The organism is Variovorax sp. 160MFSha2.1, from assembly GCF_048305075.1.
GTDB lineage: Bacteria > Pseudomonadota > Gammaproteobacteria > Burkholderiales > Burkholderiaceae_C > Variovorax > Variovorax guangxiensis.
Genome location: NZ_CP157624.1, coordinates 6027988 through 6082383 on the forward strand (window position 1 = coordinate 6027988; position 54396 = coordinate 6082383).

Here is a 54396-nt window from a genome sequence, read left to right on the forward strand (position 1 = left end):
CGAGCAGCACGGCGAAGGCACATCGCCCGCCGCAGCCTGAACCGCCACGGCGCGTTCGGCCAGCGTCTCGGCTTCCGCGAAATTCACACCACGTCGGCCACCGGCGCGCCGGTGAGCTTCTCGAGGTCGTGCGGGCGCAGCTGGAACACGGCGTGCGGATGGCCGGCTGCCGCCCAGATCTCCTCGAAGCGGAAGAGCTCGCGGTCGATCAGCACCACGGGCGGCGTCAGGTGGCCCACGGGCGACACGCCGCCGATGGTGAAGCCGGTGCGCGACTTCACGAAGTCGGCGTCGGCGCGGCCGGTCTTGCCGACCAGCGCGTCGACCTTCTTCTCATCCACGCGCTTGTCGCCCGAGGTGATGACCAGCACCGCCGACTCGTCGCTCTTGCGCCGGAAGATGATGCTCTTGGCGATCTGCCCGACCGCGATGCCGAGCGCGTCGGCCGCCTGCTGCGCGGTGCGGCAGGCGTCGTCGAGCATGCGTGGGGAGTGGGGGTGGCCGGCATCCTGCAGGGCGCGGGAAACGCGCTGGACGCCTTCGGGGAGGTTATGGAGTTCGGATCCGCACATGATGGCTTCGAATCTATCAGGCTGCCGGGCCGTGGGCGCCGGCTCCGTCAGGCGATGCGCTTGAACAGGAACAGCATCGCGCCCATCGCCATCAGCACGCCGCCGAAGACGCGGTTCTGCGCGCGCCGTGCGCGCACGCTGCGCAGCATGCCCTGCAGCCGCGCGGCCAGCCAGGCGTAGCCGTGCATCACGGTCACGTCGACCATCACCGTGGTGGCCAGCAGCACCAGCAGCTGCAGCCACAGGGGCCGCGTCGGCTGGATGAACTGCGGCAGCACCGCGGCCATGAAGACAATGCCCTTGGGATTGGTCACGTTGGTGAGGAAGCCGCGCAGCACGCGCTGCGGTGCCGTGAGGTCGGGTTCAGCCGCCTGCGTCGCGCCGCCCTCGATCTTCGCGACGGGCGCACGCCACTGGCGCCAGCCCAGCCACAGCAGGTAGCACGCGCCCACCACCTTGACGACCAGGAACGCGCTGGCCGAGGCGGTGAGCACCGCACCCACGCCAAGGCCGGCCACCAGCAGGATCACCGCGAGCCCCAGCTGCAGCCCCACGATGGTCGCCGTGGTGCGCCGCACGCCGTAGCTGAGCCCGTGGCTCATGCTGAGCACAGCGCCCGAACCGGGCGACACCGCGATGACGCAACTGGCCACCAGGAATGCAAGCCACACATGCAGATCCACTGACTACTCCCGCTTATCTATCTGTTCGATTCAGCGCTTCAGCCGGCCCGCTTGGTGCGGATGGCCTTCGAGGCGCGCGAGTTCGGCTCGCGGCCCAGCGCCTCGCTGATGTAGACGCCCGCGTCGATCAGCCTGTCGAGGTCGATGCCGGTCTCGATGCCCATGCCGTGCAGCATGTAGACCACGTCCTCGGTCGCCACGTTGCCGGTCGCGCCCTTGGCATAGGGGCAGCCGCCCAGGCCGGCCGAGGACGACTGGAAGTTCCACACGCCCAGCTCGAGCGCCGCCAGCGTGTTGGCGAGCGCCTGCCCGTAGGTGTCGTGGAAATGGCCGGAAATGGCGTCGACGCCGAAGTGCGCCAGCGTGGCTTCCATCGCGGCCTGCACCTTGCGCGGCGTGCCCACGCCGATGGTGTCGGCCACGTCCACGCGCTGCACGCCGATGCCCTTCATCAGCTGCGCGAGGTAGCCGACCTTGGCCGGCGCGATCTCGCCTTCATAGGGGCAGCCGACCGTGCACGACATCGCGCCGCGCACACGGATGCCCTTCTCGAGCGCCGCAGCCACCACGGGCGCGAAGCGCTCGATGCTTTCGGCGATGGAGCAGTTGATGTTCTTCTGGCTGAAGGCCTCGCTGGCGGCGCCGAACACCACGATCTCGTCGGGCCACTCCTGGCGCGGCGCGGCGATGGCCGCCTCGAAGCCCTTCATGTTGGGCGTGAGCACCGAATAGAGCACGCCCGGCTTGCGGCTGATGCCGTGCATCACCTCGGCGTTGTCGGCCATCTGCGGCACCCACTTCGGGCTCACGAAGCTGGTGACCTCGATCTCCTTCAGGCCCGCGTCCTGCAGGCGGTGCACGAGGCCGATCTTCACTTCGGCGGAGACGGGCTGCTTTTCGTTCTGCAGGCCGTCGCGCGGGCCGACGTCGACGAGCCTGACTTGGGTGGGGAGTTTCATGGGATGTCTCTTGTATCGCTGGAGGATGGAAGACCGCCTTCGATTGTCGGCCACATGGAAATCCCCTGCCTGGTACAGAAGCCGGGGAAGGTAGCAATGCGCGCCTGCGAGGTTGCAAATGGCGCCAGGCGATCGGTGCTAGGCCGTTTCCCTCTGCTCGAAGCCGTCGGGCGGGGCCTGGGCCGCGATGGCACCGGCCGGATCGCCAACGTCGACCGCATCGACGCGCGCGCCTTCCGGCCCCTGGCGCGCCCAGCGGATCAGCTCTTCCACCGCAGAAGCCTCACCGGCCACGAGCGCCTCGACGCTGCCGTCGCGCCGGTTGCGCACCCAGCCGCGCACACGCAGGCGCTTCGCCGCCTGCACCATCGACCAGCGATAGCCCACGCCCTGCACGAGGCCGCGGATGGCGAGATGGCGGGCGACGGTGTTCATGGCTCCAGAGAGATCAGTACGACTTGGGCAGCCCCAGCGCCTTCTCGGCGATGAAGTTCAGGATCATCTGCGGGCTGACGGGGGCGATGCGCGGGATGTAGCTCTCGCGCAGCAGCCGCTCCACATGGTATTCCTTCGCGTAGCCCATGCCGCCGAGCGTGAGCACCGCGTTCTGGCAGGCATCGTGCGCCGCCTCGGCCGCGAGGTACTTGGCGGCGTTGGCCTCGATGCCGCAGGGCTCGCCCCCGTCGTAGAGCGTGGCGGCCTTCAGCATCATCAGGTCGGCCGCCTCCAGGTTGGCCCAGGCGCGCGCCAGCGGATGCGAAACGCCCTGGTTCTGGCCGATGGGACGGCCGAACACGACGCGCTCCTGCGCGTACTGCGAGGCGATGCGCAGCGCGGCGCGGCCGATGCCGATGGCTTCCGCCGCGATCAATATGCGCTCGGGGTTGAGGCCGTGCAGGATGTATTCGAAGCCCCTGCCCTCCTCGCCGATGCGGTCTTCCTCCGGCACCTCGAGCCCGTCGATGAAGAGCATGTTGGAGTCCACCGCCGCGCGGCCCAGCTTGTGGATCTCGCGCACCTCGACGCGGGCGCGGTCCAGTGGCGTGTAGAACAGCGTGAGGCCCTGCGTGGGCTTCTTCACCTGGTCGAGCGGCGTGGTGCGCGTGAGGATCAGCATGCGGTCGGCCACCTGCGCGGTCGAGATCCAGATCTTGCGCCCGTGCAGCACGTAGCCGCCGCCGGGCCGGCGCACGGCCTGGGTCTTGAGGCTGGTGGTGTCGAGCCCCGCGTCGGGCTCGGTGACTGCGAAGCAGGCCTTCTCGGTGCCCGCGATCAGCGGCGGCAGGAAGCGCTGGCGCTGTTCCTCGCTGCCGAACACCACCACCGGGTTGAGCCCGAAGATGTTCATGTGCACCGACGACGCACCCGACATGCCCGCGCCCGATGCGCTGATGGCGCGCATCATCAGCGCCGCCTCGGTGATGCCCAGCCCCGCGCCGCCCTGCGCCTCGGGCATGGCGATGCCGAGCCAGCCGCTCTCGGCCACGGCGCGGTGGAACTCGTGCGGGAACACGGCGCGGTCGTCGTGGTCGCGCCAGTAGTCGATGGGAAAGTCCTCGCAGAGGCGTTCGATGGCGGCGACCAGCGAGCGCTGGTCTTCGTTCAAGGAGAAATTCATTCTTCGCTGTCTTTCGTCGGTTCAGGTTGCAGCGTGACGCCGCCTTCGAGCATGCGGGCGATGGCCTCTTCGCCGTAGCCCGCTTCGCGCAGCAGCTCCACGCTCTGCTCGCCGATGCGCGGCGCCGGCCGGCGGATGGCGGCCGGCGTGGCGCTGTAGCGGCCGACCGGCGCGAGCGTGCGGATGCGGCCCTCGCTCGGGTGGTCGAGCTCGGGATAGAAGCCGACGGCGCGCAGGTGCGGGTCGTCGAGCAGGCTTTCGGTGCTGTGCAGGCGCGCGACCGGGATGTCGGCGGCGGACAGCGCGGCGAACCATTCGTCGCTGGTGCGCGTGGCCATCACCTCGGCCACGAAGGCATACACCGCGCCGATGTTCGCGGCGCGCGCGGTATGCGTGCCGAACATCGGCGAGTCGCGCAGTTCGGGCCGGCCGATCACGTCGAAGAAGGCCTGCCAGTGCTTGTCGTTGTAGATCAGCACGCTGAGGTAGCCGTCGGCCGTGGCGTAGGGCTTGCGGTGCGGCGCGAGCAGGCGCGCGTAGCCGGTGGGCCCCAGCGGCGGCTCGAAGCTGTGGCCGCCGAGGTGGTCGCCCATCACGAACTGCGACAGCGCCTCGAACATCGGCACCTCCACCGCCTGGCCCTTGCCGGTGCGCTGCGCATGCAGCACGGCCGCGAGCAGCGCGATGGCCGCCTGCAGCCCCACCGCGCGGTCGGCCAGCGTGACGGGCGCGTAGCGCGGCGCGCTGCCGCTCTGCTGCGCGAAGAGGGAGGCCACGCCGGCCGCGCCCTGGATCAGGTCGTCGTAGGCAGGCTTGCCCGCATACGGCCCTTGCTCGCCATAGCCGAATGTGCCGAGGTAGACGATCTTCGGGTTCACCGCCGACACCGCCTCGTAGCCGAGCCCGAGCCGCGCCATCGCCTGCGGCCGCGTGTTGTAGATGAGCGCGTCGCAGCCCGCGGCCAGCCGCAGGCAGGCCTCGCGGCCCTCGGGCTGCTTGAGATCGAGCACGATGGAACGCTTGTTGCGGTTGAGGTGCATCGCCATCGCGCCCATGCCCGGGTTGCGCATCGGGCCGACGGCGCGCAGGTTGTCGCCGCCGGGCGGCTCGACCTTGATGACGTCGGCGCCCAGGTCGCCCAGCGTCTGGGTGGCATAGGGGCCCATCACCACGGCCGTGAGGTCGAGGATGCGGATGCCCTGGAGAGGTCCGCCCGCGCTCATTCGGGCTGGATCCCCGCCGCCTGGATCAGCTTCTTCCACTTCGCCAGTTCGGCAACCGTGAACGCGCCCAGCTCTTCAGGCGTGCTGCCGAAGGCGTCGAAACCCAGCTTCGCCACGCGCTCGCGGAAGACCGGGCCGTTGGCCATGTCGGCCAGCACCTTGTTGAGCTTCAGCACGATGTCGCGCGGCGTGCCCGCCGGCGCGAACACGCCGTTCCACGAGGTGATGTCGAAGCCCTTGAGTTCGGGCGTGTCGGCCAGCGGCGGCAGTTCGGGGAAGAGCTTGGTGCGCTCCTGCGTGGTGACGGCGATCGCCCGCATCTTGCCGGCCTTCACCGTGGCCAGGCCCGCCGCGAGGTCGACCACCATCATCGACACCTGCCCGCCGATCAGGTCGGCGATGGCCGGCGGCGTGCTCTTGTAGGGCACGTGCAGCATCGGCACGCCGCTCATGCGCGAGAGCGTGGCGCCGCTCACGATGCCGGTGCTGTTGCCGCTCGCGTAGGTCAGCTTGCCGGGATGCGCGCGGCCCCAGGCCAGCAGCTCGGCCACGCTCTTCACGGGCAGGTCGTTGTTCACCACCAGCATGAAAGGCAGGTTGCCCATGCGGCTGACGGGCGCGAAGTCTTTCACCGGGTCGTAGGGCAGCGACTTCATCAGGCTCGGGTTGGCCGAGTGCGTGGTGTTGGTGGTCATGAACAGCGTGTAGCCGTCGGGCGCCGCCTTGGCGACGTACTCGGCCGCGATCACGCCGTTGGCGCCCGCCCTGTTGTCGATGATGACCGAGGCCTTGAGCGCATCGCCGAGCATCTGTCCCGCGATGCGCGCCACCGCATCGGTGCCGCTGCCGGCCGCGAAAGGCACGACGATGCGTATGGGCTGCTTCGGATAGCCGTCCTGCGCGAAGGCCCAGGGCATGGCGCCCGCGAGGCCCGCGGCGGCGCCGATGGAAATGAAACGGCGACGGTTCGCCATCGCGGCCGGTTGCCCGGTCGCGTTCTTCGTTGTCTGCATGGTTTGTCTCCGGTTGTCGTTTGCTGTCGCTTCAGGGCCGGATCACGCGCTCCGGCGATTCCTCGTAGGGCGGGCTGTAGATCACCAGCACGCGCACCGGCTCGTCGCTCACCACGGTGAAGGTGTGCATCGCGTCGGCGGGAAAGAAGCAGCTGTCGCCCGGGTGCAGCTCCTGCCGCTGGCCGCCCACCTCGGCGACCGCGCGGCCTTCGAGCATGTAGCAGACCTGCTCGATGCCCGGGTGCGCATGCGGCAGCGCGCCCTTGCCCTTCTGGATGTGGCCCACCAGCACTTCGAGCTGCCTCGCGCCCACGGTCTCGGGGCCGATCAGCCGCTTGTTCAGCGTGCCGGTGTGGTTGGCGGGGTGGTAGCCGGCGATCTCGGCCTCGCGGACGAAATAGCGGGGGGCTGCTGCTGTCGTTGCTGTCATCGGGGGCTTTCGTTCTTGGGTTCGATGGCGAGGCAGGCCGAGCGCAGCATCGCGGCGATCTCCTCGATGCGCGCCTCCATGCGGTAGCGCGGACCTGCGACGGAAATGGCGTAGGCCTCGCCGCCGATGCGCAGCGGCCAGGCCAGGCCGATCAGGTCGGGAATGCTCTCGCCGAGATTGCCGTACCAGCCGCGCGTGGCGGAGCGCTGCAGTTCGGCCTCGATGGCGTCGGCGGTGGTGAGCGTGGCGTCGGTCAGCGGCGCGAGGGTCGCGCCTTCGAGCAGCCGGCGGCGCTCGTCCGGGTCCAGCGTTGAAAGCAGCGCGCGGCCGATGGAATTGGCGTACGCCGGGCGCGTCTCGCCCGACTCGGCCGTGTAGCGGATGCTCTGCGGCGCGCTCAGCACTTCCAAGTACACCACCTGCCCCGCGTCGCGGAACTTGCCGAACACCACCGTCTCGCGCGCCGCGTCGCGCAGCTCCTCCAGCGTGGCCTTCACCCGGTCGAGCACCGGGTCGTGGGCGGCGATGACCTGCGCCATCGCCAACAGCCGGCCGGTCGGGTAGTAGCCCTGGCGGCGGCCGGTCTCGTACATGTAGCCCTGCTCCTCGAGCGTGCGGATCAGGCCCAGGCAGCTCGACACCGGCATGTCGAGCAGGCGCGCCATCTCCGAAAGGGCCAGCGGCTGCTTCTCGCGGGCGAAGAGTTCGACGATCTCGATCACCCGAAACGCGGTTTTCACAGTCATGAAAATATTTTCATACTTGTGAAAAATCAGTGTTTCAGGGTTTCCCCTGCCCGCGATGCACTCCGGCGGGCCCGGAGAGGGGACGCGCCCCCGTCGTCAGTAGCCGCGCACCGGATCGACCACGCCGGCGATCGGCAGCCCCTGCTCCATCGCGCGGATCTTCCCGGCGATCTGCGCGATGGACTCTTCGCGCAACGTGCGTGCCGAGCCGTGCGGCGTCACGGTGATCTTCGGATGGCGCCAGAAGGCGTGGTCGGCGGGCAGCGGCTCGACCTGGAATACGTCCAGCGTCGCGCCCGCGAGCCGGCCGGCGTCGAGCATCGGAATCAGGTCGTCTTCCACCAGGTGGCCGCCGCGCGCGATGCTGATGAGGTAGCCCCCCGGCCGCAGCTTGCCCAGCGTGTCGCGGTTGAGGATGCCGCGCGTCGCATCGGTCAGCGGCAGCAGGTTGACCAGCACGCGCGTGGACGAGAGGAACTCGTCGAACTGCGCCTCGCCGCTGAACACGCGCACGCCCTCGATCTCCTTCGGCGAGCGGCTCCATCCCAGCACCGGGAACTCGAACTGCCCCACGGCCTTCGCCACGCGCTCGCCGAGCACGCCCAGGCCCATGATGCCCACCGGAAAGTCGCGCCGCATCCTCGGCTTGCGGTAGCTCCACTTGCCCTCGCGCGCGTCGGCCTCGTAGGCGTCGAATTCGCGGAAATGGCGAATGAGCGTGTGGCACACGTACTCCGCCATCTGCACCGACATGCCCGCGTCGTCGAGCCGCACGATGCGCGTGTGCGCCGGCACCTTCAGCTTGAGCAGCGCATCGACGCCCGCGCCGATGTTGAAGATGCCGCGCAGCTTCGGCTGCTCGTCGAGGAACTCCTGCGGCGGCGCCCACACCACGGCATGGTCGGCCTGCGGCGCGCCGGGCTTCCAGGCTTCGATGACGGCATCGGGGAGTTCGGCCTTCAGGCCTTCGATCCAGGGGTCTGGGCGGTTGTCGGTGAGGTAGACGGTGATTCGCATGGGCACGCATCTTAGGTCGCGCCCGCGTCGCCATCGGCTTGTGCGGGCACTGGCCATCTCCTATCCTCGAACGCCCACCTCAGGAGACTCTTGGAATGATCAAGTTCAGCGTGATGTACCCCCACACCCCCGGCGCACGGTTCGATCACGACTACTACCGCGACAAGCACATGCCCATGATCAAGGCCCGCATGGGCGATGCATGCCTCTCGTACGCCATCGACAAGGGCCTGTCCGGCGGCGCGCCGGGCTCCGCGCCCACCTACGTCGCCATGTGCCACGTGTTCGCCGAATCGGTCGAATCCTTCCTGAAGGCCTTCGGCCCGCACCAGAAGGAGGTCAGGGACGACGTGAAGAACTACACCGACATCGTGCCGCTGACGCAGATCAGCGAAGTGGTGGTGGGCTGACCGAAAGAGCCCTGACGCGGCCTCAGCGCGGCGGCCGCTCCAGCGCCACCCAGCGCTGCACCGACGGCCGCTGCCACTGCCTGTCGGCATAGGACGCCAGCCGCTGCGGCACGGCGTCGCCGTTCATCACCAGGCGGTTGAGCATCAGCGCCAGGTCGACGTCGGCGATCGACCAGTCGCCGAACAAGTTTTCCGCGCCTTCCGGCAGCAGCGCCTGCGCGACCTGGAAGAGCGTCTGCGCCGCGCGGTGCGCGGCCGCCGACAGTGGAGCGCCCGCCGGAGCGTAGAAGATCACCTCCGTGGAGCGTTCCTGCCGCACCGGCATGAGGTCGCTGCGAAGCCAGGCCTGCAGCTGGCGCGCACGGGCGCGGGCACGGGGTTCGGAGGGATACAGCGCCGTCCCGGCGAAAGTCTCGTCGATGTACTCGGTGATGGCGGACGATTCGGAAAGCGCGAAATCTCCATGCACCAGCGTCGGCACGCGCTGGGTCAAGGACAAACGGGAGAAGCCGGCCGCCCGGTGCTCCAGCGCACCCAGGTCGACCGGGGAGATGTGGAAGTCCAGTTGCTTTTCGTTCAGCGCCACGTACACGGACATGGCATAGGGGCTGGCGAACTGGGCGTCCACATGGAGGCGTAGCGGGTCCGGCATCGGGAAGAAGGCTCCTGCGCGAATGGGGGCCTGTAAAACAAAAGGCCTTGAAGCGGTAGGTGCGCGATCTTACTGACTGATTCTTAGCTGGCGCGTCTTAGCTGGCGCGGCGGCGGCGCCACAGCACCCGCGCCAGCCAGCCCAGCGGCAGCACCACCAGCAGCAGCCACGGCAGCACGGCCGCGATGAAGGTGATGAGCGAGCCCACGCTTTCCGACAGCACCGAGCCCGCGTTGCGCAGCGCATTGCGCATCGGGCTGTAGCCGTCGCCGCCGCTCACCAGCGCGCGCCTGGCCGTGAACTGGATCTGGATGTGCTGCTTGCTGGTCTGCTGCGCCAGCACCTTGCGCTGCGTGGCGATGGCGTCGAGCTCGGCCTGCGTGTCCGACAGCGTGCGCTGGATGGCCAGCAGGTCGGTCATGGTGCGCTTGGTGACGGTGTCGCGCAGCATCGCGCGCAGGCTGTCGCGGAATTCGGTGCGGTTCCTGATGCGGGCCTCGACGTCGATCACTTCGGCGGTCTTGTCCTCGCTGGTGGTGGTGTGCGAGACCACGCTGGCCACGCCCGCCAGGCCGCCGAGCAGCTTCTCGACGTCGGCAGGCTCCACGCGCATCTCCAGCATGGCGTTGCCGGGCTGCTGCGGCGTCTCGCGCAGCAGCGACGACGACAGCAGCTCGCACTTCAGCGTGCCGCACAGGTCGCGCACCTTGCCCCAGGCATCGGCGAGCTGGTCGGCCGGCACCTCGACGTTCAGCTCCTGGCGCACGGCCAGGAAGCGCTGCAGGGGTGTGTCCTGGCTGTTCCGGGACTCGTCGGTGGCCGCCTCGGCCGACCGCATCCGCATGTCCGCGCCGCCTGCGTACCCGCTCGCGGCCTGCATGGGCGCGGGCGGCGGGGCCGGCTCGGAGAGCACGGCGGCCGCCCGCTTCTCCTCGCCGTTGCGGCCGCAGCCGGCCAGTGAAAGAGCCGCGGCCAAAGCCAGCAGGGCGATGCCCGCGTGGCGGCGGACGGAGAAACTGGGCATGCGATAGGTCATGGAAGGAGTTCCCTTGAATGTTGACTACCGCAGCTCATACGGGCGGGCGCCCGCAACGGGGTTAACTTTTTTTCAGGCTGCCGCAGCGGCTGCGGCGCTCATCCGCAGCAGCTCGTCGCCTTCGGCCACCTGCTCGCCCGGCGCGAACATCAGCTCTTCCACGGTGCCGTCGGCCGGCGCGGCGATGGTGTGCTCCATCTTCATGGCCTCCATCACCGCCAGCGGCTGGCCGCGGCTGACCTTGTCGCCGGCCTTGACCGCGAAGGACACCACCTTGCCCGGCATCGGCGCGGTGAGCCGGCCGCCCTCGGCCTGCGTGTCGCCCGCATGGGCCAGCCGGTCGATGGCGGTGATCTTCGTCGCACCCTTCGAGGCGAAGACGTGGGCCACGGCGCCGTCGAGGTGCACGTCGAGCGTCTGCCGGCTGCCCGCGAACTCCACCTCGAACTCGCCGGTCGGGAACCGGCCGATGACCAGCGGGCCCGCAACGCCACCGGCTTCGAGCCACAGGCCGCCGTCGCGCTTGTAGGTCAGGAGCGCGGTCTGCTCCGCTCCGCGGAACTCGAAGTCGAAGTGGCGCCGGTACTCGCCCAGCGAGCGCCAGCCGTCGCGCCGCGCAAAGGGATCGGGCATCTTCCCGGGCCATTCGCCGATCAGCGTGCGCGTGATCGCGGCGGCCGCGGCCAGCGGCAGCCCCAGCGGCTCGCGGTCGAACAGCACCGCGCGCTCGCGCTCGATCAGCGCGGTGTCGAGGTTGGCCTTCGAGAACGATTCAGTCGCCAGGATGCCGCGCAGGAACTGCACGTTGGTCGCCACGCCCACGATCTGCACCTGCGCCAGCGCGGCGTCGAGCCGCGCCAGCGCCTCTTCGCGCGTGCTGCCGTGCACGATCAGCTTGGCAATCATCGAGTCGTAGAAGGGCGAGATCTCGCCGCCCTCGCGCACGCCGTCGTCGATGCGCACGCGGCTGCGCTGGAAGGCCGTGGCAGCAGGCTTGCGGTAGACGCGCAGCGTGCCGGTGGCGGGCAGGAAGTTGTTGTCGGGGTTCTCGGCGCAGATGCGCGCCTCGATGGCATGGCCGTGGATCTGCAGTTCGGCCTGCTTCGCAGGCAGCGCCTCGCCCGAAGCCACGCGCAGCTGCCATTCGACGAGATCCTGACCCGTGATGGCCTCGGTCACCGGATGCTCCACTTGCAGCCGCGTGTTCATCTCCATGAAGAAGAAGTTCATCTCGCCGCCCTCTCGCTGCTCGACGATGAACTCCACAGTGCCTGCGCCCACGTAGTTCACGGCACGCGCAGCAGCCACTGCGGCCTCGCCCATCCGCTTGCGCATCGCCTCCGTCATGCCAGGCGCGGGCGCTTCTTCGAGCACCTTCTGGTGGCGCCGCTGCACCGAGCAGTCGCGCTCGAACAGGTAGACATAGTTGCCGTGCGTGTCGCCGAACACCTGGCTCTCGATGTGCCTCGGGCGCTGCACGTACTTCTCGATCAGCACCGCGTCGTCGCCGAAGCTGTTGATGGCCTCGCGCTGGCAGGAGGCGAGCGCGGCGGCGAAGTCTTCCGCCCTGTCGACCGCGCGCATGCCCTTGCCGCCGCCGCCCGCGCTGGCCTTGATGAGCACCGGGTAGCCGATGCGGTCGGCCTCGCGCTGCAGCAGTTGCGGGTTCTGGTCGTGGCCGTGGTAGCCGGGCACCAGCGGCACGCCGGCCTTCTCCATCAGCTGCTTCGACTCGGCCTTCAGGCCCATCGCCTTGATGGCCGACGGCGGCGGGCCGATGAAGACCAGGCCGGCATCGGCGCAGGCCTGCGCGAACTCCTCGTTCTCGCTGAGGAAGCCGTAGCCGGGGTGGACCGCCTCGGCGCCCGTGGCCTTGGCGGCCTCGAGGATCTTTTCCCAGCGCAGGTAGCTGTCTTTCGGCGCGCTGCCGCCAAGATGGACCGACTCGTCGCAGGCACGCACGTGGTTGGCATGCGCGTCGGCGTCGGAATACACGGCGACGGTGCGGATGGCCATGCGGCGGGCGGTAGCAGCTACGCGGCAAGCGATTTCACCGCGATTGGCGATAAGGATCTTCTTAAACATTCGGAGTGTCTCCCGGAGGATTCTTTTTCAGTTGAAACGCGGGCACCACGCCCGGATCGGGCCGGCCGCTGAAGATGCGGGCCACGCGGGCGAACAGCGACTTGAGGAAACGCCAGCTCTTGCGGATGAGCCACACGCTCGCCACCAGCACCAGCACGAACAGCACGAGAAATACGAAGGGATGCGCCACCGCGAGCCACAGCCCCGCGGGCACCATGGTGTCTTCCGCCAGCGAGGCGCCGACGTTCGAGAACGGCTCGGGCGAGGTGTTGATGGCCGCGCGCGTCGTGGCCTTGGCCGCATGCGCCGTGGCCGCGAAGCTGCCGCCCAACAGCGCCGCCACGATGGCCATCACGCCGTGGTCCACGCCGAACACGCTGGCCGCGAGCGCCGCGCCCGCCGGGATGCGGATGGCCGTGTGCACCACGTCCCACAGCGAATCGAGGCCCGGGATCTTGTCGGCGAAGAATTCGATGAACACCATGAAGCCGCTGGCCGCGATTACTACCGGATGCGCCAGCATCTGCAGCCCGCCCGGCAGCGGCACCCAGCCGAAATAGCCGGCCAGGCCCGTCAGCAGCACGACCAGGTAGAGCCGCACGCCGCTGGCCCAGCCGATGGCGGCGGCCAGCGCGAGCAGCTGCGGCATGTCGAGGCTGGTGTTCATGGCGCGACCTCCGGAGAATGGGTCTTCAGGACTTGCTCGCCTCGAGCCACGAGGGCTTGCGCTTCTGCAGGAAGGCCTGCACGCCCTCGCGGCCTTCATCGCTGGCGCGGATGTCCGCGATGCCTTCGACCGTCTGCGCGATCAGCGCGTCGTCGATCTCACGGCCCGCCACGTCGGCGATCAGCTTCTTGCAGGCGCGCACTGCCGCCGGGCTCGCACCGGTCAGCGCCTTCAGCAGTTCGTCGACCTTCGCGTCGAGCGCGTCGGCGGCCACCACCTCGTGCACGAAGCCGATGCGATGCGCCTCGGCCGCGGTGAAGCGCTCGGCCGTGAGGAAGTAGCGCTGCGAGGCGCGCGTGCCCATCGCGCGCAGCACGTAGGGGCTGATGGTCGCGGGCACGAGGCCGATCTTCACTTCGCTCAGGCAGTACCAGGCGGTGTCCACGCTCACGGCCATGTCGCAGGCCGCCACCAGCCCCATGCCGCCCGCGTACACGTCGCCCTGCACGCGCGCGATAGTCGGCTTGGGGCACTCGGCGATGGTGCGCAACATTTCGGCGAGCTTGCCCGCGTCGGCGATGTTCTCGTCGCGCGTGTAGTCGGCCATGCGGCGCATCCAGTTGAGGTTCGCGCCCGCGCAGAAGGCCGGCCCGTTCGCGCCCAGCACAATGGCCTTGACCTGCGGCGCGGCGCCGGCCTCGGCGAAGGCTCGCGTGAGTTCGGCGATGACGACGTCGTCGAAGGCATTGCGTGCGTCGGGCTGGTCGAGCCAGACGCGGGCGATGGCGCCGTCGAGGCTCAGCTGGAGCTTGGTGTATTCGCTCATGCCAGCCTCCTCACATCCGGAAGATGCCGAATTTCGGCTCCGGCACCGGCGCATTGCGAGCAGCGGCCAGGCCCAGCGCGAGCACGCGGCGCGTGTCGGCCGGATCGATGATGCCATCGTCCCACAGCCGCGCGGTGGCGTAGTAGGGGTGGCCCTGGTCTTCGTACTGCTGGCGGATCGGTGCCTTGAAGGCTTCTTCCTCTTCCTTGCTCCAGCTGCCGCCCTTGCCTTCGATGCCGTCGCGCTTCACGGTGGCGAGCACGCTCGCGGCCTGCTCGCCGCCCATCACGCTGATGCGCGCGTTGGGCCACATCCAGAGGAAGCGCGGGCTGTACGCGCGGCCGCACATGCCGTAGTTGCCGGCGCCGAAGCTGCCGCCGATGATGATGGTGAACTTGGGCACGTTGGCGGTGGCCACGGCCGTCACCATCTTGGCGCCGTGGCGCGCGATGCCCTCGTTCTCGTACTTGCGGCCCACCATGAAGCCGGTGATGTTCTGCAGGAACACCAGCGGAATCTTGCGCTGGCAGCACAGCTCGATGAAGTGAGCGCCCTTCTGCGCCGACTCGGAGAACAGGATGCCGTTGTTGGCCACGATGCCCACGGGCATGCCCTCGATCTCGGCGAAGCCGCACACCAGCGTGGCGCCGAAGCGCGCCTTGAACTCGTGGAACTCGCTGCCGTCGACGATGCGCGCGATGATCTCGCGCACGTCGAAGGGCTTGCGCGTGTCGGTGGGAATCACGCCGTAGAGCTCCTCGCGCGGATACGCGGGCTCGCGCACCTCGGCCTTCGCCGGGGCCGGCGCGGCCTTGGCGTTGAGGTTCGCCACCGCCGAGCGCGCGAGCGCCAGCGCATGCAGGTCGTTCTGCGCAAGATGGTCGGCCACGCCGGAAAGCCGCGTGTGCACGTCGCCGCCGCCCAGGTCTTCCGCCGTCACCACCTCGCCCGTGGCCGCCTTCACCAGCGGCGGTCCGCCCAGGAAGATGGTGCCCTGGTTCTTCACGATGATCGATTCGTCGCTCATCGCCGGCACGTACGCGCCGCCGGCCGTGCACGAGCCCATCACCACCGCGATCTGCGGAATGCCCTGGGCGCTCATGTTGGCCTGGTTGTAGAAGATGCGGCCGAAGTGCTCGCGGTCGGGAAACACCTCGTCCTGGTTCGGCAGGTTGGCGCCGCCCGAGTCGACGAGGTAGATGCACGGCAGGCGGTTCTGCTCGGCGATCTCCTGCGCGCGCAGATGCTTCTTCACCGTCATCGGGTAATAGGTGCCGCCCTTCACCGTCGCGTCGTTGCACACGATCATGCAGTCGACGCCGTTGACGCGGCCGATGCCCGCGATGATGCCGGCGCCCGGCGCCGACTCCACGCCCTTGCCGTCGAGGTACATCGCATGCGCGGCCAGCGGCGCGATCTCGAGGAAGGGCGTGCCCGGGTCGAGCAGCTCGGCCACGCGGTCGCGCGGCAGCAGCTTGCCGCGCGCCGTGTGCTTGGCGCGCGCGGCCTCGCCGCCGCCCTGCTCCACTTTCGCGAACTGCGCACGCAGGTCGTCGACCAGCGCGCGCATGGCCGCGGCGTTGGCCTGGAAGTCCGCCGAACGGGCGTTGAGCTTGGTTTCTAGTTGGGTCATGTTGGAATCAGATTCGGGGGGCAGGACGCAGAGGGCGCGAAGGTTTCGCAAAGGGCGCGAAAGAAACCATCAAAAGATATTGGCTGTCCTTTCGCGTCTTTCGCGAAACCTTCGCGTCCTCTGCGTACGGAGCCCTTTTTCATGCAGTGCGAGCCTCATCGAGACCCAGCTGCGCCTTCATCTCGTCGCGGATCTTGAATTTCTGGATCTTGCCGGTCACGGTCATCGGGAACTCGGCGACGAAGCGGATGTACTTCGGCACCTTGTAGTGCGCGATCTGGCCCTTGCAGAACTCGCGGATGTCTTCCTCGGTGGCGCTCTGGCCGGGCTTGACGATGATCCAGGCGCACAGCTCCTCGCCGTACTTGCGGTCGGGCAGGCCGACGACCTGCACGTCCTGCACCTTCGGATGGCGGTAGAGGAACTCCTCGATCTCGCGCGGGTAGATGTTCTCGCCGCCGCGGATCACCATGTCCTTGATGCGGCCGACGATGTTGACGTAGCCCTCGGCGTCCATGGTGGCGAGGTCGCCGGTGTGCATCCAGTGCTCGGCGTCAATGGCCTCGCGGGTCTTGGCCTCGTCGTCCCAGTAGCCGTGCATCACCGAGTAGCCGCGCGTGCACAGCTCGCCCGACTTGCCCGAGGGCATCACGGCGCCGGTCTCGGGGTCGACGATCTTCACCTCCAGGTGCGGCTGCACCGTGCCCACGGTCGACACGCGGCGGTCCAGCGGCGTGTCGGTGCTGCTCTGGCAGCTGACGGGGCTGGTCTCGGTCATGCCGTATGCGATGGTGATCTCGCTAAGGTGCATCTCGCTGACCACGCGCTTCATCACCTCGATGGGGCACGGCGAGCCGGCCATGATGCCGGTGCGCAGCGTCGACAGATCGAACTCCTTGAAGCGCGGATGGTCGAGTTCGGCGATGAACATCGTGGGCACGCCGTGCAGCCCGGTGCATTTCTCGGCCTGCACCGTCTCCAGCACGGTGAGCGGATCGAAGCCGTCGTTCGGGTACACGATGGCCGAACCGTGCGTGAGGCAGGCCAGGTTGCCCAGCACCATGCCGAAGCAGTGGTACAGCGGCACCGGGATGCACAGCCTGTCGGCCGGCGAGAGCTTCATGCACTCGCCGATGAAGAAGCCGTTGTTCAGGATGTTGCGGTGCGTGAGCGTCGCGCCCTTGGGAAAGCCCGTGGTGCCGCTGGTGAACTGGATGTTGATCGGGTCGGTGGCCTTCAGCGTCTTCTGCACCTGCGCGACGCGCGGGTCATTGGCGTCGCCGCTGGCGAGCAGTTGCGAGAAGCGCTTCATGCCGGGCTGCTCGGCGCCCTCGCCCGGCTTCGCGTCGATCCAGAAGGTGTGGGCCAGCTGCGGCAGCTTCGCCGGGCCCAGTTCGCGCAGCATGCCGAGGTAATCGCTGGTCTTGAACTGCGCCATCGTCACCAGCGCCTTGCAACCGACCTTGTTGAGCGCGTATTCGAGCTCGGAGGTGCGGTAGGCCGGGTTGATGTTGACGAGGATCAGGCCGGCCTTCGCGGTGGCGATCTGCATCAGCACCCACGGCACGTTGTTGTGCGACCAGATGCCCACGCGGTCGCCGGGCACGAGGCCCAGGCCCAGCAGCGCGCTGGCAAGGCGGTTCGATTCGGCCTGCAGCTCGCGGTAGGTGTAGCGCTTGCCTTCATGGCGGCTGACGAGCGCCTCGCGGTCGGGCTGCTTCGCGACCATGTCGTCGAAGAAGTCGCCGATGGGTTGTTCGATCAGCGGGACATCGGCGGCGCCCTTGTTGTAGCTCTCGGTCAATGCGGCGGTCATGCTCATTTCCTTCCTTGTCTCCTTCGTCCGGCACCTTCCCCGCTGGGGAAGGCGCAAAACATCCTAGGCCGTTTCGGAGAACAGCTCGCGCCCGATCAGCATGCGCCGAATCTCGCTCGTGCCGGCGCCGATCTCGTACAGCTTCGCGTCGCGCCACAGCCGCTCGACCGGAAACTCCTTGGTGTAGCCCACGCCGCCCAGCGTCTGGATCGCCTCGCCGGCCATCCAGGTCGCCTTCTCGGCCGAGTACAGGATGGCGCCGGCCGCGTCCTTGCGGAAGGTGCGCGCATGGTCGTTGCGGTCGCAGGCCTTGCCAACCGCGTACACGTAGGCGCGCGTGGCCTGCCAGGTCGAGTACATGTCGGCGATCTTGCCCTGCATCAGCTGGAACTCGCCGATGCTCTGGCCGAACTGCTTGCGCTCGTGGATGTAGGGGATCACCGCGTCCATGCACGCGGCCATGATGCCGAGCGGGCCGCCGGAGAGCACGGCGCGCTCGTAGTCGAGGCCGCTCATCAGCACCTTGGCGCCCATGCCTTCGCCGCCGAGCACGTTCTCTTCCGGCACTTCGCAGTTGTCGAAGAACAGCGGATAGGTGTTGGAGCCGCGCATGCCCAGCTTGTCGAGCTTGGTGCCGGCCGAGAAGCCCTTGAAGCTCTTCTCGACGATGAAGGCCGTCATGCCGCGCGCGCCCATCTCGGGCTCGGTCTTGGCGTAGATCACCAGCGTGTCGGCGTCGCCGCCGTTGGTGATCCACATCTTGCCGCCGTTGAGCACGTAGTAGCCGTCCTTCTTCTCGGCCTTGAGCTTCATGCTCACCACGTCGGAGCCGGCGTTGGGCTCGCTCATGGCCAGCGCGCCCACGTGTTCGCCGCTCACCAGCTTGGGCAGGTACTTCTTCTTCTGCGCGTCATTGCCGTTGCGGTGGATCTGGTTCACGCACAGGTTGGAGTGCGCGCCATACGACAGGCCCACCGAGGCCGATGCGCGCGAAACCTCTTCCATGGCCACGATGTGGGCCAGGTAGCCCAGTTCGGTGCCGCCGTACTCCTCCTTCACCGTCATGCCGTGCAGGCCGAGGTCGCCGAGCTTCTTCCAGAGGTCGTGCGGGAACAGGTTGTCGCGGTCGATGTCGGCGGCGCGGGGGGCGATCTCGTTGGCGGCGAAGTCCTGGATCGCACTGCGCAGCGAGTCGATGGTCTCGCCCAGGTCGAAGTTCAGGCCGGGATCGTGCATGGGGTTTGTCTCCTCTGAGGTCGGCGCGCAGAGCTACCCGCGCGGAATGGCGCTTGCTTGAAAGTCCGCAGCTTACGCTTCGCTGCGCCTCAATTGGCGCCACAATGGTTGCAAATTGCGCCACGACCCGCCGCCCAAGCCATGCCCCCCCCGTCGTTCCTCCGCCCCACCCGCGCCGTCACGCCGATGGCCTTCGTGAGAGCCATCGTGCAGGCCTACGAGCGCTACGGGAAGGACCCAGCGGAGGCACTGAGGGTGGCACAGATCACGCCGCGCGAACTGGCCCGGCCGGGGGCGCGGGTGACGGCGGCGCAGTTCGAGGCGCTGTCGAGCCACGCCATGCAGGAACTCGACGACGAAACGCTCGGCTGGTTCTCCCGGCGCCTGCCCTGGGGCAGCTACGGCATGCTGTGCCGTGCTTCGCTGAGCTCGCCCAACCTGGGCGTGGCCCTCAAGCGCTGGTGCCGCCACCACCGGCTGCTGACCGACGACATCGGCCTGTCGCTCGACGTGGCCGGCGGCGTGGCCACATTGCGCATCGCCGAGAACCGCCCGCTCGACGACGCCTTCCGCGAGTTCTGCCTGGTGACCATCCTGCGCTTCGTGCACGGCTACATGTGCTGGGCCATCGATTCGCGCATCTCGCTGCGCCATGCGGCCTTTCCGTTCGCCGCGCCGCCGCACAGCGACGCCTACCCGCTGATGTTCGCACCCGACGTGCGCTTCGGCGCGCCGCAGGCCGGCATCGCCTTCGACGAGCGCTACCTTGCCCTGCCCCTGCAGCGCGACGAACGCGCGCTGCGTGCCATGCTCAAGCGCGCGCTGCCGCTCACCATCCTGCAATACCGCCGCGACCGCCTGCTGGGCCAGCGCGTGCGCGAGCTGCTGCGCTCGCGCACCAACGAGGCCACCACTGCCGAGGCGCTGGCCGCGCTGCTCAACGTGTCGGGCCGCACGCTGCATCGGCAGTTGCACGAGGAAGGCACCTCGCTGCAGGCGCTGAAGAACGAGGTGCGCCACGAGATGGCCGTGGATCAATTGCGCCGGACCAGCCGCCCCATCAAGCAGGTCGCGCTGGCCGTGGGCTTTCGCAACGAGAAGAGCTTTTCGCGCGCCTTCCAGCAATGGACTGGGCAGGCGCCGCGCGACTTCAGGCAGCGGGACAAATAGGCGCTGCGTTCGGATGCGGGGTCAGCCGGCCCGCGCCGGCAGTGGATGCTCTTCGCGCAGCAGTGCCTCGAACGCCGAGACCTGCCAGGCGAACTCCTCGGCGAAAGCCTCGGGATCGGTGATCGCATAGGCGCCGTATGCATAGACGGTTGCGTAGGCCGCGTACTCCGCGGCCTGCAGTGCGCGGCCGGCAACCGCCTGGAACACCGCATAGGTCGCCGAGACTGCCGCATGGGCCGTTCCGTCGATGGAGCGGGAACCCGGATGGCTCCCTGCCACCACGGCCATCCGCTGTTCGGCCAATGCCAGGGCGGCGGAGCTGATCTTGCCTTCGAGGAATGCGCCCAGCGTGTCCAGCCCTTCCAGGGCCTCCGGCGACTCCAGCAGGTGCCGCACACGCTGCACGCACGCGAAGCCGAAACGCAGCCGCAGCAACCGCCGCGCTTCCGAGCCGAGATCGGCCGTCTTCGCGAGCTGATGCAGTTCGGAGTTCATGGGTTCGCGGCGCTGCACCGATGGGCAGGCACCATGCCGGGAACGGTCAGGCCGGCCGATCGATCAGCGCCAGCGCATCGGCGATGGACTTGCTGTCCTCCGGACGCACCAGCTTCGCGACTTCCTTGCCGTCGCGCATGAACACCAGCGTGGGCCACAGCCGCACGTTGAACGAGCGGCCCAGCGGGCGGCCGCTGCCGTCTTCCACCTTGATGCGGCGCACGTTCGGGAACTGGGCGAATGCTTCGGTGATGTTCGGCTGCGCGGCCTTGCAGATGCCGCACCAGTTGGTGCCGAACTCGACCACGGCGGGGCCGGTGAGCGCGTCGATCTCGCTGCGCTCGGGCTGCTCGGTTTTGTATTCGGAGGTCATGGATGTGCTTGCTTCCTTCCTGCCTGCCTTCGGCTCGGGGTTGGCTCGGGGGGTGCCCGGGCTTCCTCCCGCATTCCAACAGAAACTCAGGCCGCCTGCAGCCCGTAGCCCGAAAGCAGCGCGGGCAATTCGGCCATGTCGCTGAACACCCTCACCGCGCCCACGCTCAACAATGGCCCCGGGCCGCTGTGGCCCGACTCGCCCGTGCTGTAGCCGAACACCGTCGCGCCCGCCGCCACGCCGGCCATCGCGCCGGTGACGGTGTCTTCCACGATGGCGCAGCGCCTGGGGTCCACGCCCAGCGCCTTGGCCGCCGCGAGGTACACATCGGGATGCGGCTTGGAGCGCGGCATCTCGTGGCCGCTGAAGATGCGGCCCTGGAAAAAGTCGAGCAGGCCGACCTTGGCGAGCTGCAGTTCGACCTTGTGGCGGTCGGCGCCGGAGGCGCAGGCGATGCGGCCGTCGAGCATGGCGTGGATTTCGCGGATGGCTTCAGGTGCACGCGGAATGGCGACAAGATCGCGTTCCAGTGCCTCGTTGCGGCGGGCGCGGAAGTTCGCCAGCCATTCGTCGGTGATCCGGAAGCCGGTCTTCGATTCGATCAGCGCGGCTTCGTCCTTCACCGCCTTGCCAGTGAAGGTGTTCATCGCTTCCTCTGTGCTGAGCTGCCAGCCCAGTTCGCCGAGCATGCCGGCCAAGACGCGGTTGGTGATGGGTTCGGAGTCGACCAGAACGCCGTCGCAGTCGAAGAGGACTGCGGAGAAGGGAAAAGGGGACATTGTGTTTTTTAGGCCTTTGGGGTGCCGTTGATGGTAGCAATCGGCTTTTGGGGTTTGCTTTCCGGGGCCGGGTCTCGGCCCGGCGGCCGACCTACTTTTCTTTGCTTCGCCAAAGAAAAGTAGGCAAAAGAAAGGCGACCCTACTGTCTGCGTCCCTTCGCTTCGCTACGGGCAACCTGCGGTGCTCGACTCCGGAGGGGGTCCGCAGAACTCGCTCCACTGCGTTGCGCTCAGACAGCTGCGGCCCTTATCCCTCCTACGTCTGCGCTCCTCGGCGCAGCCAGAAGGGATCTCCACGCGCCATCGCTGCGCTCGGCTTCTGAACAGCCTTGGACTGGCCTTCGCTTCGCTCGGCCAGGGACTCAAGGTCAAAACCGATTCCGAAGGCGCCAGTAGCGCACGCAGACCCAACAGACTCACCGCCTCATTCCAAGCACGGCAGGCGCGAAGCGCCTGTCGTGCCTTGGGGGCCGAGCGAAGCAAAGGCCCATGCGTCTCCCCTCCCCTCTGGCTGCGCCGAGGAGCGCAGCGTTGCGCGGACAAGGGCTCGCAGCTGTCTGAGCGAAGCGAGTTCTGCGAGACCCCGCGAAACGCGAGCACCGCAGGTTGCCCCTTCGCAAAGCGAAGGGGTCGCAGACAGTGGGGTCGCCTTTTCTTTGCCTACTTTCTTTTGGCGAAGCAAAAGAAAGTAGGTCGCCCGCCGGGGCGAGTCCCGGCCCCGGGAAACAAACACCCAGCCAAAAACTCAACGAGCGTGCGTAACACCCCCGTCAACCACCAACGTAGACCCCATCACATAGTCCCCAGCCCGAGAGGCCAGGTAGATGGCAGCCCCAGCCATGTCTTCCGGCACCCCGATCCGCCCCGCAGGAATCCGCCCCTTGATCTCATCCCCATGATCCCGAGCCACCTTGTTCATATCCGAAGCAAAGGCCCCAGGCGCAATCGCACTGACCACGATGCGATCCTGCGCCAGCCGCAGCGCCATTCGCCGGGTAAGCTGAATCAGCCCCGCCTTGCTCGCCGCATAGGAGTACGTCTCCTGCGGATTGACCGAGATCCCGTCGATCGACGCAATGTTGATCACCTTCGCCAGATGGTCGGTGGCGGCTTTCTTGAGCATCGGCGTCAACGCCTTGGTCAGGAAGAACGGCGTCTTCAGGTTCAGGTCCACCACCTTGTCCCATCCGCTTTCCGGAAACTCCTCGTACGGCGCACCCCAGGCGGCACCGGCGTTGTTCACGAGGATGTCCAGCGAGCCTTCATGCTTCGCATAGGCATCGACCAGCGCCTGCGCCCCCTCGACCGTCGACACGTCGGCCGGCAAGGAAACGCAATGCCCGAAAGCCGACAGCTCCTTCGCCGTCTGGTCGCAGGCCGCGGCCTTGCGCGCCGAGATGTAGACGCGCGCGCCCTGCGCGAGGAAGCCCTCGGCGATCATGCGGCCGATGCCGCGCGAGCCGCCGGTGATGAGCGCGGTGCGGCCCTTCAGCGAGAAGAGTTGGGTGGTGTCCATGGTGCGGATGTCTCCTGAAAGAGTGATCGGATTCAGGAAACCGAGCTTATTGCGCGCCGCTCCGCGCGCGCGTCACCTCGGTGTCAGCAGCAGGCTGCGGCGGCTGCCGAAGCTGCGTTGCGCCCCCGTCACCGGGTCGACGAAGGAGAGCGAACGCGCGAGCAACTGCATGGGCCGGGCGAAGTCGTCGGCGCCCTCGGGCAGCAGCACGGGATAGATCGGATCGTTCACGATCGGCATGCCGAGCGCCAGGCAGTGCACGCGCAGCTGGTGCTTGCGGCCGGTAATGGGCGACAGCCGCAGCAGCGCAAGGCCGTCCTGCACGTTCAGCACTTCGATGCGGGTCTCGGAGTTGGGCTCGCCGCGTTCCTCGCGTACGCGCATGAAATGGTCGTCGTCCACAAGGCGGCTGCGGTAGACCTCCGGCACCGACGACACGCCCTCCCGCCACGGAACCACGGCCTCGTAGTGCTTGACGATGCGGCGCTCCGGAAACAGGGACTGGTAGACGCCTCGTGTCGCGGGCTTCACCGAGAACAGCACCAGCCCCGAGGTGCTTCGGTCGATGCGGTGCAGCGGCACGAGGTCGTCGAGCCCCAGCTTGCGCTTGAGGCGCACCAGCAGGCTTTCCTTCAGGTACTTGCCCTTGGGCGTCACAGGCACGAAGGGAGGCTTGTCGACGACCAGCAGCTGGTCGTCCTGGAAAACGACCTCCTCCTCGAAAGGAATGCTCACCTCGCCGTCGAGCGTGCGGTAGTAGTACACGCGCAGCGGCGACTGGTAGCGGCGCGCGGCGGTCACGGGCACGCCGTGCTCGTCGACGACGTCTCCCGCCTCGATGCGCTCCATCCAGGCCTGGGGCGTGATGACGGGAAAGCGCTCGATCAGGAACTCCGCGATGGTCGGCCAGGCGCCGTAAGGCAGGCCGATGCAGCTCGGGCCCACGCCGTCGCGCGTGGGCAGCGGCATCTGCGCAGGGCGGCGACGGGTCATGGCTGGAGGGCGTGCTGCTGCAGTATCGACAGGGCTTCGGCGAAGGTCGGGCGCGCTGCTGCGTCGGGGTGCAGGCAGCGGCCCTTCAGCGTTGCGGCCTCCGGCGCAGGCACGTCGGTGCAGCGGTCCAGAAGCTCTTCCAGCAGGCAGCCGAAGGCGCGCACCTCCAGCGCCTGGAACGCCTGCGTCTGCCTCGCATCGAGCGCGCCGGTGAGCCATGCGGCGCCGAAGTCGCCCAGGCGGCCGCCGCCTTGCGCATGCCACAGGATGTTGTGGGCGTAGAGGTCGCCGTGAAGAATCCCGCGCGCATGCAGATGCTGCATGGCCGAGGCGATGTCGCGTGCGATGCGCATCGCCTCGCCGGCGGTCCACTTCGCCTCTTCGGCGTAGACGTCGCGTGTGCACGACGCAAGGCTCGGCGGCCCGGCGAGCGTAGCGAACGCGGGATCGACCAGCGCCATCACGAGCCCCTCCGTGCCTTCGGGGTGTCCGTCGATGCGGCTCTGCGCGGCGATCAGCGTGGGGTGTGCGCCGGCCGCGATGCTGGCGGCCATCTCGCTGTGCGGCCAACCGTCGCTGGTGACCGCGCCCTTGAAGAGCTTGACTGCCACCGGCCGTGAGTCAGCACCCAGGGTTGCCCGATGGATCACGCCCGATGCGCCCTCGCCAAGCTTTTCGCCCAGCGTGAGTTCGCTCCAGTCGACATGCGGCACCGACTGCGCCACGATGGCCGCATCCTCGGCCCGGGTGTCGAACGGATTGCCGGCGCAGGCGAGCCACGACAGGCGCGGCAGCGATGGCAGCCACCCGGGCAGCGTCTCGAAGCGGTTGGCGGAGATGCGCAGCAGTTCGAGCTGCTCGAACCTCGCCATCGAATCAGGCAGCGTGCGCAGGCGGTTGCCTGCGAGCATCAGCTTCTGCATCCGCGTGCATGCGCCAAGCGAATCGGGAAGCTCTTCGATTTCGTTGTCGGTGAGGATCAGCCATCGCAGCGAAGGCGGCAGCGCATTGGCCGGTACGGTGCGGATGCGGTTGGCCTTGAAGCCGACGATGTCGAGGCCGTTACAGCGGCCGATGGATTCAGGCAGCGTGGTGAAGCGGTTGTCGGAGCAGAACAGCACACGCAGCCTGCGAAGGCGGTGCAGGTCGTCGGGCAGCGTTTCGAGCGCGTTGCCCGACAGGTTCAGCACCTCCAGCGAATCGGCAAGGTCGAAGACCTCGCGCGGAAGCTCGGTGAGTCCGCACGAGAGATCGATTCGTGTTGCGCCTGCCAGCCGGCCCGCGCGCAGCTGAGCCAGCGTGTCCATCGGCCGAGTCTAAGCCTTGGGGCCGAAGCGGTAGATACCGTCCTGGCCCAGTTCACGCTTCACCTGGCCCGAGAACCACAGCAGGTGCAGATGCGCCACGGTCTCGCCCATCGCGAAGGTCATCTGGTGCAGGTCGAGCTCGCGCCTGAACAGGATCGGTAGGCCCTCGGCGGCCGTGAGCGCGCGCGCCGTGCAGGCTTCGAGCAGCTCGGCCAGGCGGTCGCGATGGTGCTCCTGCAGCTGCTCGACGCGGCGATGGATGCCCCGGAACGGCTTGCCGTGCGAAGGCAGCCCCAGCGTGTCGGCAGGCAGCGACTTGAATTTCTCGATGCTGTCGAGAAAGAGTCGCAGCGAGTTCGCCTCGGGCTCGCCCGCGTGCACGCTCACGTTGGTGGAGATGCGCGGCAGCATCATGTCGCCGCCCAGCAGCAGCTTGAGCTCGTCGCAGTACAGCGAGATGTGCTCGGGCGCGTGGCCATAGCCGCTGATGCAGCGCCAGGCGTGGCCGCCGATGTCGACGATGTCGCCCTCGAGCATGCGCACGAAGCTGTCGGGCACCGAGGGCACCAAGTTCGCGTAGTAGTTGGTACGCGCCCGTATCTTGGCGACCGACTCGGGATCGGTCAGCCCGTGCGAGGCGAAGAAGCGCGCCGCCTGTTCGCCGCCCGCCAGGGTGTCGCCGGCGGTGCTGAGCACGCGGGCCACGTGGTAGTCGGTGGAACTGATCCACAGCGGCGCGTTCCAGCGCTTGCACAGCCAGTCGGCCAGGCCGATATGGTCGGGGTGCATGTGGGTGACGATGACGCGCAGGATCGGCATGCCCTGCAGCTGCGTCTCGAACACCTGCTCCCATTGCGCGCGCGCCTCGTCGCGGGCGATGCAGCAGTCGACCACCGTCCAGCCCTCGACGCCGTCGATGCTGTCGCGAAGCAGCCAGAGGTTGATGTGGTCGAGCGCGAAGGGCAGCCGCATGCGGATCCAGCGCACGCCGGGCGCCACTTCCAGGGTCTGGCCGGGCTCGGGGAGCGTGTCGCCGAGGGGGTAGTGGAGTTCGCGTTCGAGGAGGTTCATGTAAGATTGACGTTTACGTAAACGTCATGATTCAAGGGCACCATTGTAGGGATCGCGGCGAAAACCTGCTGTCGCGCCCGTAACGCCCCCCGAACAAGGCCCTTTTCCGCCACCGTCGTCATGCCCGCGCAGACCTTCACCATCAGCCAGCTCGCGAAGGAGTTCGACCTCACCACGCGGGCCATCCGCTTCTACGAGGACATGGGCCTGCTCTCGCCCGAGCGCGCCGGCCTGCAGCGCATCTACAGCTCGCGCGACCGGGCCCGGCTCACGCTCACCCTGCGCGCCAAGCGCCTGGGCCTGAGCCTCACGGAGGCCAAGGACATCCTCGACATGTACGACAGCCCGCGCGACACCGTCCCGCAGCTGGAAAGATTCCTCGGCGTGCTGGGTGCCCACCGGGCCCAGCTCGAAGCGCAGCTGGCCGAACTGCAGGCCAATCTCGCCGAAGTGAAGGAGCACGAGAAGAAGGGGCGGGCAACACTCGCCAAGGCGCAGAAAACCAAGGCACAGAAGGCCGGCAAGGCCCAGAAACCGGCCGAAGCCAAGGCCTGATACACCTCTCACCGACAATAGCCGACTATGTCCGAAAAATCCGACAACCTCGACGACCTCTTCGCCCACAACCGCGCCTGGTCCGCGCAGATGGAACGCGACCGGCCCGGCTTCTTCACCGGCCTGGTGAAGCAGCAGACGCCGCGCTACATGTGGATCGGCTGTTCCGACAGCCGCGTGCCCGCCAACCAGATCACCGGCCTGGAACCGGGTGAAGTGTTCGTGCACCGCAACGTGGCCAACATCGTGGTGCACTCGGACCTCAACGCGCTCTCGGCGATCCAGTTCGCGGTGGAGCACCTGAAGGTCGAGCACATCATGGTGGTCGGCCACTACGGCTGCGCTGGCGTGAAGGCCGCCTTGAGCGGCGCGCGCATCGGCCTGGCCGACAACTGGATCCGCCACATCCAGGACGTGCGCGACCGCCACCACGTGATGCTGGAGAGCCTGCCCGACGAGGAAGCCCGCGTCGATGCGCTGTGCGAACTCAACGTGGCCGAGCAGGTGGTCAACGTGGCCGTCAGCACCGTGATGGTCGATGCCTGGGCCCGCGGCCAGAAGGTCAAGATCCACGGCTGGACCTTCGGCGTGCACGACGGCCTGCTGCAGGACCTGGGCCTGAGCGTGGACGGCACCCAGCCGCTGGACGCCGCCTACAAGTCCACCGTGCAGCGCATCCGCCACAAGTGGAGCAAGCCGGGCGAGGTGGTGCGTTCGATCGGGGCCCAGGCCGCGAACAGCGGCTCCGAGCCAGCCTGATACCGGGCGGCTCGCAGCCTTTCATCCGCAGTCTCGCGCCGCCATGTTCCCGCAGCGCCTCGACTCGCCGCTGGCCTACGACATCGCGAAGGCGATGATGGACGGCTTCAACCGGCACTACCGGTTGTTCAGGGCCGAGTCGGCGCGCGCCAAGCACCGCTTCGAGACCGCCGACTGGCATGGCCAGCAGCGCGCGCAGCGCGAGCGCATCGAGTTCTACGACCTGCGCGTGAGCGAGGCCGTGGCCCGGCTCGAGAAAGAGTTCAAGGCAGGCGACCAGCCGATGGACGTGTGGCACCAGATCAAGCTGCACTACATCGGCCTGCTGGTGGACCATCACCAGCCCGAGCTGGCCGAGACCTTCTTCAACTCGGTGACCACGAAGATCCTGCATCGGGCGTACTTCCAGAACGACTTCATCTTCGTGCGCCCGGCCATCAGCACCGAGTACATCGAGCCGCGGGGCGCGCCCACCTACCGCCCCTACTACCCCAAGCCCGAGACGCTGGCCGACACCGTCGAGCAGATGCTCGACGACTTCGCGCTGATCGGCAGCTTCGCCAGCAAGCGGCGTGACGCGGAGCGCGTGGCGCACGTCATCCTGGGCCGCTTCAACCAGGTCAAGCTGCGCGCCAACTTCCAGCTGCAGGTGCTCTCGGGGCTGTTCTTCCGCAACAAGGGTGCGTACGTGGTCGGCAAGATCATGAACGGTTTCACCGAGCTGCCCTTCTCGGTGCCCATACTGCACGACAGCCACGGCCGGTTCTACATTGACGCGGCGCTCTTCGGCGAGGACGACCTGCAGATGCTCTTCAGCTTCGCGCGCGCCTACTTCATGGTCGACATGGAGGTGCCCTCCGCCTGGGTGCAGTTCCTGCGCTCGCTCATGCCGCGCAAGCCGCGCGCCGAGATCTACAACGCACTGGGCCTGGCCAAGCAGGGCAAGACGCTCTTCTATCGCGACTTTCTTTCGCACCTGAACTACTCGAGCGACCGCTTCCGCATCGCGCCCGGCATCAAGGGCATGGTGATGCTGGTGTTCGACCTGCCTTCGTTCCCGTTCGTGTTCAAGGTCATCAAGGACTTCTATCCGCCGCAGAAGGACACCACGCGCGAGCAGATCAAGGGCAAGTACATGCTCGTGAAGCAGCACGACCGCGTGGGCCGCATGGCCGACACGCTGGAGTACAGCGACGTGGGCTTTCCGCTCGACCGCTTCGAGCCCGAGCTGATCGAGGAGATCCGCAGGTTCGCGCCCAGCCAGCTGGAAATCGGCGACCGCGACGGCAACGGGGAGATGGAAGTCGTGGTGAAACACGTCTACATCGAGCGGCGCATGATCCCGCTGAACATCTACCTGCAGGAAGCCTTCGACACCCTGGCCGCCCCCGAGAGCCCGGCGCATGCGAAGCGCGCGAAGGACCAGCTCGAACATGCGGTCGTCGAATACGGCAACGCCATCAAGGACATGGTGGCCGCCAACATCTTCCCCGGCGACATGCTGTGGAAGAACTTCGGCGTCACGCGCGGCGGCAAGGTCGTGTTCTACGACTACGACGAGATCGAGTACGTCACCGACTGCCAGTTCCGCAAGGTACCCACGCCGCGCAACGAGGAAGACGAGATGAGCGGCGAGGTCTGGTATTCGGTGGGCCCGAAGGACGTGTTCCCCGAAACCTTCGAACCCTTCCTGCTGGGCAACAAGGACGTGCGCGCGGCCTTCATGGCGCACCACGCCGACCTGCTCGACGCCGCCTTCTGGCAACACCACAAGGAACGCATCCAGGCCGGGCAGATGCTGGACGTGTTCCCCTACGAAGAGTCGCAGCGCTTCAGGCACGAGGGGCACGCGACGCACTTCTGACCCCTCGTTTCTTTTCCGATTCCGCTTTCACATTTCCGAAGGAGACCTCCATGTCCGAATCCATCGTCATCGTCGGCGCCGCCCGCACCCCCATGGGCGGCTTCCAGGGCGATTTCGCCTCCCTTTCCGCGCACGACCTCGGCGGCGTCGCCATCAAGGCCGCCGTCGAGCGCGCGGGCATCGCGCCCGACAGCGTGGGCGAGGTGCTGTTCGGCAACTGCCTGATGGCCGGCCAGGGCCAGGCCCCGGCGCGCCAGGCGGCCTACAAGGGCGGCCTGCCCGACAGCGCGGGCGCCGTCACGCTCAGCAAGATGTGCGGCTCGGCCATGAAGGCAGCGATGCTCGCGCACGACCTGCTGCTGGCGGGCACGCACGAGGTGATGGTGGCCGGCGGCATGGAAAGCATGACCAACGCGCCCTACCTCATGCTCAAGGGCCGCGGCGGCTACCGCATGGGCCACGACCGCATCTTCGACCACATGATGCTCGACGGCCTCGAAGACGCCTACCAGCCCGGCCGCAGCATGGGCACCTTCGGCGAGGACTGCGCCGCCAAGTACAAGTTCACGCGCGAGCAGCAGGACGCCTTCGCCATCGCCAGCGTCGAGCGCGCCAAGAAGGCCACCGACACCGGCCTCTTCAAGGACGAGATCGCGCCCGTCACCGTGAAGGGCCGCGGCGGCGAGACCGTGATCTCGGTCGACGAGGGCCCGGGCAAGGTCAAGCTCGACAAGATCCCCACGCTCAAGCCCGCGTTCAAGAAGGACGGCGGCACCATCACCGCCGCATCGAGCTCCTCGATCAACGACGGTGCGGCCGCGCTGGTGATGATGACCGAGTCGCACGCGAAGAAGATCGGCGCGAAGCCCATCGCCCGCGTCGTCGGCCACGCCACGCATGCGCAGCAGCCCGAGTGGTTCTCCACCGCGCCGGTCGGCGCCGTGCAGAAGCTCTTCGCCAAGACCGGTTGGAAGGCGCGCGATGTCGACCTCTGGGAAGTGAACGAAGCCTTCGCCGTGGTGCCGATGGCGCTGATGCACGAACTCGACGTTTCGCACGACATCGTCAACGTGCACGGCGGCGCCTGCGCGCTGGGCCACCCGATCGGCGCCAGCGGCGCGCGCATCATGGTCACGCTGATCCACGCGCTGAAGGCGCGCGGCAAGACGCGCGGCGTGGCGACGCTGTGCATCGGCGGCGGCGAAGGCACGGCCGTGGCACTCGAATTGCTATAAGAGCAGGGCCGGCAGCGTCCGATCAGGGCGCTCCCGGCTTTTTTCATACAGACAGACATACAAATGCGTAGAGCAGGAGATTTCATGCGCCCTTCCATCCACCGTACCGCCCTCGCCGCCTTGCTGGCCGCCGCCTTCGTCGCGCCCGCCGCCACCTGGGCCCAGAAGCGCGACAACGTGCTGTTCCAGGCCGCCACCGACGAGCAGCCTGCGGTGATCAAGACGCTGGAGAAGCTCGTCAACATCGAGACCGGCACCGGTGATGCCGAAGGCATCGCCGCCGCGGGCAACTACCTCGAAGCCGAGCTCAAGAACCTGGGCTTCACCGTCACGCGCAGCAAGTCGGCCGGCCTCGTGGTGGGCGACAACATCGTCGGCAAGATCAAGGGCCGCGGCGGCAAGAACCTGCTGCTGATGTCGCACATGGACACCGTCTACCTGAAGGGCATCCTCGCGAAAGCGCCCTTCCGCGTCGAGGGCGACAAGGCCTACGGCCCCGGCATCGCCGACGACAAGGGCGGCAACGCGGTCATCCTGCACACGCTCAAGCTGCTGAAGGACTACGGCGTGCGCGACTACGGCACCATCACCGTGCTGTTCAACACCGACGAGGAAAAAGGCTCCTTCGGCTCGCGCGACCTGATCCAGGAAGAAGCCAAGCTGGCCGACTACGTGCTCTCCTTCGAGCCCACCAGCGCCGGTGACGAGAAGCTCTCGCTCGGCACCTCGGGCATCGCCTACGTGCAGGTCAACATCACCGGCAAGGCCTCGCACGCGGGTGCCGCGCCGGAGCTGGGCGTGAACGCGCTGGTCGAGGCGTCCGACCTGGTGCTGCGCACGATGAACATCGACGACAAGTCGAAGAACCTGCGCTTCAACTGGACCATCGCCAAGGCCGGCAACGTCTCGAACATCATCCCCGCCAGCGCCACGCTGAACGCCGACGTGCGCTACGCGCGCAACGAAGACTTCGACGCCGCCATGAAGACGCTGGAGGAGCGCGCGCAGCAGAAGAAGCTGCCCGAGGCCGACGTCAAGGTGATCGTCACGCGCGGCCGTCCGGCCTTCAACGCGGGCGAAGGCGGCAAGAAGCTGGTCGACAAGGCGGTGGCCTACTACAAGGAAGCCGGTGGCACGCTGGGCGTTGAAGAGCGCACCGGCGGCGGCACCGACGCCGCCTATGCGGCGCTCTCGGGCAAGCCCGTGATCGAAAGCCTGGGCCTGCCGGGCTTCGGCTACCACAGCGACAAGGCCGAGTACGTGGACATCAGCGCCATCCCGCGCCGGCTGTACATGGCCGCCCGCCTCATCATGGACCTGGGCGCAAGCAAGTAAGGCACGAAAAGAAAACACAGGAGACAACGCCATGCTGCTCAGCGCCGACCAGGAAGCCATCCGCGACGCGGTGCGCGACTTCTCGCAAGCCGAACTCTGGCCCAACGCCGCGAAGTGGGACCGAGAGCACAGTTTTCCCAAGGAAGCGCACCAGGGCCTTGCCGCGCTGGGCGCCTACGGCATCTGCGTGCCCGAGGAGCATGGCGGCGCGGGCCTCGACTACCTCACGCTCGCGCTGGTGCTGGAGGAAATCGCCGCCGGCGACGGCGGCACCAGCACCGCCATCAGCGTGACCAACTGCCCGGTCAACGCCATCCTCATGCGCTACGGCAACGCGCAGCAGAAGAAGCATTGGCTCGAGCCGCTGGCGCAGGGCCGGATGCTCGGCGCCTTCTGCCTCACCGAGCCGCAGGCCGGCAGCGATGCGTCGAGCCTGCGCACCACCGCGCGCAAGGACGGCGACGGCTACGTGATCGATGGCGTGAAGCAGTTCATCACCAGCGGCAAGAACGGGCAGGTCGCCATCGTCATCGCGGTGACCGACAAGGGCGCTGGCAAGCGCGGAATGAGCGCGTTCATCGTGCCCACCGACACGCCCGGCTACAACGTCGCGCGGCTGGAAGACAAGCTCGGCCAGCACAGCAGCGACACCGCGCAGATCAACTTCGACGGCTGCCGCATTCCGCGCGAGAACCTGATCGGCGCGGAGGGCGAGGGCTACAAGATCGCTCTCGGAGCGCTGGAAGGCGGGCGCATCGGCATCGCCGCGCAGAGCGTGGGCATGGCGCGCAGCGCCTTCGACGCCGCGCTGGCCTACGCCAAGGAGCGCCAGGCCTTTGGCGGCTCCATCTTCGACCAGCAGGCCGTGGGCTTCCGCCTCGCCGAATGCGCGACGCAGATCGAGGCCGCGCGCCAGTTGATCTGGCACGCGGCCAGCCTGCGCGACGCCGGCCTGCCCTGCCTGAAAGAGGCCGCCATGGCCAAGCTGTTCGCCAGCGAGATGGCCGAGCGCGTGTGCAGCGCAGCCATCCAGACGCTGGGCGGCTACGGCTACGTGAACGACTTTCCGCTGGAGCGCATCTACCGCGACGTGCGCGTGTGCCAGATCTACGAAGGCACTTCGGACATCCAGAAGCTGCTGATCACTCGCGCGCTGGCATGAGCACCAAGGCCCTGCGCGCCACCTTTGGCCCGCTGTGGCACTGGTGCGCCCTGCCCATGGCCGTCAGCGAGCCGGCCGCCCGCCCGGAGTCGGCGACCATCGAGCACCTGAACGATGCCACGCTGGGCAGCGTGCGCAAGCAGGCGCATCGCCGGCTCGCGCACGGGGCCCACAACGCCGCCCACAACGACTTCCGCCAGCAGGCCGACCGGCAGTTCAGGGCCTGGATCGCCGCGCGCGTAGCACACGCCCGGGCGGACGCAGCCGCGGGTTCGGCCGGCGCGCCGCAGCCCGGCGGCTGAACTGCGCCGGGCCTGCGGCGGCAGCGCCGGTCAGGACTCCGCCGTGAAGCCGATCTTCTTGACCAGCGGGCCCCAGCGCTCGCTCTGGGCGCGTTGCGACCGCGCCATCTCCTGCGGCGACGACGGCGTCGGCACCAGGCCCAGCAGGTTCAGCGAATCGATCACCGACTTGTCCTGCAGCGCAAGGCGCATGGCCTGGTTCGCGGCGTCGACGATCGGGGCCGGTGTCTGCGCGGGCGCGTAGAAGCCGAACCACTCCTCGCTGCTCAGCATAGGGAAGCCCTGCTCGGCGAAGGTCGCCACCTCGGGCGTGAACACGGTGCGTTGCGGGCCGGAGGTGCCGAGCAGGCGGACCTTGCCGGCCTTGTAGTGCGGCAGCAGATCGCCGGTGGTGGTGATCATGATCGGGATCTGGCCCGCGACCACGTCGGCAATGCCGGGCACGGCGCCGCGGTAGGGCACCTGCACCAGAGGCAGGCCGCTTTCCAGCCCCAGCAGCGCGCCCAGGAAGTGCGAGGTCGAGCCCGCCGCTGGCGAGCCGTAGCCCGTGTGCTGCGGGTTGGCTTTCACCCAGGCCACGTAGTCGGGCAAAGTCTTGACCGAGGCCGGCACCATCGGGCCGACGGCCATGGCCTGCGTGGTCGTGGCGGTGATGCCCACGGGCGTGAAGTCGGCCACCGGGTCGTAAGGCAGCTTCTTGTAGACGTAGGGAAAGATCACCATGCACGAGTAGGGCGTGCACAGCAGCGTCTGGCCGTCGGGCAGGGCGCTCTTCACGGCGGCACAGGCGATCTGCCCGCCCGCGCCGGAGCGGTTGTCCACGATCGCGGTTTCCGCGAAGCTGCCGCCGAACTTCTCGGCCACCCGCCGCGCCACCATGTCGGTGGTGCCGCCGGGCGCGAAGCCCACCACGATCTTGGTGGACCGCAGCTTCTGCGCCCACGCCGGGAAGGGCGTGAGCGACGCAGCCGCCGCAGTGGCGGCGCTCGCGGAAACGAAATGGCGACGAGTGAACATGGGACCTCCAGCTTCAGGGTTGAGGAAAAGGGGACGTGAACGAACGCCGGCCCGGTGCTAGGTCGCGCAATAGCCGCCGTCCACCGGCAAGGTCACGCCCGTGATGCACGCCGCCTCGGCCGAAGCCAGAAAGTGCACGGCATGGGCGACGTCGTTGGGGTGCACGGTGCGGTTCAGCGGAACGCGCGCCAGGAAAGCGGCCATGGCCTGCGGGTCGTTGCGCGTGACGGCGGTCATCTCGGTGTCGGTGCTGCCCGGCGCCACGGCGTTGGCGCGCACGCCATCACCGCCCAGTTCCAGGGCCAGGGCCTGCGTCAGCTGCTTCACGCCGCCTTTCGATGCTGTGTAGGCCGCCGAATTGCGGACCGCGACGAAGGCGTGGATGGAGGCCACGTTGACGATGCAGCCGCGCGTGCGGCGCAGCTGCGGCGCGAAGGCGTGGGCCGCGTGGAAGCAGCCGTCCAGGTTCACGCTGAGCGTGCGGCGCCACTGCTGCAGCGCGTCGGCGTGGTCGAGGTCGCCGCGCAGCAGCACGCCGGCATTGCTCACGAGCACGTCGCAGGGGCCGATCTCGCGCTCCACGCGTTCGGCCAGCGCCTGCATGGCCGCGGCGTCCGACACGTCGACCGCCATCGCGTGCACCTGGGCGCCTCCGGCGCGAAGGCCTTCGGCCGCCCGATGCACGCGGACTTCGTCGATGTCCGCCATCGCGACCTGTGCACCGTCGCGCGCAAAACGCCGGGCGATGGCCAGGCCGATGCCCTGCGCGGCGCCGGTGACCACCACCGTCCGGTTGCCGAGTGCACGCATCACGCCGTCGTCCCGCCGATCACCCACGCAGGAACGCCAGCGAGCGCACGCGCGCCTGCTCGGCCGCTGCAGCATCGAAGTGCGCACCACCCGGCCGCGCGAAGGCGTGGTCGCAGCCGGCATACACATGGGCGGGCATGCGGGCCTGCAGCGCTGCGCGGTCCAGCACGGTCTGGCGCGCCTCGGGCGGCAGGAAGGCGTCCAGCTCGGCGATGTGCAGCAGGCAGGGCGCCATCGTCACTGGTTCGGCGGGCAGCAGGCCCTCCAGCCCGACGCCGTAGTAACTCACCGCGGCACTCACGGGCGTGTGCATCGCCATCATCACGGCCAGGCGCCCACCCAGGCAGTAGCCCAGCGCGCCGACCTTGTCGCCACGGCCTTCGGCCACGAACCAGGCGCGCGCGGCGTCCAGGTCCTTCACCGCACGCTCGGGGTCCATGCCATGCATCAGCGCCACGCCCTGCTGGAACTGCTCGGGCTGCGTCGGGTCCAGGTCGACGCCGGCCTGCTGACGCGCAAAGAGGTCGGGGCACAGCACCTCGAAGCCTTCGCGGGCCCAGGCCTGCGCGGCTTCCTTCATGGCGGCGTTGATGCCGAAGATTTCCTGGATCAGCACCAGCGGCTGGCCCGTGCCCGTGGCGCTGGGCACATGCAGGGCGGGCAGCGCGAAGCCGTCGTCGGTCTTGAGCGTGAGGGTGTTCATGTCGTTACTTTGGATGGAGGGAAATCGGGCGCCTGGACGGCGCCTCGGGTGCTTTGGAGTTCGATGGAGATCAACCCCGGGTTGTGGATGGAGCGCACGTACTCGATGAGCGAGCCGTCGGCCGCGTAGAGCCAGGCCTGCACCTGCAGCCCCGGCGAGCCGGCGGGCAGGCCCAAGGTCTGCGCCATTGCGTCACTGAGCGCGCACGCACCGATGCGGTGGCGGATGCTGTGCACCACCAGCCCATAGACCTGCTCGACCAGCGCATAGACCGAGTCCACCTCCTGGTCGAGAAAGGGCGCGATGCCGGCGTACTTGTTGTCGACGTAGACCGCGGTGCAGGTCGACAGCGTGCTTACGCCCTGCATGTGGCGCACGCCTTCGATGGCCAGCCACCAGCCGGTGGCGCTGGTCACGCCGGCCAGGCCCTCGTCAGGCTCGCCTTTCAACGTGCGCAGGCGGTCCACGCGCATCGCGGTCTGGCCGGCCAGTCGCAGCGTCTGCTCCAGGCCGTCCATCTGCTGGACATAGGGCTGGCCCATGCCGGCGGCGATCACTTTGGTTCCTACCTTTCTAACGCGCTGCACCACGCCGCCCTTTTCCAGAATGTCGAGCGCCTGGCGCAGCGTCACTCGGCTCACGCCGAGCAGCTTGGACAGGTCGAGCTCCTTGGGAAGAACGGCGCCGACCGGCCAGTCGCCGGCCTTGATCCGCTCCAGCAGTGCAGCACTCACCTGGCGGTAGAGCGGCTCGCTGCCGGATCTGTTAAATGTTGTATTTGTCATTAGGTAGTAACTTGAATTTTAGGTTGGAATTTGAATGCGTGCAACTGAAATCGATGCGCGCGGCTCCAGTCTTCCACGGCTAGGTGGCGCGCGGCCGGGGCTTGGCGGCCTGTCATCGATTTCAACGACAGACAGTCGCGGCCGGGCGGCGCACGATCGGCGGCTTCCATCCGTCACCGGGACCGCCACCATGACCGTTTCCTCATTCGCCGGGCCGTCTTGGCCTTCGTCCCTCGCCGCAGCGGCGCTGGCCCTCCTCGCCTTGGGGGCCCAGGCGCAGCCTTCCAAGCCCGCGCTCGAGGTCCTCGACCTCAGCGCCAGCGAGGCCGTGCGCGAGCTCTGCGGCGGCCGTCTGACGAGCGAGCAGCTTGTCTCCGCGTATCTCGCCCAGGCCAAGGCCAGGCCTGCGCTCAATGCTTTCATCACGCTCGACGAAGCCGGCGCCCTGAAGGCCGCGCGCGCGGCCGATGCGGCGCGCCGGCCCGGCAAGGCCTGCAAGCCGCTGGACGGCCTGCCTGTGGCGATCAAGGACAACATCCAGGTGCGCGATCTGCCTGCCACCGCCGGCACGCCGGCGCTGAAAGGCTTCGTGCCCGCGGCCGATGCGCCGGTGGTCGCCAAGCTGCGCGCCGCTGGCGCCGTCGTGCTCGGCAAGACGAACATGCACGAGCTGGCCTTCGGCGTCACCGGCTACAACCCCGCGTTCCAGACCGGCCCCGAGGTGGGTGTGCGCAATGCCTACGATCCGAGCCGCATCGCGGGCGGCTCGTCGTCGGGCAATGGCGCGGCGCTGGGCGCGCGCATGGCGCCGGCCGCACTGGGTACCGACACGGGCGGATCGGTGCGCATTCCGTGCGCGTTCAACGGCTGCGCGTCGCTGCGCCCTACGGTGGGGCGCTATCCGCGGCAGGGCATTGCGCCGATCTCGCACACGCGCGACACCGCGGGGCCGATGGCGCAGTCGATGGCCGACGTGGCGCTGCTCGACGGCGTCATTGCCGGGGGCGCTCCGCTCAAGCCCACCGATCTGAAGCGGGTGCGGCTCGGCGTGGTGCCCGCCTTCCAGGCGGGCCTCGACGCCGACACGCGCGCCGCCACCGACGCCGCGTTCGCGAAACTGCGCGCGGCCGGCGCCACGCTGGTGGACGTGGACATGCCCGGGCTGATGGAGCTCAACGGCGCTGTCGGCTTCCCGCTCGCGCTCTACGAGGCGCACGACGACATGGCGGCCTACCTCTCGAAGTACCGCACGGGCATCGACCTCGCGCAGCTCACGGCCGGCATTGCGAGCCCCGACGTCAAGGGCACCTTCGAGACCTTCGTCGTTCCGCGCAAGCTGCCCGCCGCCAACGGCGTGGTCGACGCGAGGCCGGCCTACGAGCACGCGATGCGCGTCGCTCGCCCCGCGCTGCGCAAGCTCTACCGCGACACCTTCGCGAAGCACAGGCTCGATGCGCTGGTGTTCCCGACGGTGCCTACCGTGGCGCTGGCCGCGGCGCCTGAAGCCAGCAGCCCCGAGAACTTCGGCGCGCTGATCCGGAACACCGACCCCGGCAGCAACGCCGGCATTCCCGGCATCCAGCTGCCTTCGGGCATCGGCGCGACGACGGGCCTGCCCGTGGGCCTGGAGCTCGACGGCCCCGCCGGCAGCGACCGCAGGCTGCTGGCCGTGGGCCTCGCGGTGGAGAAGGTGCTGGGACGGCTGCCCGCGCCGAAGTGACTGGCTGCGGGTGTCAGCGCAAGGCCGCCAGCGCCGAGCGGCGCTCGATGCCCAGCTTGTCGAAGATGCGGCGCAGGTAGGTGCGCACGGTGGGCACGCTCACCGCCATGCGCCGCGCGATCTCCTTGTCGGTGAGCCCTTCGCGCACGCAGCGGGCCACCTCCTGCTCGCGCGCACTCAGCAGCGCATCGGAGGAGGCTGGTGCATGCGATGAAGGAATGGCTGTTGCAGCGGCACGCTGTGCCCGCTGCAAGGCACCGATGAACGCCGGCTCGATCAGGTCCAGCAGCGCCTTCTCGTGATCGCCGAAATCGCCGCGCCCCTTGCGGCGCCAGATGCGCAGGTCGCCCAGTGCCCGGTCGCCCTCGAAGGCATGCAGGTTCATGCCCCAGTGCAGGCCGTCGCGCGCGAGGAAGTCGTTGAAGAAGGGCGTGCGCATCAGCTCGCGCTGCGGCATCACCTCGGTCACACGCGTGGCACGGCGGCGCGACTGCAGCACGAAGGTGATCGGGTCGTGGTGCTGGTGCCACTGCGCGTAGGTGTCGAGGTTCGCCGGGTCCATGTGGATCGCCACGCGCGAGCCGAAGCTGTTGCCCGCCGCGTTCCAAACGAAGGAGGCGAACTGGTCGGCGTGCAGCAGGTCGAGCAGCGCCTGGCCGAGGTGCTCGCGGATCTCCCGCTCGCCACGGTCGTCCTCGGCCAGCAGCGCGAAGACGCCGCGCAGGGCCTGCTGTTCGGGGGCTGTGAGGTACATCGCGGGCTTTCTCGACGGGCTAGGGCAACGCTATCGTTTAGCAAGCGCCGCGCCAAGGGTGGATGCCCGGGGACCGGGCCGGCCGGTGCGCAGGCGCTGCAGGAGCCCATCCGCCGCAAGCGGCCTTCACCGGCTCCGGGCTTGCCCTGTCGGAGGCTGGGCCGCGGGGTGTTCCAATAGCAGTCTTCATGAGTTCCACCGATCCCACCCCCGGGCCTTGCCCCTGCGGCCGAACCGACCGCCGCGACAAGCCCGTCGCCCATGCCCTGTGCTGCGGCCGATATCTCGACGATTTCGACGGCACGCCCGCGCCCGATGCCGAATCGCTGATGCGCTCGCGCTATTCGGCCTTCGTGCTGGAGCGCGGCGAGTACCTGCTCGCCACCTGGCATCCCTCGAAGCGCCCGGCCTCCATCGAGTTCGAGCCGGGCGTCAAATGGCTCGGGCTGGACGTCCGCGCCCGGTCGGTGCTCGATGCGGACCACGCCGAGGTCGAGTTCGTCGCGCGCCAGCGCGGCCCCTCCGGCGCCGCCACGCGCCTGCACGAGCGCAGCCGCTTCGTGCGCGAGGACGGGCGCTGGTACTACCTCGACGGCGACCTGCGGTAACAACCCGCGGGTTGACGCGCCGGGCCGGGGCTCGCACAATCGGCCCCGCTCCGGGGTGCACGCATGTGGCGTGCTGAGATGGCAAAGCTGCCGACCCGCGAACTTGATCCGGGTCATACCGGCGTAAGAAGAGCTGCACTCCCTGACTTCGGTCCGTCCACCTTCCCGTGACGGGCTTCTGCCGAAGACCACCGAGCGATTGCGGAGCACCCTTTCCTCAACAAGGAGTGCCTCCGATGAATGCCCCCGACAAGTTCACCTCGCTGCTTTCGCTGACGCGCGAGCCCTTTCCCGCGTCGCACAAGTGCGTGATTCCGGGCAGCCGGCCCGACCTGTTCGTGCCCGTGCGCGACGTGCAGCTGACCAACGGCGAGACCGTGTCGCTCTACGACACCTCCGGCCCGTACACCGACCCGAAGGTCGAGATCGACGTGCGCCGGGGCCTGCCCGACGTGCGCGGCGCGTGGATCGCCGAACGCGGCGACACCGAGAGCTACGAAGGCCGCGTGCACCACGCGCTGGACGACGGCGCCAAGAACGAAGACCGCGACGCCCAGCGCCTCGCCGAACTGCGCGCCGGTGCCTCGGCGCTGCAGCGCACGCCACGCCGCGCGAAGTCGGGCGGCAATGTCACGCAGATGCACTACGCACGCCGCGGCATCGTCACGCCCGAAATGGAATACGTCGCCCTGCGCGAGAACGGCAAGCGCGAGTGGATGGCCGAGTACCTCGCCAACGAGGAGCGCGCGAAGCGCGTGGCGGGCAACCCGATGGGCGCGAGCATCCCGCGCATCATCACGCCCGAGTTCGTGCGCGACGAGGTGGCGCGCGGCCGCGCGATCATTCCCGCGAACATCAACCATCCCGAGGTCGAGCCGATGGCCATCGGCCGCAACTTCAAGGTGAAGATCAACGCGAACATCGGCAACTCGGCCGTCACCTCGAGCATCGAGGAAGAGGTGGAGAAGCTGGTGTGGGCCATCCGCTGGGGCGCGGACAACGTGATGGATCTTTCCACCGGCAAGAACATCCACACCACGCGCGACTGGATCGTGCGCAACAGCCCCGTGCCGATCGGCACCGTGCCCATCTACCAGGCGCTCGAGAAGGTGGGCGGCGTGGCCGAGGACCTGACCTGGGAGATCTACCGCGACACGCTCATCGAGCAGGCGGAACAGGGCGTCGACTACTTCACCATCCACGCCGGCCTGCGCCTGCCCTTCATCCATCTCACGGCCAACCGCATGACGGGCATCGTGTCGCGCGGCGGCTCGATCATGGCCAAGTGGTGCATCGCGCATCACAAGGAGAGCTTCCTCTACACGCACTTCGAGGACATCTGCGACATCATGAAGGCCTACGACGTGAGCTTCTCGCTCGGCGACGGCCTGCGCCCCGGCTCGGGCGCCGACGCCAACGACGAGGCCCAGTTCGCCGAACTGCGCACGCTGGGCGAGCTCACGCAGATCGCCTGGAAGCACGACGTGCAGACCATGATCGAAGGCCCGGGCCATGTGCCGATGCACATGATCCAGTCGAACATGGACGAGCAGCTCAAGCACTGCCACGAGGCGCCCTTCTACACGCTGGGCCCGCTGACCATCGACATCGCGCCGGGCTACGACCACATCGCCAGCGCGATCGGCGCGGCCATGATCGGCTGGGCCGGCACCGCGATGCTGTGCTACGTGACGCCCAAGGAGCACCTGGGCCTGCCCGACCGCGACGACGTGAAGCAGGGGATCATTGCCTACAAGATCGCCGCGCACGCCGCGGACGTGGCAAAGGGGCACCCGGGCGCGCGCTCGCGCGACGACGCGCTGAGCAAGGCGCGCTTCGAGTTCCGGTGGCAGGACCAGTTCAACCTCGGCCTCGACCCCGACACGGCGCGCGAATTCCACGACGAGACGCTGCCCAAGGATTCGAGCAAGGTGGCGCACTTCTGCTCGATGTGCGGCCCCAAGTTCTGCTCGATGAAGATCACGCAGGAAGTGCGCGAGTACGCCGCGAAGAAGGGCGTGGCCGAGGATCAGGCCATGAGCGAGGGCATGGAGGAGAAGTCGAAGGAGTTCATGGCGGGCGGGGGTGAGATGTACATCCCCATCAAGGCCGTGTCCTGAAGCGTTGACCCCGGGGCCGGGGCGCCCCGGCCTCAGTTCCAGCGTGGAACCGCTTCGTCCTTGAGCTGCTGCCGCAGCGCGTCGTAGTCGGGCACCACGCTCTCCACGGTCTCCCAGAAGCGGTGCGAGTGGTCCATCACCCGCAGGTGGGCCAGTTCGTGCGCCACGACGTAGTCGATCACCGGCAGCCGGAAGTGGATCAGCCGCCAGTTGAGCCGGATCGACCCGTCGGCGCTGGCGCTGCCCCAGCGCGTTGCCGCGTTGGACAGCGACAGCTTCTGCCACTGCACGCCGAGCAGCGGCGCGAAGTGGTCCAGCCGCTCGATGAACAGCTTGCGCGCCTGCCGCATGAGCCAGGCCTGCGCGGCGTCGCGGATCTGCGAGGGCTCGGCGTTCTGCGAGACGGCCAGCCGCAGGATGCGCGGCGCGCCTTCCTCGGTGGCTGCGTCCAGCGTGCCACCGACGCTCGCGAAGCCGTGCTTGGGATCGAGCCGCATCACGACCGGCTCTCCCAGGAACGGGAAGGCTGCGCCGTCCTTCCATTCGATGCGCGTGGCTTCCACGCGCGCGAGGCGCTGTCGCGTCTCCGTGAGCTTGCGCAGGATCCAGTCCGACTTCTCGTGGATGGCCGCATCGACGTCGCGCAGCGCCACCCAGCGCGGCGCGCGCACCGACAGCCCCTCGGCGCCGACCAGGAAGCCGATGGTCTTGCGCTTGCCGCGCTTGAATTCGTAGGCCACGCGCGCGGAGCCCAGCACCACTTCGCGCGTGGCCTGTGGGTGCGCGAAGTTCGCGAGCGTCAGCGTGTCGGCCAGCGGCACCGCGGGCGGCGCATCCGGATCGACGGGCGCGGGAGGAAGGATGGCCGCGTCCGGCAGCACGGAAGGCGGTACCGCCGGCTTCGGCTTCCTCGGACGGCGCGGACGTGCCGGCGCGGGCGCCGGGGGCGCGAACTCGCTCCCCAGCCCCTCGAACAGGTCCATCGTGAACCGGAGCAATCCCCCCATGGCGGGCCTTCTGGTTTCTGTCGTTCTACCGGCGGCCCGCGCCCGTCAGCTCACCGCTTCCTGCCGGGCGGGCCGGGAGGGGCTGTTCGCGTAGGCCTCGGGGTCGAGGCGGCGCATTTCGGCCTCGATCCACTCCTCGACCTCGCGCATCAGTTCGTCGGGCTTGCGGCCCACGCTGGGAATGGCTGGGCCGATGGACACATCGACCACGCCGGGGCGCTTGATGAAGGCCTTGCGCGGCCAGACCTTGGCCGAGGTCACGGCGATCGGGATCACCGGCACGCCGGTCTCGCAGGCCAGCCGCGTGCCGCCGCTCTTGTAGGTCCCCTTCTGCCCGCGCGGAATGCGCGTGCCCTCGGGGAACATGATGATCCAGATGCCCTGCGCGAGCAGCTTGCGCCCCTGGTTCACCACCTTGTTGAAGGCCTGCGCGCGCTGGCTGCGGTCGATGTGGATCATGTCCAGCCGCGCCATCGCCCAGCCGAAGAAGGGGATGTAGATCAGCTCCTTCTTGAACACGTAGGCCAGCGGATGCGGCATCAGCGTGGGCATCAGGAAGGTCTCGAGCGTGGACTGGTGCTTCACCAGCAGGACCGCGCCGGCGAGCTTGTCGGTCGGCAGGTTCTCCATGCCGCTCACGCGGGTCTTGATGCCCAGCAGCACGCGCGCGCCGCCGATGGCCCAACCGAGCCAGCGTACGGCCATCCAGTAGAGCGGCACGCCGCGCTTCCAGAGCGAGCTGACGCACATGATGATGCCCCAGGGCACCACGGTGACGAGCATCCACAGTGCGTGGAGAACGGAACGGAACAACGCCATCAGACAGCCACCTGCAGTGCATCCCGCGCTTCGCGCGCGAGCAGAAAATCGACAAAGGCGGCGAGGTCGTCGTGGACCATCGTGTTCGCCGGGTATTCGGAAGGAAGCGGATCCACGCCGCGGCAGGCGGCGCCCATGCCGGTGAGCAGCAGGTGCGGCTCGCAGCCGGCGGCCGCGCCGGCCTGCAGGTCGCGCAGGCTGTCGCCGCAGGTCGGGATGCCCTTGAGATCTATGCCGTAGCGGTCGCCGATCTGCAGGAACAGGCCCGGCTTCGGCTTGCGGCAGTCGCAGTTCTCGTCGGGGCTGTGCGGGCAGTAGAACACCGCGTCGACCTTGCCGCCCACGGCCGCGAGCATCTTGTGCATCTTGGCGTGCATCGCGTTGAGCGAGGCCATGTCGAACAGGCCGCGCCCCAGGCCCGACTGGTTCGACGCGATCACCACGTGCCACCCCGCATGGTTGAGCCGCGCCACCGCTTCCAGCGCACCGGGCAGCGGCGTCCACTCGATGTCGCTCTTCACGAAGTCTTCGCGGTGCACGTTGAGCGTGCCGTTGCGGTCGAGGATGACGAGTTTCATGAGCTTTTCCCCGCTTCGATGCTGCGCCGCCCGATCCAGTCGTCGATCTGCGCCACAGGATATTTCGCCCCGTCCAGCAAGGCAGCACGTTCGTGCAGGACGGCGGTGTTCACCAAGTCGAGCCTGAGCAACTCGCGCACGAAGTCGGCATCCTTCTCGCGAGCCGCCACGCACTTCGACAGCGCCAGGTCGTGCAGATCGGGACAGACCACCGTCAGGTCACCCAAGTAGTGAAGACTGGCACGCTGCATCCAGTCGCCGGGCATCACTGCCGTCTCGGGGCCGACGCCATCGGCGTGGTATCCGAAGGTGTCGTCGAAGCTGGACAGTGCGCCGATGGCACCGTCGATCAGATCGGACTTCTCGGGGTGCAGGGCGGGATAGAGATCGAGCTCCCGCGACACCAGCAGGCTCGGCGGTGCATCCTCCAGCAGGAAGAGCAACGCCTGGCTGCCGATCACGACGAAAGACTGCTCCTGCGCAATGGCTGCGGCCGCGCGCAGCACATGCTCGGCTTCGCTACGCTGCATGTGTGCCCTGCCGCGCCGCGCGCAGGAGTTCGCCGCGCTCGCGCTGCGTCATGAGGACGCCAACAGGAGAAACATTGCGCAGCGCCACCGCGTGATCGTCGGTACCGCAAGTGGCCTCTTCGATCGCATCGACGCCGGCAGCGAGCATGGCGCGCCACTCGTTCCAGTAAGGATCGGACCGCGTGGCACCGGCCTGCGCCTGCCACCGCTCGAGCGTCGCGGAAACATCCGCGATGCGCGCAGGCTCCGCCCGCAGCCGGGACACTGCAAGGCGATGCGCCTGAAGCAGGAAGTCGTCGATCTGTTGCTGGCGGTTCATGGCCGAATTATCGAGCGCCGAAAATCAGACCGCCAGCCGCTCGAGCTGCGCCACCCGGTTCATCGCGGCGTGCAGCGACATCAGCAGGCCCAGCCGGTTCAGCCGCAGGTCGGCCTGCTCGGCGTTGACCATCACGCCGTCGAAGAAGGCATCGACCGGCTCGCGCAGCGCGGCCAGCGTCTGCAGCGAGGCGGTGTAGTCGCCGGCGTCGAACTGCGCGTTGGCGGCGGGCACGACCTGCGCCATGGCCGCGTGCAGCGCCTTCTCGGCGGGCTCCTGCAGCAGCAGCTCGCTGACGTGCGCGTCGGCCTCGGGAGCCTTCTTGAGGATGTTGCCGATACGCTTGTTCGCTGCCGCGAGCGCTGCGGCGGCCGGCAGGGCAGCGAAGGCGCGCACGGCGGCCAGCAGCTTGGGCACCTCGCCCAGGCGCTGCGGGCGCGGTGCCAGCACGGCCTCGACCTCCTGCGCGCTGGCGCCCTGCTCGCGCAGGGAACCCGCAAGGCGGTCGTAGATGAAGTCGACGACCTGGCCAACGTCCTCCGCCGCCTTGTGCAGCGGGAACTCGCCGGTCTTGCCGATGGCGTCGTCCAGCGCCGTGCGCGCGTCGCTCACCAGCCTGGTCAGCTCCAGCGGCAGGTCTTTCTCGACCAGCATGCGGATCACGCCCAGCGCGTGGCGGCGCAGCGCGAACGGGTCGCGGTCGCCCGTGGGCAGGTTGCCGATGCCGAACATGCCGACCAGCGTCTCGAGCTTGTCGGCCAGCGCCACCACGAGGCCCACGGTGTTGCGCGGCAGCTCGTCGCCGGCGAAGCGCGGCTTGTAGTGGTCCTCGATGGCGTCGGCCACCGACGCGTCGAGGCCGTCGTGCAGCGCGTAGTAGCGGCCCATGATGCCCTGCAGCTCGGGGAACTCGCCGACCATGTCGGTCACCAGGTCGGCCTTGGCGAGCTGGGCGGCCTGCGTGGCATGCGCGGCGAGGGCCGCGTCGCCGAGCTTCTCGGCAATGCCGCGCGCGATGCGCATCACGCGCTCCACGCGCTCGCCCTGCGTGCCCAGCTTGTTGTGATAGACCACCTTGCCCAGCGATTCGACGCGCGAGGCCAGCGACTTCTTGCGGTCCTGGTCGAAGAAGAACTTGGCGTCGGCCAGGCGCGGGCGCACCACGCGCTCGTTGCCGCCGATGACCGCGCTCGCGTCGTCGGGGCTGATGTTGCTGACGACGAGGAACTTGTTGGTGAGCTTGCCCGAGGCGTCGAGCAGCGGAAAGTACTTCTGGTTGGCCTTCATCGTGAGGATGAGGCACTCCTGCGGCACTTCGAGGAACTCGCGCTCGAAGCTGCAGACCAGAACGTTCGGGCGCTCGACCAGCGCGGTCACTTCGTCGAGCAGGGCGTCGTCCTCGATGGGCACCGAGCCGCCGCCGGCCTTCACCGCGGCCGCCGCGAGCTGGCGCGCGATCTCGGCGCGGCGCGTCTCGAAGCTCGCGATGACGGCGCCTTCCTCCTGCAGCTGCAGCGCATAGCTGTTGGCATCGCGCAGCACCACCGGATCGACCGTCGCCTCGAAGCGGTGGCCGTGCGTTTCGCGGCCCGCCTTCAGGCCCAGCGCCTCCACCGGAACCACGGCATCGCCGTACAGCGCCACGAGGCCGTGCGCGGGTCGCACGAAGCTCACGCTGCTCCAGCCCGGCAGCTCGCAGCCGCTTTCGAGCTGGTAGCTCATGACCTTGGGAATCGGCAGCTTGGCGATGGCTTCGGCCAGCGCCTTCTGCAGGCCCTCGGCCAGCGTTGCACCCTTGGCGGTGCTTTCGTAGAACAGGGCTTCGGCCTTGCCGTCCATCGCGCGCTTGAGGCCGGGCACGGCGGAGGCGTCGGCGCCCAACGCGCCCAGGCGCTTCAGCAGAGCGGGCGTAGGCTGGCCCGAAGCGTCGAGGCCCACGGCCACGGGCATGAGCTTCTGCGACACGGCCTTGTCGGCGGCGCGTTCGGCCACGTGCGTGATGTGCGCGGCCAGGCGGCGCGGCGAGGCGTACGGCGTCAGCACCGCACCGGCGTCGGCAAGGCCCTGCGCCACGAGCTGGTCGCGCAGCACGCCGGCAAAGGCGTCGCCGAGCTTCTTCAGTGCCTTCGGCGGCAGCTCTTCGACAAACAGTTCGACCAGGAGGGAGTTCTTGTTCATGGGGGTCGTCATCGCTCAGGCAACCTTCTTCGGCGGGATCTGCGCGACCCACTCGCGCGGCGCCATCGGGAAGCCCAGGCGCTCGCGGCTGTCGTAGTAGCTCTGCGCCACGCTGCGCGCGAGGTTGCGGATGCGGCCGATGTAGGCGGCGCGCTCGGTCACGCTGATCGCGCCGCGCGCGTCCAGCAGGTTGAAGCTGTGCGCGGCCTTCAGCACCTGCTCGTAGGCGGGCAGCGCGAGCTGGGCGTCCATGAGGTGCCTGGCCTGCTTCTCGTGCGCGTTGAAGGCGGTGAACAGGAACTCGGCGTCGCTGTGCTCGAAGTTGTAGGTCGACTGCTCGACCTCGTTCTGCTTGTAGACGTCGCCGTAGCTCAGGCCGTCGGTCCAGGTGAGGTTGTAGACGTTGTCCACGCCCTGCAGGTACATGGCCAGGCGCTCCAGGCCGTAGGTGATCTCGCCGGTGATGGGCTTGCAGTCGATGCCGCCGACCTGCTGGAAGTAGGTGAACTGGGTCACTTCCATGCCGTTGAGCCACACCTCCCAGCCCAGGCCCCAGGCGCCGAGCGTGGGGTTCTCCCAGTCGTCTTCGACGAAGCGGATGTCGTTCTTCTTGAGGTCGAAGCCCAGGGCCTCTAGGCTGCCGAGGTAGAGCTCGAGGATGTTCGAGGGTGCCGGCTTCAGCACCACCTGGTACTGGTAGTAGTGCTGCAGGCGGTTGGGGTTCTCGCCGTAGCGGCCGTCCTTGGGGCGGCGGCTGGGCTGCACGTAGGCGGCTTTCCAGGGTTCGGGGCCGAGCGCGCGCAGGAAGGTGGCGGTGTGCGAGGTGCCCGCGCCCACTTCCATGTCGTACGGTTGCAGCAGCGCGCAGCCCTTGTCGGCCCAGTACGACTGCAGTTTGAGAATGATTTGTTGGAAGGTCAGCATGGATCTGCGTGAAGGCGGCCGCCCGGCGGGAGAAGACCCCGCGGCGCAACGAACCGGCTATTTTACGAGGCAGCGGGCAGTCAGGAACGGGCCGCTATGCTCCTGCCCTTCCCTTCGAACCCCCAGCCCTGTCGCCCGAACGCCCCACTCATGCCCGTTGACCATGCCGCACTGATCGCCCTGGGAGAGCGCCTCGGCGCCCAGGCCTGGCCCGGATTCCTGGTTCTTCTCGCCCTGCTGACCCTGGTCGCCGGCATCGCCGCATGGGGCTTCGAGCACCTGCGCCGCCGCCGCGCGGCGCAGCCCGAGCCGGGCGCCGGGCTGCTGTTCGGCGGGCTGGCCATCGGTGCGGCGGCGGTGCTGGCGCTGGCCTGGGTGTTCGCCGAGGTGGCGGAGGGCCTGGGCCAAGGCCGGCCGATGGGCCTGCTGGACGAGACGATCAGCCATTCCGTGGGCGTGAATACGCCACCGGGCGTGCGCGAGGTGTTCTCGTGGCTCACCCACCTTGCTGACCCGATCACCGTGGTGCTGCTGTGCACCGGCGTGGCGATCGCGCTGTGGCTGCGCGGGCACCGCGGCTTCGCTGCCGGCTGGGTCGCGGCCACGGTCGGCAATGCACTGCTGAACCACATGCTCAAGCACATCTTCGAGCGCGCCCGGCCGGTGCATGACTTCGGCTTCGCGCAGGTCTCGGGCTACTCCTTTCCGAGCGGCCACAGCTCGGGCTCGATGGTGCTCTACGGCATGCTGGGCTACCTGGGGCTGCGCATGCTGCCCGCGCGCTGGCGCGTGCCCTCGGTGATGGCGGCGACGGCCGTGATCGTCACCGTGGCCTGCAGCCGCATCTTCGTGCGGGCGCACTTCCCGAGCGACGTGCTCGCGGGGCTGTGCTCGGGCGCCGCATGGCTGGCGATCTGCATCGCGAGCATCGAGTACGCGCGGCACCATCGCGGAACGGACCGCCGATAAGAAGAAAAAAAAAAAGGCCGCGGCGGCTTTCACCGCTGCGGCCTTGTTCTGCAGAGGGGCGCCATGCGCCCCGGGGGAGATCAGTATTCCCAGAAGATGCGCTGCAGTTCCTTGGTGTTGTTGGTCTTCGTGAGAGCCACCATCGCCAGGATGCGCGCCTTCTGCGGGCGCAGGTCGTGCGCCACCACCCAGTCGTACTTGTCGTCGGGCTGCTCGGCGTTGCGGATCACGAAGCCGTCGGGCACGCGGGCGCTGCGGATCACGATCACGCCGTCGGCGCGGGCCTTCTGCAGGTTCGGAACGATGCGGTCGGCCACCGAGCCGTTGCCGGTGCCGCCATGGATCAGCGCCTTGGCGCCGCTCCTGGCGATGGCGTCGATGGCCACCGAGCTCACGCCCTCGTAGCCCATGGCAATTTCAACCGGCGGCAGCGCGGTGATGCTGTCGATGTCGAACTCCGAGTTCATGGTGTGACGCTTCACCGGCGCGCGGAACCAGTAGTTGCGGCCTTCGACGATCATGCCCAGCGGGCCCCACTGGCTGGAGAAGGCATTGGTCTTGATGTTGACGTTCTTGCTCACGTCGCGGCCGGTGTCGATGTTGTCGTTCATCGTCACGAGCACGCCCTTGCCCATCGCGTCCTTGCTGCCCGCCACGTTCACGGCGTTGTACAGGTTGAGCGCGCCGTCGGCCGACAGCGCGGTGCCCGGGCGCATCGAGCCGACCACCACGATCGGCTTGCTGGTGTGCACGGTCAGCGTGAGGAAGTAGGCGGTTTCTTCCAGCGTGTCGGTGCCGTGGGTGATGACGATGCCGTCCACGTCCGATTGCTTCGACAGCGCCGACACGCGCTTGGCCAGCGTCATCAGGTTGTCGTTGGTGAGGCTTTCCGACGCGACCTGGAACACCTGTTCGCCGCGCACGTTGGCGACCTTGGAGAGCTCCGGCAAGCCGGCGATCAGCTTCTCGACGCCGACCTTGGCGGCCGCGTAGGTGGCGCTGTTGACGGCCGAGGCGCCGGCCCCGGCGATGGTGCCGCCGGTGGCGAGGATCACCACATTGGGCAGCGCCTGCTGCGCCTGCGCGAGCGCGCTGGCGGCCAGCAGCGCGGCGCCGGCCGCGAAGGCACGGAAACGGGGAGAGAGGTACATAAACAACTCCTGTGTTGAATGGAATTTTTCGAGGCGGCGAGGAAGATACAGGAACCATGCCCGCATGCCCTGCCCGCTCATGCCGGCATGGCATGCGGTCATGCCAGAGGTACCGGTGGTATTACCATCGACCGCGCGCACCGCCGCTCGCCCACCCGCCACCATGAACGCCGATCCCGCCGCCCTTCCCGTCTCGACCGCCCAGGAAATGCCCGCGCCCGACGGCCCCCTGTCTCGCGCCAGGCCCGGGCGCGAACGCATCATGGCGGCGATCCGCACCGCGGCGGTCACCGAGTTCAGCCTGCATGGCCTCAAGGGCACCTCGACCCAGGCCATCGCGGCGCGCGCCGGCCTCACCAAGCCCCAGCTGCACTACTACATCGCCGGCAAGGAAGAGCTCTACGAGGAGCTGCTGATGCAGGTGCTGCACGCCTGGAAGGTGGTGTTCTCCTTCGAGGACGCGAGCGACCCGGCCACGGTGCTGGGCGACTACATCCGCAAGAAGCTCGACCACGCCATCGACAGCCCCGAAATGTCGCGCATCTTCACGCGCGAAATTCTCGACGGCGGGCGCAACCTCGACCGCTACTGGCCCAACGCACGGGCCTGGACGCAGAAGAAGATCGACGTCATCAACGGCTGGATCGCGCGCGGCCAGATGCGCCCGCTCGACGCACGCATCCTGCTGATGCACATCTGGGCCATGACGCAGAGCTATGCCGACTACGCGATCCAGACGCGCGTGATGCTCGGCCTGCCGCCCGACGCGCCCTTCGACCGCGAGCCGATCGCGCGCGAGCTGGTGGCCTTCGTGCTCCACGGCTGCGGCATCGAGGCCTGAGCGCCGGCTGCGGTCGTAGCCAATTCTTTCTTCTTACTCCTCTTCCCGCCTTCCTTCCGCTTCCTGCAACGCAGTGACTTTGTGCACTGTGTTCGCTACGCCCGCGCGCCTACCTTCGCACGCTTCGCCGCCCAGCCTTCTTTTTCTTCTTTCGCGGCGGCGAATCACGAACAGACAAACAGGAGTAGAGGATCATGAAAGCGAGATTGTTCTTTGCCGCGCTCGCGACGGCAGCACTGGTGGCCTGCGGCGGCGGCGGGGGTGGCGGCAGCAGCTTCGACCCCGGGCTCTTCAGCCAGATACCCCCTCCGCCGAAGGAGCCGCCGCCAAAGGAGCCGCCACCTGAAGAGCCTGGCCCCGGCACCAATCCGACGCCCGTCAACGCCCACTACAAGTGGGTGACCTTCGAGCAGGACCGCGATCCGGACGTCGATCCGGCCGAGAAGCGCTACGACGACTACATCGCGCTGCTGAACCGCGAAGGCGCCGCGGGCTATCGCTATGTCGAAGGCACCCTGGGCGGCAACATCGTGCGGCTGCAGGACAAGTTCATGGTGGTGAAAGACGTCGACACCACCTACAGCTATGAGTACAAGACGATCGAGCTCGACATCCTGACGCCCGACCTGCTGCCGCGCCTGCTGCAGCAGATGAAGGACCAGGGCGCGCAGGGCAAGGTCTTCGTGCAGCTGATGCCGCAGCTGAAGATCCTGCCGCCGCCGAACAGCAACCCCGTGTTCGGCGTGCTCTACCGCAAGGACATGGGCTCATCGGCCACCTACGACTACAACTCCATCCCGATCCCGACCACCAAGGTGGACATGGTGAACGCGGCCAACGCGCAGGGCGCCAACGGCTTCAGGCCGTGGTTCGCACCCAGCACCATCAACCACGAGAGCGCGTATTTCTTCATCAAGGACATGAGCAGCCCGGCCCGCTACGAGATGAAGGCCGTGATCAGTCCGCTGAGCGTGGTCGGCGGCGACTTCCCCGACGTCCCGAAACAGATCCGCGAACAGGGTGCGCTGGGCTACCGCCTGCTGAAGGAGCGCTTCCTGACCGACGAGGGCAAGACTTCGAGCTTCTTCCTCTACATGAAGGACCTGACGCAGGCGAGCACCTTCGAGTACGAGTTCCCCAAGGCCAACAACATCTACTTCGGTCTCGATGAAAACAACATCGTCCAGGCGAACGAGCAGACGGCCAACGGCCTGCGCTACTTCGGCAACCCGGACGAGCCGATCTTCTTCCGGTCGCTGAACTGCACGGGGGCGCTGTGCCTGTCGCCGGACAACACCGAGATCGGGAACCAGGACTGAGCGCCGAACGACCGGCCGCCGTCTAGAGGCCATGCACGACCCAGGCGCCTGCAGGCGCCTCGGGTATGTGCACGGTGTGCTCGCCGGGCCGGTCGAAGCTGTACTCGCGCCCGCCGATGGTGATCGACCTCATGTTGGTCCAGACCAGATAGTCGCATCCCTCGGGGGTTCGCGTGGCCTGCAGCACCTGGAACACAGGCGCCACGCTCACCACGAGCCGTACCCGCGCCGTCGCTGTGGCCGGGCCGGCGCTGCTCTCCGCCGCGCACACCAGCGGCGCGAATGCGACCAGCGCAGCCAGGGCGGCGCGCGCCGGTTGAAACCGATTTCCCGTCATGAAGCCCGATCCGTTGTCGTGCGTCGCAAGGACGCGAGGCGCGGGCGCGGCAGGGGCGCCCGGCATCCGGATATCGGCAGGAATGAAAAGAAATGCAGGGCCCGCCGGAGAAACCGGCGACTGGCCGGCGGGCCCGGCCGGTCAGTAGGTCACCGTCACCCGCGTGGCATTGCTGCCGTCGCCGGCTGCAGCACTCGCGGGCTGCGCCGAAGCGCCGCCCGCGGTCGCGGCCATCGCGCTGACGGTGCCGTGCAGGGCGGTGCCCAGGCTTGCACGGCCGTCGGCATCGGTGCCAGGCACCATGAAGGTCGCTTCCCCGACCTTGTCGAACCGGTACTCCCGCCCCTTGATGACCACCGACGCCATGTTGGTCCGCACGCGGTACTCGTGCCCGCCGTTCACGGGTCTGATCTCCAGCACCTCGAAGGTCGGGAGCACGTTGATCGTCAGGTTGAAGCGACCGGCCGCCCTGTTCGCTTCGCGCGCCGGCTCGGCGGAACTCAATTGCAGCGGCAGGGGCAACACGAGCAGCAGCATGCCTGCGGCCGCCAGTGGTGGTGCCGTTCGCGGCGACCGCAGCGCAGCCGCCCTCGCAGTTCGCCTGTTTCCGGGCATGGGAACTCCTATCGTCGCAACCTGGGAGGCATCGGATCGATGCCCAGTCAGGCTTATCGGCAGAGTCGCGGAAAAATGAAGGCCGTGAGGCCCCATTCTTCACACATTCCCGCAATTTGCCAGCGGGCTTCCCGTTTCGCTCGCCCGGGCTCGGCCCGGACCCGGATTCAGTAGGTCACGGTGACCGTCACGACGTCGAGGTAGCTGTCCGGCCGCACGTTGGTGCTTGCGCCGAGAACGCGGCCATACAGGGGCAGCGTCTGGACCTGGCCGCTGCCCGTACCCCCCATGGTGTTGGTTCCCGCGATGTTGCCCCAGGCATTCGTGCGCCCGGCGTTGCGGTAGAGCTGGTACGGCACCGTGTCCGTGTTGCCAGGCACGCCCCCGGTCGGCGTCATCGCCCCCGCACCATTGGCCACGTTGTTCGACGGCGTCAGCCCGACCGTGTAGGAGGTGGGCGTCGTGCAGGTCACGTAGATGTTGCCGAGCTTGTCGATGTTGGCCCCGCCCGGCAGGCCCGCGACGGAGCCGAAGTTCAGCGGATCGGCCGTGACGACGCAGCTCTTGGAGATGGTGGCGCTGACGATGAAGGCGAACTGGTCCGCCAGCGTCGTGCCGCACGTGGTCGGGGGCGCGTTCGTGCTCGACGTCAGCGTGATCGAGGTGTGGATGCCGGCGAAGTTGTCCTGATAGGAGCCCGGGGGCACCGTGCTCTGGCCCGCGAGCAACTCACCGCGCATCGTGGCGGTGCCCG

At 68.2% G+C, this 54396-nt stretch carries 57 protein-coding genes and 1 riboswitch (2 of these 58 cut by a window edge); of the genes, 15 read left to right on the plus strand and 42 right to left on the minus strand.

Going from position 1 to position 54396, the window contains the following annotated elements:
* The 11 genes from ABL838_RS27765 to ABL838_RS27815 all read right to left on the minus strand — a co-directional run.
* A protein-coding gene (locus ABL838_RS27765; protein WP_126023735.1) for a DUF1289 domain-containing protein crosses the window boundary here: on the minus strand, positions 1–87 show its 5' end (the start). It extends 183 nt beyond the left edge of the window; 87 of the gene's 270 nt are visible here — the first part of the coding sequence; the start codon lies at positions 85–87; the stop codon falls past the left edge of the window.
* Positions 84–572, minus strand: coding sequence for a YbaK/EbsC family protein (locus ABL838_RS27770; RefSeq protein ID WP_126023736.1), 489 nt, complete (start codon positions 570–572; stop codon positions 84–86). The genes ABL838_RS27765 and ABL838_RS27770 overlap by 4 nt, the downstream gene beginning before the upstream one ends.
* Positions 573–619: 47 nt before the next feature.
* Positions 620–1255: a LysE family transporter gene (locus tag ABL838_RS27775; protein ID WP_418122881.1), complete on the minus strand. Its 636-nt coding sequence runs from the start codon at positions 1253–1255 to the stop codon at positions 620–622.
* Positions 1256–1293: 38 nt separating this feature from the next.
* Positions 1294–2214, minus strand: coding sequence for a hydroxymethylglutaryl-CoA lyase (locus ABL838_RS27780; RefSeq protein WP_418122883.1), 921 nt, complete (start codon positions 2212–2214; stop codon positions 1294–1296).
* Between the two features lie 138 nt (positions 2215–2352).
* Positions 2353–2649: an acylphosphatase gene (locus ABL838_RS27785; protein ID WP_126023739.1), complete on the minus strand. Its 297-nt coding sequence runs from the start codon at positions 2647–2649 to the stop codon at positions 2353–2355.
* 13 nt (positions 2650–2662) lie between these two features.
* Positions 2663–3832, minus strand: coding sequence for an acyl-CoA dehydrogenase family protein (locus ABL838_RS27790; protein WP_418122885.1), 1170 nt, complete (start codon positions 3830–3832; stop codon positions 2663–2665).
* Positions 3829–5055: a CaiB/BaiF CoA transferase family protein gene (locus ABL838_RS27795; protein WP_418122886.1), complete on the minus strand. Its 1227-nt coding sequence runs from the start codon at positions 5053–5055 to the stop codon at positions 3829–3831. Before ABL838_RS27795 ends, ABL838_RS27790 begins: the two co-directional genes overlap by 4 nt.
* Positions 5052–6068, minus strand: a complete 1017-nt coding sequence (locus ABL838_RS27800; RefSeq protein ID WP_369660704.1) for a Bug family tripartite tricarboxylate transporter substrate binding protein — start codon at positions 6066–6068, stop codon at positions 5052–5054. Before ABL838_RS27800 ends, ABL838_RS27795 begins: the two co-directional genes overlap by 4 nt.
* 31 nt (positions 6069–6099) lie before the next feature.
* On the minus strand, positions 6100–6498 hold the full coding sequence (locus ABL838_RS27805; RefSeq protein WP_418122888.1) for a cupin domain-containing protein: 399 nt from the start codon (positions 6496–6498) through the stop codon (positions 6100–6102).
* Entirely contained in the window at positions 6495–7244 is a 750-nt protein-coding gene (locus tag ABL838_RS27810; RefSeq protein ID WP_126023744.1) for an IclR family transcriptional regulator, read from the minus strand. The genes ABL838_RS27805 and ABL838_RS27810 overlap by 4 nt, the downstream gene beginning before the upstream one ends.
* A 96-nt stretch (positions 7245–7340) precedes the next feature.
* Positions 7341–8261, minus strand: a complete 921-nt coding sequence (locus tag ABL838_RS27815; RefSeq protein WP_418122889.1) for a 2-hydroxyacid dehydrogenase — start codon at positions 8259–8261, stop codon at positions 7341–7343.
* A 95-nt stretch (positions 8262–8356) separates the two neighbouring features.
* Here ABL838_RS27815 and ABL838_RS27820 point away from each other — a divergent pair, with 95 nt between their 5' ends.
* The gene (locus ABL838_RS27820; protein ID WP_418122891.1) at positions 8357–8671 is read left to right on the plus strand and encodes an EthD family reductase; all 315 of its coding nucleotides are present in this window, start codon (positions 8357–8359) and stop codon (positions 8669–8671) included.
* 22 nt (positions 8672–8693) lie between these two features.
* Here ABL838_RS27820 and yfcF read toward each other — a convergent pair whose 3' ends face one another.
* The 8 genes from yfcF to ABL838_RS27860 all read right to left on the minus strand — a co-directional run bounded on the left by yfcF (position 8694) and on the right by ABL838_RS27860 (position 18622).
* Complete coding sequence (yfcF, locus tag ABL838_RS27825) at positions 8694–9323, minus strand: glutathione transferase (RefSeq protein ID WP_126023747.1); 630 nt, start codon at positions 9321–9323, stop codon at positions 8694–8696.
* A gap of 97 nt (positions 9324–9420) precedes the next feature.
* On the minus strand, positions 9421–10359 hold the full coding sequence (locus ABL838_RS27830; protein WP_418122893.1) for a DUF4349 domain-containing protein: 939 nt from the start codon (positions 10357–10359) through the stop codon (positions 9421–9423).
* Positions 10360–10431: 72 nt separating this feature from the next.
* Positions 10432–12444: a biotin carboxylase N-terminal domain-containing protein gene (locus tag ABL838_RS27835; RefSeq protein WP_418122895.1), complete on the minus strand. Its 2013-nt coding sequence runs from the start codon at positions 12442–12444 to the stop codon at positions 10432–10434.
* Positions 12437–13111, minus strand: a complete 675-nt coding sequence (locus ABL838_RS27840; RefSeq protein WP_418122897.1) for a DUF4126 domain-containing protein — start codon at positions 13109–13111, stop codon at positions 12437–12439. The genes ABL838_RS27835 and ABL838_RS27840 overlap by 8 nt, the downstream gene beginning before the upstream one ends.
* Positions 13112–13136: 25 nt before the next feature.
* Positions 13137–13937 (minus strand): enoyl-CoA hydratase/isomerase family protein, encoded by an 801-nt coding sequence (locus ABL838_RS27845; RefSeq protein WP_418122899.1) that lies wholly within the window; start codon positions 13935–13937, stop codon positions 13137–13139.
* Between the two features lie 10 nt (positions 13938–13947).
* A complete protein-coding gene (locus tag ABL838_RS27850; RefSeq protein ID WP_418122901.1) occupies positions 13948–15570 on the minus strand; it encodes a carboxyl transferase domain-containing protein in 1623 nt (540 codons plus the stop codon).
* A 139-nt stretch (positions 15571–15709) separates the two neighbouring features.
* Positions 15710–17392 (minus strand): AMP-binding protein, encoded by a 1683-nt coding sequence (locus ABL838_RS27855; RefSeq protein WP_418122903.1) that lies wholly within the window; start codon positions 17390–17392, stop codon positions 15710–15712.
* 57 nt (positions 17393–17449) lie between these two features.
* Complete coding sequence (locus ABL838_RS27860) at positions 17450–18622, minus strand: isovaleryl-CoA dehydrogenase (RefSeq protein ID WP_369660694.1); 1173 nt, start codon at positions 18620–18622, stop codon at positions 17450–17452.
* 141 nt (positions 18623–18763) lie between these two features.
* Between ABL838_RS27860 and ABL838_RS27865 the strand changes: the two genes are divergently transcribed.
* A complete protein-coding gene (locus tag ABL838_RS27865; RefSeq protein WP_418122905.1) occupies positions 18764–19792 on the plus strand; it encodes an AraC family transcriptional regulator in 1029 nt (342 codons plus the stop codon).
* A gap of 21 nt (positions 19793–19813) precedes the next feature.
* On the opposite strand, the gene ABL838_RS27870 is transcribed toward ABL838_RS27865, so the two are convergent.
* From ABL838_RS27870 to ABL838_RS27900, 7 genes are all read right to left on the minus strand, one after another.
* Positions 19814–20287, minus strand: coding sequence for a hypothetical protein (locus tag ABL838_RS27870; RefSeq protein WP_418122907.1), 474 nt, complete (start codon positions 20285–20287; stop codon positions 19814–19816).
* Positions 20288–20333: 46 nt separating this feature from the next.
* Positions 20334–20660 (minus strand): thioredoxin family protein, encoded by a 327-nt coding sequence (locus tag ABL838_RS27875; RefSeq protein ID WP_126023757.1) that lies wholly within the window; start codon positions 20658–20660, stop codon positions 20334–20336.
* 86 nt (positions 20661–20746) lie between these two features.
* Positions 20747–21439 (minus strand): HAD family hydrolase, encoded by a 693-nt coding sequence (locus ABL838_RS27880; protein ID WP_184640913.1) that lies wholly within the window; start codon positions 21437–21439, stop codon positions 20747–20749.
* Positions 21440–22184: 745 nt separating this feature from the next.
* Positions 22185–22955 (minus strand): SDR family oxidoreductase, encoded by a 771-nt coding sequence (locus ABL838_RS27885; RefSeq protein ID WP_126023760.1) that lies wholly within the window; start codon positions 22953–22955, stop codon positions 22185–22187.
* 72 nt (positions 22956–23027) lie between these two features.
* Positions 23028–23948 (minus strand): pseudouridine synthase, encoded by a 921-nt coding sequence (locus tag ABL838_RS27890; RefSeq protein WP_184640914.1) that lies wholly within the window; start codon positions 23946–23948, stop codon positions 23028–23030.
* Positions 23945–25255: a leucine-rich repeat-containing protein kinase family protein gene (locus ABL838_RS27895; protein WP_418122910.1), complete on the minus strand. Its 1311-nt coding sequence runs from the start codon at positions 25253–25255 to the stop codon at positions 23945–23947. The genes ABL838_RS27890 and ABL838_RS27895 overlap by 4 nt, the downstream gene beginning before the upstream one ends.
* Before the next feature lie 9 nt (positions 25256–25264).
* A complete protein-coding gene (locus ABL838_RS27900; RefSeq protein ID WP_418122912.1) occupies positions 25265–26326 on the minus strand; it encodes an MBL fold metallo-hydrolase in 1062 nt (353 codons plus the stop codon).
* Positions 26327–26446: 120 nt separating this feature from the next.
* Between ABL838_RS27900 and ABL838_RS27905 the strand changes: the two genes are divergently transcribed.
* The 7 genes from ABL838_RS27905 (at position 26447) to ABL838_RS27935 (ending at position 33538) form a co-directional block, all read left to right on the plus strand.
* Positions 26447–26881, plus strand: coding sequence for a MerR family transcriptional regulator (locus ABL838_RS27905; RefSeq protein ID WP_126023764.1), 435 nt, complete (start codon positions 26447–26449; stop codon positions 26879–26881).
* Between the two features lie 27 nt (positions 26882–26908).
* Positions 26909–27640: a carbonate dehydratase gene (gene can, locus ABL838_RS27910; protein WP_418122914.1), complete on the plus strand. Its 732-nt coding sequence runs from the start codon at positions 26909–26911 to the stop codon at positions 27638–27640.
* 43 nt (positions 27641–27683) lie between these two features.
* On the plus strand, positions 27684–29504 hold the full coding sequence (aceK, locus tag ABL838_RS27915) for a bifunctional isocitrate dehydrogenase kinase/phosphatase (protein ID WP_418122916.1): 1821 nt from the start codon (positions 27684–27686) through the stop codon (positions 29502–29504).
* A gap of 50 nt (positions 29505–29554) precedes the next feature.
* Positions 29555–30739, plus strand: a complete 1185-nt coding sequence (locus ABL838_RS27920; protein WP_126023767.1) for an acetyl-CoA C-acyltransferase — start codon at positions 29555–29557, stop codon at positions 30737–30739.
* A gap of 84 nt (positions 30740–30823) precedes the next feature.
* Complete coding sequence (locus ABL838_RS27925; protein ID WP_418122918.1) at positions 30824–32074, plus strand: glutamate carboxypeptidase; 1251 nt, start codon at positions 30824–30826, stop codon at positions 32072–32074.
* A 31-nt stretch (positions 32075–32105) separates the two neighbouring features.
* On the plus strand, positions 32106–33236 hold the full coding sequence (locus tag ABL838_RS27930) for an acyl-CoA dehydrogenase family protein (protein WP_418122920.1): 1131 nt from the start codon (positions 32106–32108) through the stop codon (positions 33234–33236).
* The gene (locus tag ABL838_RS27935; RefSeq protein WP_418122922.1) at positions 33233–33538 is read left to right on the plus strand and encodes a hypothetical protein; all 306 of its coding nucleotides are present in this window, start codon (positions 33233–33235) and stop codon (positions 33536–33538) included. The genes ABL838_RS27930 and ABL838_RS27935 overlap by 4 nt, the downstream gene beginning before the upstream one ends.
* Before the next feature lie 30 nt (positions 33539–33568).
* Here ABL838_RS27935 and ABL838_RS27940 read toward each other — a convergent pair whose 3' ends face one another.
* From ABL838_RS27940 to ABL838_RS27955, 4 genes are read right to left on the minus strand one after another with little or no spacing between them, the layout of a single operon-like run.
* Positions 33569–34555: a Bug family tripartite tricarboxylate transporter substrate binding protein gene (locus ABL838_RS27940; RefSeq protein ID WP_418122924.1), complete on the minus strand. Its 987-nt coding sequence runs from the start codon at positions 34553–34555 to the stop codon at positions 33569–33571.
* Positions 34556–34612: 57 nt separating this feature from the next.
* On the minus strand, positions 34613–35365 hold the full coding sequence (locus ABL838_RS27945) for an SDR family NAD(P)-dependent oxidoreductase (protein ID WP_418122926.1): 753 nt from the start codon (positions 35363–35365) through the stop codon (positions 34613–34615).
* A gap of 19 nt (positions 35366–35384) precedes the next feature.
* Positions 35385–36068, minus strand: coding sequence for a dienelactone hydrolase family protein (locus ABL838_RS27950; RefSeq protein ID WP_418122928.1), 684 nt, complete (start codon positions 36066–36068; stop codon positions 35385–35387).
* Positions 36065–36853, minus strand: a complete 789-nt coding sequence (locus ABL838_RS27955; RefSeq protein WP_418122930.1) for a GntR family transcriptional regulator — start codon at positions 36851–36853, stop codon at positions 36065–36067. Before ABL838_RS27955 ends, ABL838_RS27950 begins: the two co-directional genes overlap by 4 nt.
* A 190-nt stretch (positions 36854–37043) precedes the next feature.
* On the opposite strand from ABL838_RS27955, the gene iaaH reads away from it, so the two are divergent.
* Complete coding sequence (iaaH, locus tag ABL838_RS27960; protein ID WP_418122932.1) at positions 37044–38573, plus strand: indoleacetamide hydrolase; 1530 nt, start codon at positions 37044–37046, stop codon at positions 38571–38573.
* A 13-nt stretch (positions 38574–38586) separates the two neighbouring features.
* On the opposite strand, the gene ABL838_RS27965 is transcribed toward iaaH, so the two are convergent.
* Positions 38587–39327 carry a response regulator transcription factor gene (locus ABL838_RS27965; protein ID WP_418122934.1) on the minus strand — a complete coding sequence of 247 codons (741 nt, stop codon included), beginning with the start codon at positions 39325–39327 and terminating at the stop codon, positions 38587–38589.
* Between the two features lie 188 nt (positions 39328–39515).
* Here ABL838_RS27965 and ABL838_RS27970 point away from each other — a divergent pair, with 188 nt between their 5' ends.
* Together ABL838_RS27970 and thiC are read left to right on the plus strand one after the other, a co-directional pair.
* Positions 39516–39935 (plus strand): YchJ family protein, encoded by a 420-nt coding sequence (locus ABL838_RS27970; RefSeq protein WP_126023773.1) that lies wholly within the window; start codon positions 39516–39518, stop codon positions 39933–39935.
* 41 nt (positions 39936–39976) lie between these two features.
* Positions 39977–40082: riboswitch (TPP riboswitch) on the plus strand.
* A gap of 89 nt (positions 40083–40171) precedes the next feature.
* Positions 40172–42055, plus strand: coding sequence for a phosphomethylpyrimidine synthase ThiC (thiC, locus tag ABL838_RS27975; protein ID WP_369660681.1), 1884 nt, complete (start codon positions 40172–40174; stop codon positions 42053–42055).
* Positions 42056–42087: 32 nt separating this feature from the next.
* Here thiC and ABL838_RS27980 read toward each other — a convergent pair whose 3' ends face one another.
* The 7 genes from ABL838_RS27980 to glyQ are packed head-to-tail and all read right to left on the minus strand — an operon-like array spanning position 42088 to position 48410.
* On the minus strand, positions 42088–43062 hold the full coding sequence (locus ABL838_RS27980; RefSeq protein WP_240650739.1) for a M48 family metallopeptidase: 975 nt from the start codon (positions 43060–43062) through the stop codon (positions 42088–42090).
* A 45-nt stretch (positions 43063–43107) separates the two neighbouring features.
* A complete protein-coding gene (locus ABL838_RS27985) occupies positions 43108–43881 on the minus strand; it encodes a lysophospholipid acyltransferase family protein (RefSeq protein WP_418122936.1) in 774 nt (257 codons plus the stop codon).
* Positions 43881–44459 carry a D-glycero-beta-D-manno-heptose 1,7-bisphosphate 7-phosphatase gene (gmhB, locus tag ABL838_RS27990; RefSeq protein ID WP_126023776.1) on the minus strand — a complete coding sequence of 193 codons (579 nt, stop codon included), beginning with the start codon at positions 44457–44459 and terminating at the stop codon, positions 43881–43883. The genes ABL838_RS27985 and gmhB overlap by 1 nt, the downstream gene beginning before the upstream one ends.
* Complete coding sequence (locus ABL838_RS27995) at positions 44456–44989, minus strand: DUF6036 family nucleotidyltransferase (RefSeq protein WP_126023777.1); 534 nt, start codon at positions 44987–44989, stop codon at positions 44456–44458. The genes gmhB and ABL838_RS27995 overlap by 4 nt, the downstream gene beginning before the upstream one ends.
* Positions 44979–45308: a hypothetical protein gene (locus ABL838_RS28000; RefSeq protein WP_126023778.1), complete on the minus strand. Its 330-nt coding sequence runs from the start codon at positions 45306–45308 to the stop codon at positions 44979–44981. Before ABL838_RS28000 ends, ABL838_RS27995 begins: the two co-directional genes overlap by 11 nt.
* A gap of 24 nt (positions 45309–45332) precedes the next feature.
* Positions 45333–47498 (minus strand): glycine--tRNA ligase subunit beta, encoded by a 2166-nt coding sequence (gene glyS, locus ABL838_RS28005; RefSeq protein ID WP_418122938.1) that lies wholly within the window; start codon positions 47496–47498, stop codon positions 45333–45335.
* A gap of 3 nt (positions 47499–47501) precedes the next feature.
* Entirely contained in the window at positions 47502–48410 is a 909-nt protein-coding gene (gene glyQ / locus ABL838_RS28010) for a glycine--tRNA ligase subunit alpha (RefSeq protein WP_184640927.1), read from the minus strand.
* Positions 48411–48560: 150 nt separating this feature from the next.
* Between glyQ and ABL838_RS28015 the strand changes: the two genes are divergently transcribed.
* Entirely contained in the window at positions 48561–49379 is an 819-nt protein-coding gene (locus tag ABL838_RS28015) for a phosphatase PAP2 family protein (RefSeq protein ID WP_418122940.1), read from the plus strand.
* 80 nt (positions 49380–49459) lie between these two features.
* Here the strand turns inward: ABL838_RS28015 and ABL838_RS28020 are convergent, their stop codons facing one another.
* On the minus strand, positions 49460–50530 hold the full coding sequence (locus ABL838_RS28020) for an asparaginase (RefSeq protein WP_418122942.1): 1071 nt from the start codon (positions 50528–50530) through the stop codon (positions 49460–49462).
* A gap of 163 nt (positions 50531–50693) precedes the next feature.
* Between ABL838_RS28020 and ABL838_RS28025 the strand changes: the two genes are divergently transcribed.
* Positions 50694–51371 carry a TetR/AcrR family transcriptional regulator gene (locus tag ABL838_RS28025; RefSeq protein WP_184640930.1) on the plus strand — a complete coding sequence of 226 codons (678 nt, stop codon included), beginning with the start codon at positions 50694–50696 and terminating at the stop codon, positions 51369–51371.
* Between the two features lie 194 nt (positions 51372–51565).
* Positions 51566–52690: a hypothetical protein gene (locus tag ABL838_RS28030; protein WP_418122944.1), complete on the plus strand. Its 1125-nt coding sequence runs from the start codon at positions 51566–51568 to the stop codon at positions 52688–52690.
* 22 nt (positions 52691–52712) lie between these two features.
* On the opposite strand, the gene ABL838_RS28035 is transcribed toward ABL838_RS28030, so the two are convergent.
* The 3 genes from ABL838_RS28035 to ABL838_RS28045 all read right to left on the minus strand — a co-directional run.
* A complete protein-coding gene (locus tag ABL838_RS28035; protein WP_369660677.1) occupies positions 52713–53027 on the minus strand; it encodes a hypothetical protein in 315 nt (104 codons plus the stop codon).
* 141 nt (positions 53028–53168) lie between these two features.
* Positions 53169–53564, minus strand: a complete 396-nt coding sequence (locus ABL838_RS28040; protein ID WP_418122946.1) for a hypothetical protein — start codon at positions 53562–53564, stop codon at positions 53169–53171.
* A gap of 245 nt (positions 53565–53809) precedes the next feature.
* Positions 53810–54396: the 3' portion of a spore coat U domain-containing protein gene (locus ABL838_RS28045; protein ID WP_418122948.1), read on the minus strand. Its footprint extends 430 nt past the window's final position; only the last 587 of its 1017 coding nucleotides appear in the window; the start codon falls outside the window, past its right edge; it ends in the stop codon at positions 53810–53812.

Bases quoted from the DNA above. Each gene is read 5' to 3' on its own strand.
- ABL838_RS27780 (WP_418122883.1), bottom strand. From the start codon at position 2,214: ATGAAACTCCCCACCCAAGTCAGGCTCGTCGACGTCGGCCCGCGCGAC.
- thiC (WP_369660681.1), top strand. From the start codon at position 40,172: ATGAATGCCCCCGACAAGTTCACCTCGCTGCTTTCGCTGACGCGCGAG.
- ABL838_RS27995 (WP_126023777.1), bottom strand. From the start codon at position 44,989: ATGCAGCGTAGCGAAGCCGAGCATGTGCTGCGCGCGGCCGCAGCCATT.
- ABL838_RS27925 (WP_418122918.1), top strand. From the start codon at position 30,824: ATGCGCCCTTCCATCCACCGTACCGCCCTCGCCGCCTTGCTGGCCGCC.
- can (WP_418122914.1), top strand. From the start codon at position 26,909: ATGTCCGAAAAATCCGACAACCTCGACGACCTCTTCGCCCACAACCGC.
- ABL838_RS27885 (WP_126023760.1), bottom strand. From the start codon at position 22,955: ATGGACACCACCCAACTCTTCTCGCTGAAGGGCCGCACCGCGCTCATC.
- glyQ (WP_184640927.1), bottom strand. From the start codon at position 48,410: ATGCTGACCTTCCAACAAATCATTCTCAAACTGCAGTCGTACTGGGCC.
- ABL838_RS27985 (WP_418122936.1), bottom strand. From the start codon at position 43,881: ATGGCGTTGTTCCGTTCCGTTCTCCACGCACTGTGGATGCTCGTCACC.
- ABL838_RS27945 (WP_418122926.1), bottom strand. From the start codon at position 35,365: ATGCGTGCACTCGGCAACCGGACGGTGGTGGTCACCGGCGCCGCGCAG.
- ABL838_RS27770 (WP_126023736.1), bottom strand. From the start codon at position 572: ATGTGCGGATCCGAACTCCATAACCTCCCCGAAGGCGTCCAGCGCGTT.
- ABL838_RS27965 (WP_418122934.1), bottom strand. From the start codon at position 39,327: ATGTACCTCACAGCCCCCGAACAGCAGGCCCTGCGCGGCGTCTTCGCG.
- ABL838_RS28020 (WP_418122942.1), bottom strand. From the start codon at position 50,530: ATGTACCTCTCTCCCCGTTTCCGTGCCTTCGCGGCCGGCGCCGCGCTG.
- ABL838_RS27890 (WP_184640914.1), bottom strand. From the start codon at position 23,948: ATGACCCGTCGCCGCCCTGCGCAGATGCCGCTGCCCACGCGCGACGGC.
- ABL838_RS27930 (WP_418122920.1), top strand. From the start codon at position 32,106: ATGCTGCTCAGCGCCGACCAGGAAGCCATCCGCGACGCGGTGCGCGAC.
- ABL838_RS27900 (WP_418122912.1), bottom strand. From the start codon at position 26,326: ATGAACCTCCTCGAACGCGAACTCCACTACCCCCTCGGCGACACGCTC.
- ABL838_RS27810 (WP_126023744.1), bottom strand. From the start codon at position 7,244: ATGACTGTGAAAACCGCGTTTCGGGTGATCGAGATCGTCGAACTCTTC.
- ABL838_RS27800 (WP_369660704.1), bottom strand. From the start codon at position 6,068: ATGCAGACAACGAAGAACGCGACCGGGCAACCGGCCGCGATGGCGAAC.
- ABL838_RS27840 (WP_418122897.1), bottom strand. From the start codon at position 13,111: ATGAACACCAGCCTCGACATGCCGCAGCTGCTCGCGCTGGCCGCCGCC.
- ABL838_RS27940 (WP_418122924.1), bottom strand. From the start codon at position 34,555: ATGTTCACTCGTCGCCATTTCGTTTCCGCGAGCGCCGCCACTGCGGCG.
- ABL838_RS28030 (WP_418122944.1), top strand. From the start codon at position 51,566: ATGAAAGCGAGATTGTTCTTTGCCGCGCTCGCGACGGCAGCACTGGTG.
- ABL838_RS27970 (WP_126023773.1), top strand. From the start codon at position 39,516: ATGAGTTCCACCGATCCCACCCCCGGGCCTTGCCCCTGCGGCCGAACC.
- ABL838_RS27790 (WP_418122885.1), bottom strand. From the start codon at position 3,832: ATGAATTTCTCCTTGAACGAAGACCAGCGCTCGCTGGTCGCCGCCATC.
- ABL838_RS27920 (WP_126023767.1), top strand. From the start codon at position 29,555: ATGTCCGAATCCATCGTCATCGTCGGCGCCGCCCGCACCCCCATGGGC.
- ABL838_RS27865 (WP_418122905.1), top strand. From the start codon at position 18,764: ATGCCCCCCCCGTCGTTCCTCCGCCCCACCCGCGCCGTCACGCCGATG.
- ABL838_RS27875 (WP_126023757.1), bottom strand. From the start codon at position 20,660: ATGACCTCCGAATACAAAACCGAGCAGCCCGAGCGCAGCGAGATCGAC.
- ABL838_RS27845 (WP_418122899.1), bottom strand. From the start codon at position 13,937: ATGAGCGAATACACCAAGCTCCAGCTGAGCCTCGACGGCGCCATCGCC.
- ABL838_RS28025 (WP_184640930.1), top strand. From the start codon at position 50,694: ATGAACGCCGATCCCGCCGCCCTTCCCGTCTCGACCGCCCAGGAAATG.
- ABL838_RS28015 (WP_418122940.1), top strand. From the start codon at position 48,561: ATGCCCGTTGACCATGCCGCACTGATCGCCCTGGGAGAGCGCCTCGGC.
- iaaH (WP_418122932.1), top strand. From the start codon at position 37,044: ATGACCGTTTCCTCATTCGCCGGGCCGTCTTGGCCTTCGTCCCTCGCC.
- ABL838_RS28040 (WP_418122946.1), bottom strand. From the start codon at position 53,564: ATGCTGCTGCTCGTGTTGCCCCTGCCGCTGCAATTGAGTTCCGCCGAG.
- ABL838_RS27870 (WP_418122907.1), bottom strand. From the start codon at position 20,287: ATGAACTCCGAACTGCATCAGCTCGCGAAGACGGCCGATCTCGGCTCG.
- ABL838_RS27795 (WP_418122886.1), bottom strand. From the start codon at position 5,055: ATGAGCGCGGGCGGACCTCTCCAGGGCATCCGCATCCTCGACCTCACG.
- glyS (WP_418122938.1), bottom strand. From the start codon at position 47,498: ATGACGACCCCCATGAACAAGAACTCCCTCCTGGTCGAACTGTTTGTC.
- ABL838_RS28000 (WP_126023778.1), bottom strand. From the start codon at position 45,308: ATGAACCGCCAGCAACAGATCGACGACTTCCTGCTTCAGGCGCATCGC.
- ABL838_RS27785 (WP_126023739.1), bottom strand. From the start codon at position 2,649: ATGAACACCGTCGCCCGCCATCTCGCCATCCGCGGCCTCGTGCAGGGC.
- ABL838_RS27815 (WP_418122889.1), bottom strand. From the start codon at position 8,261: ATGCGAATCACCGTCTACCTCACCGACAACCGCCCAGACCCCTGGATC.
- ABL838_RS27850 (WP_418122901.1), bottom strand. From the start codon at position 15,570: ATGACCCAACTAGAAACCAAGCTCAACGCCCGTTCGGCGGACTTCCAG.
- ABL838_RS27805 (WP_418122888.1), bottom strand. From the start codon at position 6,498: ATGACAGCAACGACAGCAGCAGCCCCCCGCTATTTCGTCCGCGAGGCC.
- ABL838_RS27935 (WP_418122922.1), top strand. From the start codon at position 33,233: ATGAGCACCAAGGCCCTGCGCGCCACCTTTGGCCCGCTGTGGCACTGG.
- aceK (WP_418122916.1), top strand. From the start codon at position 27,684: ATGTTCCCGCAGCGCCTCGACTCGCCGCTGGCCTACGACATCGCGAAG.
- ABL838_RS28035 (WP_369660677.1), bottom strand. From the start codon at position 53,027: ATGACGGGAAATCGGTTTCAACCGGCGCGCGCCGCCCTGGCTGCGCTG.
- ABL838_RS27880 (WP_184640913.1), bottom strand. From the start codon at position 21,439: ATGTCCCCTTTTCCCTTCTCCGCAGTCCTCTTCGACTGCGACGGCGTT.
- gmhB (WP_126023776.1), bottom strand. From the start codon at position 44,459: ATGAAACTCGTCATCCTCGACCGCAACGGCACGCTCAACGTGCACCGC.
- yfcF (WP_126023747.1), bottom strand. From the start codon at position 9,323: ATGCCGGACCCGCTACGCCTCCATGTGGACGCCCAGTTCGCCAGCCCC.
- ABL838_RS27955 (WP_418122930.1), bottom strand. From the start codon at position 36,853: ATGACAAATACAACATTTAACAGATCCGGCAGCGAGCCGCTCTACCGC.
- ABL838_RS27835 (WP_418122895.1), bottom strand. From the start codon at position 12,444: ATGTTTAAGAAGATCCTTATCGCCAATCGCGGTGAAATCGCTTGCCGC.
- ABL838_RS27820 (WP_418122891.1), top strand. From the start codon at position 8,357: ATGATCAAGTTCAGCGTGATGTACCCCCACACCCCCGGCGCACGGTTC.
- ABL838_RS27950 (WP_418122928.1), bottom strand. From the start codon at position 36,068: ATGAACACCCTCACGCTCAAGACCGACGACGGCTTCGCGCTGCCCGCC.
- ABL838_RS27855 (WP_418122903.1), bottom strand. From the start codon at position 17,392: ATGAGCATGACCGCCGCATTGACCGAGAGCTACAACAAGGGCGCCGCC.
- ABL838_RS27830 (WP_418122893.1), bottom strand. From the start codon at position 10,359: ATGACCTATCGCATGCCCAGTTTCTCCGTCCGCCGCCACGCGGGCATC.
- ABL838_RS27905 (WP_126023764.1), top strand. From the start codon at position 26,447: ATGCCCGCGCAGACCTTCACCATCAGCCAGCTCGCGAAGGAGTTCGAC.
- ABL838_RS27980 (WP_240650739.1), bottom strand. From the start codon at position 43,062: ATGGGGGGATTGCTCCGGTTCACGATGGACCTGTTCGAGGGGCTGGGG.
- ABL838_RS27860 (WP_369660694.1), bottom strand. From the start codon at position 18,622: ATGCACGATCCCGGCCTGAACTTCGACCTGGGCGAGACCATCGACTCG.
- ABL838_RS27895 (WP_418122910.1), bottom strand. From the start codon at position 25,255: ATGGACACGCTGGCTCAGCTGCGCGCGGGCCGGCTGGCAGGCGCAACA.